The sequence below is a fragment of the Vannielia litorea genome, from assembly GCF_018424695.1.
GTDB lineage: Bacteria > Pseudomonadota > Alphaproteobacteria > Rhodobacterales > Rhodobacteraceae > Vannielia > Vannielia litorea_A.
The window spans coordinates 1-46589 of the sequence record NZ_QTNQ01000027.1 but is presented as its reverse complement, the minus strand read 5'-3'; the positions used below and the strand labels follow the sequence as shown (position 1 = coordinate 46589).

43 protein-coding genes, 1 tRNA gene and 1 pseudogene are annotated in these 46589 nt (G+C 66.8%); 23 read left to right on the top strand and 22 right to left on the bottom strand.

Translation table 11 applies throughout. From position 1 onward, the window contains the following. The 3 genes from DYI42_RS11380 to DYI42_RS11370 form a co-directional block, all read right to left on the bottom strand. Nucleotides 1-723: alpha/beta fold hydrolase (locus DYI42_RS11380; RefSeq protein ID WP_213546060.1), on the bottom strand; the 723-nt coding region annotated here is incomplete at its 3' end. A gap of 4 nt (nt 724-727) precedes the next feature. Then, nucleotides 728-1273, bottom strand: coding sequence for a L,D-transpeptidase family protein (locus tag DYI42_RS11375; protein WP_213546059.1), 546 nt, complete (start codon nt 1271-1273; stop codon nt 728-730). 175 nt (nt 1274-1448) lie between these two features. Next, nucleotides 1449-2135 (bottom strand): response regulator transcription factor, encoded by a 687-nt coding sequence (locus DYI42_RS11370; RefSeq protein ID WP_213546058.1) that lies wholly within the window; start codon nt 2133-2135, stop codon nt 1449-1451. Between the two features lie 164 nt (nt 2136-2299). Here DYI42_RS11370 and ribA point away from each other — a divergent pair, with 164 nt between their 5' ends. The 3 genes from ribA to DYI42_RS11355 are packed head-to-tail and all read left to right on the top strand — an operon-like array spanning nt 2300 to nt 4265. After that, on the top strand, nt 2300-3367 hold the full coding sequence (gene ribA, locus DYI42_RS11365; protein ID WP_213546063.1) for a GTP cyclohydrolase II: 1068 nt from the start codon (nt 2300-2302) through the stop codon (nt 3365-3367). Next, nucleotides 3364-3780: a hypothetical protein gene (locus DYI42_RS11360; RefSeq protein ID WP_213546057.1), complete on the top strand. Its 417-nt coding sequence runs from the start codon at nt 3364-3366 to the stop codon at nt 3778-3780. The genes ribA and DYI42_RS11360 overlap by 4 nt, the downstream gene beginning before the upstream one ends. Continuing rightward, nucleotides 3780-4265 (top strand): L,D-transpeptidase family protein, encoded by a 486-nt coding sequence (locus DYI42_RS11355; protein ID WP_213546062.1) that lies wholly within the window; start codon nt 3780-3782, stop codon nt 4263-4265. Before DYI42_RS11360 ends, DYI42_RS11355 begins: the two co-directional genes overlap by 1 nt. Here DYI42_RS11355 and DYI42_RS11350 read toward each other — a convergent pair. The 3 genes from DYI42_RS11350 to DYI42_RS11340 form a co-directional block, all read right to left on the bottom strand. Next, a complete protein-coding gene (locus DYI42_RS11350; RefSeq protein WP_213546056.1) occupies nt 4262-4915 on the bottom strand; it encodes a YggS family pyridoxal phosphate-dependent enzyme in 654 nt (217 codons plus the stop codon). The two genes, DYI42_RS11355 and DYI42_RS11350, sit on opposite strands and share 4 nt — an antisense overlap. Beyond that, a complete protein-coding gene (locus DYI42_RS11345; protein ID WP_213546055.1) occupies nt 4897-6396 on the bottom strand; it encodes a tetratricopeptide repeat-containing sulfotransferase family protein in 1500 nt (499 codons plus the stop codon). The genes DYI42_RS11350 and DYI42_RS11345 overlap by 19 nt, the downstream gene beginning before the upstream one ends. A gap of 127 nt (nt 6397-6523) precedes the next feature. Further along, nucleotides 6524-7504 (bottom strand): porin, encoded by a 981-nt coding sequence (locus tag DYI42_RS11340; protein WP_213546054.1) that lies wholly within the window; start codon nt 7502-7504, stop codon nt 6524-6526. 272 nt (nt 7505-7776) lie between these two features. Between DYI42_RS11340 and DYI42_RS11335 the strand changes: the two genes are divergently transcribed. The 4 genes from DYI42_RS11335 to holA all read left to right on the top strand — a co-directional run bounded on the left by DYI42_RS11335 (nt 7777) and on the right by holA (nt 12635). Next, the gene (locus DYI42_RS11335; protein ID WP_213546053.1) at nt 7777-8322 is read left to right on the top strand and encodes a DUF3576 domain-containing protein; all 546 of its coding nucleotides are present in this window, start codon (nt 7777-7779) and stop codon (nt 8320-8322) included. A 102-nt stretch (nt 8323-8424) separates the two neighbouring features. Beyond that, entirely contained in the window at nt 8425-10971 is a 2547-nt protein-coding gene (leuS, locus tag DYI42_RS11330; protein WP_213546052.1) for a leucine--tRNA ligase, read from the top strand. Between the two features lie 46 nt (nt 10972-11017). Then, on the top strand, nt 11018-11608 hold the full coding sequence (lptE, locus tag DYI42_RS11325) for an LPS assembly lipoprotein LptE (RefSeq protein ID WP_244867849.1): 591 nt from the start codon (nt 11018-11020) through the stop codon (nt 11606-11608). Nucleotides 11609-11615: 7 nt separating this feature from the next. Continuing rightward, nucleotides 11616-12635 carry a DNA polymerase III subunit delta gene (gene holA, locus DYI42_RS11320; protein ID WP_213546051.1) on the top strand — a complete coding sequence of 340 codons (1020 nt, stop codon included), beginning with the start codon at nt 11616-11618 and terminating at the stop codon, nt 12633-12635. A 183-nt stretch (nt 12636-12818) separates the two neighbouring features. Here holA and DYI42_RS11315 read toward each other — a convergent pair whose 3' ends face one another. Then, entirely contained in the window at nt 12819-13967 is a 1149-nt protein-coding gene (locus DYI42_RS11315; protein ID WP_213546050.1) for a TIGR03862 family flavoprotein, read from the bottom strand. A gap of 33 nt (nt 13968-14000) precedes the next feature. On the opposite strand from DYI42_RS11315, the gene DYI42_RS11310 reads away from it, so the two are divergent. Further along, nucleotides 14001-14300, top strand: coding sequence for an HNH endonuclease (locus tag DYI42_RS11310; RefSeq protein ID WP_213546049.1), 300 nt, complete (start codon nt 14001-14003; stop codon nt 14298-14300). Here DYI42_RS11310 and DYI42_RS11305 read toward each other — a convergent pair. Next, complete coding sequence (locus tag DYI42_RS11305; RefSeq protein ID WP_213546048.1) at nt 14263-14922, bottom strand: enoyl-CoA hydratase/isomerase family protein; 660 nt, start codon at nt 14920-14922, stop codon at nt 14263-14265. The genes DYI42_RS11310 and DYI42_RS11305 overlap by 38 nt on opposite strands. Then, a complete protein-coding gene (locus DYI42_RS11300) occupies nt 14919-15671 on the bottom strand; it encodes an SDR family oxidoreductase (RefSeq protein WP_213546047.1) in 753 nt (250 codons plus the stop codon). Before DYI42_RS11300 ends, DYI42_RS11305 begins: the two co-directional genes overlap by 4 nt. Nucleotides 15672-15817: 146 nt before the next feature. On the opposite strand from DYI42_RS11300, the gene DYI42_RS11295 reads away from it, so the two are divergent. From DYI42_RS11295 to DYI42_RS11285, 3 genes are all read left to right on the top strand, one after another. Next, nucleotides 15818-17323 (top strand): DUF2125 domain-containing protein, encoded by a 1506-nt coding sequence (locus tag DYI42_RS11295; RefSeq protein WP_213546046.1) that lies wholly within the window; start codon nt 15818-15820, stop codon nt 17321-17323. A gap of 272 nt (nt 17324-17595) precedes the next feature. Beyond that, on the top strand, nt 17596-18948 hold the full coding sequence (locus DYI42_RS11290) for a TldD/PmbA family protein (protein ID WP_213546045.1): 1353 nt from the start codon (nt 17596-17598) through the stop codon (nt 18946-18948). Then, nucleotides 18935-19729: a 3'(2'),5'-bisphosphate nucleotidase CysQ gene (locus DYI42_RS11285; protein WP_213546044.1), complete on the top strand. Its 795-nt coding sequence runs from the start codon at nt 18935-18937 to the stop codon at nt 19727-19729. Before DYI42_RS11290 ends, DYI42_RS11285 begins: the two co-directional genes overlap by 14 nt. Nucleotides 19730-19793: 64 nt before the next feature. Here the strand turns inward: DYI42_RS11285 and DYI42_RS11280 are convergent, their stop codons facing one another. The 3 genes from DYI42_RS11280 to DYI42_RS11270 are packed head-to-tail and all read right to left on the bottom strand — an operon-like array spanning nt 19794 to nt 23044. Further along, on the bottom strand, nt 19794-20285 hold the full coding sequence (locus DYI42_RS11280; protein ID WP_213546043.1) for a DUF6173 family protein: 492 nt from the start codon (nt 20283-20285) through the stop codon (nt 19794-19796). A gap of 5 nt (nt 20286-20290) precedes the next feature. Beyond that, on the bottom strand, nt 20291-21325 hold the full coding sequence (locus DYI42_RS11275) for an MBL fold metallo-hydrolase (RefSeq protein WP_213546042.1): 1035 nt from the start codon (nt 21323-21325) through the stop codon (nt 20291-20293). 9 nt (nt 21326-21334) lie between these two features. Further along, nucleotides 21335-23044, bottom strand: a complete 1710-nt coding sequence (locus tag DYI42_RS11270) for an acyl-CoA dehydrogenase (RefSeq protein ID WP_213546041.1) — start codon at nt 23042-23044, stop codon at nt 21335-21337. Between the two features lie 120 nt (nt 23045-23164). Between DYI42_RS11270 and DYI42_RS11265 the strand changes: the two genes are divergently transcribed. The 3 genes from DYI42_RS11265 (at nt 23165) to DYI42_RS11255 (ending at nt 26765) form a co-directional block, all read left to right on the top strand. After that, the gene (locus tag DYI42_RS11265) at nt 23165-24115 is read left to right on the top strand and encodes an L-threonylcarbamoyladenylate synthase (protein WP_213546040.1); all 951 of its coding nucleotides are present in this window, start codon (nt 23165-23167) and stop codon (nt 24113-24115) included. Between the two features lie 98 nt (nt 24116-24213). Then, complete coding sequence (locus DYI42_RS11260) at nt 24214-25089, top strand: IS1595 family transposase (RefSeq protein WP_213546039.1); 876 nt, start codon at nt 24214-24216, stop codon at nt 25087-25089. After that, nucleotides 25086-26765 carry a DNA methyltransferase gene (locus DYI42_RS11255; protein WP_213546038.1) on the top strand — a complete coding sequence of 560 codons (1680 nt, stop codon included), beginning with the start codon at nt 25086-25088 and terminating at the stop codon, nt 26763-26765. The genes DYI42_RS11260 and DYI42_RS11255 overlap by 4 nt, the downstream gene beginning before the upstream one ends. A gap of 149 nt (nt 26766-26914) precedes the next feature. On the opposite strand, the gene DYI42_RS11250 is transcribed toward DYI42_RS11255, so the two are convergent. Both DYI42_RS11250 and DYI42_RS11245 read right to left on the bottom strand, forming a co-directional pair. Continuing rightward, a tRNA-Cys gene (locus tag DYI42_RS11250) sits at nt 26915-27002 on the bottom strand. 168 nt (nt 27003-27170) lie between these two features. After that, nucleotides 27171-27761 (bottom strand): YqgE/AlgH family protein, encoded by a 591-nt coding sequence (locus DYI42_RS11245; RefSeq protein WP_213546037.1) that lies wholly within the window; start codon nt 27759-27761, stop codon nt 27171-27173. A 124-nt stretch (nt 27762-27885) separates the two neighbouring features. Between DYI42_RS11245 and DYI42_RS11240 the strand changes: the two genes are divergently transcribed. Together DYI42_RS11240 and DYI42_RS11235 are read left to right on the top strand one after the other, a co-directional pair. After that, on the top strand, nt 27886-28695 hold the full coding sequence (locus DYI42_RS11240) for a protein-disulfide reductase DsbD domain-containing protein (RefSeq protein ID WP_213546036.1): 810 nt from the start codon (nt 27886-27888) through the stop codon (nt 28693-28695). 110 nt (nt 28696-28805) lie between these two features. After that, nucleotides 28806-30362 carry an ATP-binding cassette domain-containing protein gene (locus tag DYI42_RS11235; protein WP_213546035.1) on the top strand — a complete coding sequence of 519 codons (1557 nt, stop codon included), beginning with the start codon at nt 28806-28808 and terminating at the stop codon, nt 30360-30362. Between the two features lie 87 nt (nt 30363-30449). Here DYI42_RS11235 and DYI42_RS11230 read toward each other — a convergent pair whose 3' ends face one another. From DYI42_RS11230 to ubiA, 6 genes are all read right to left on the bottom strand, one after another. After that, nucleotides 30450-33839, bottom strand: a complete 3390-nt coding sequence (locus DYI42_RS11230) for an efflux RND transporter permease subunit (protein WP_213546034.1) — start codon at nt 33837-33839, stop codon at nt 30450-30452. A 5-nt stretch (nt 33840-33844) separates the two neighbouring features. Beyond that, entirely contained in the window at nt 33845-35329 is a 1485-nt protein-coding gene (locus DYI42_RS11225; RefSeq protein WP_213546033.1) for an efflux RND transporter periplasmic adaptor subunit, read from the bottom strand. 150 nt (nt 35330-35479) lie between these two features. Beyond that, nucleotides 35480-36127 carry a DUF2268 domain-containing putative Zn-dependent protease gene (locus DYI42_RS11220; protein WP_213546032.1) on the bottom strand — a complete coding sequence of 216 codons (648 nt, stop codon included), beginning with the start codon at nt 36125-36127 and terminating at the stop codon, nt 35480-35482. Then, nucleotides 36124-36453 carry a hypothetical protein gene (locus DYI42_RS11215; protein WP_213546031.1) on the bottom strand — a complete coding sequence of 110 codons (330 nt, stop codon included), beginning with the start codon at nt 36451-36453 and terminating at the stop codon, nt 36124-36126. The genes DYI42_RS11220 and DYI42_RS11215 overlap by 4 nt, the downstream gene beginning before the upstream one ends. Further along, nucleotides 36446-38410, bottom strand: coding sequence for an OmpA family protein (locus DYI42_RS11210; protein ID WP_213546030.1), 1965 nt, complete (start codon nt 38408-38410; stop codon nt 36446-36448). The genes DYI42_RS11215 and DYI42_RS11210 overlap by 8 nt, the downstream gene beginning before the upstream one ends. Nucleotides 38411-38482: 72 nt before the next feature. Further along, nucleotides 38483-39442: a 4-hydroxybenzoate octaprenyltransferase gene (gene ubiA, locus DYI42_RS11205; protein ID WP_244867847.1), complete on the bottom strand. Its 960-nt coding sequence runs from the start codon at nt 39440-39442 to the stop codon at nt 38483-38485. Between the two features lie 12 nt (nt 39443-39454). Between ubiA and DYI42_RS11200 the strand changes: the two genes are divergently transcribed. From DYI42_RS11200 to DYI42_RS11180, 5 genes are all read left to right on the top strand, one after another. Next, nucleotides 39455-40174: a 16S rRNA (uracil(1498)-N(3))-methyltransferase gene (locus DYI42_RS11200; RefSeq protein WP_213546028.1), complete on the top strand. Its 720-nt coding sequence runs from the start codon at nt 39455-39457 to the stop codon at nt 40172-40174. Beyond that, nucleotides 40171-41034: a GNAT family N-acetyltransferase gene (locus DYI42_RS11195; RefSeq protein ID WP_213546027.1), complete on the top strand. Its 864-nt coding sequence runs from the start codon at nt 40171-40173 to the stop codon at nt 41032-41034. Before DYI42_RS11200 ends, DYI42_RS11195 begins: the two co-directional genes overlap by 4 nt. Continuing rightward, nucleotides 41031-41555 (top strand): hypothetical protein, encoded by a 525-nt coding sequence (locus tag DYI42_RS11190; protein WP_213546026.1) that lies wholly within the window; start codon nt 41031-41033, stop codon nt 41553-41555. Before DYI42_RS11195 ends, DYI42_RS11190 begins: the two co-directional genes overlap by 4 nt. A 61-nt stretch (nt 41556-41616) precedes the next feature. Beyond that, nucleotides 41617-42987, top strand: a complete 1371-nt coding sequence (locus DYI42_RS11185; protein WP_213546025.1) for a glutamate--cysteine ligase — start codon at nt 41617-41619, stop codon at nt 42985-42987. Between the two features lie 146 nt (nt 42988-43133). After that, complete coding sequence (locus DYI42_RS11180; RefSeq protein WP_213546024.1) at nt 43134-43376, top strand: hypothetical protein; 243 nt, start codon at nt 43134-43136, stop codon at nt 43374-43376. 75 nt (nt 43377-43451) lie between these two features. Here DYI42_RS11180 and plsY read toward each other — a convergent pair whose 3' ends face one another. Together plsY and DYI42_RS11170 are read right to left on the bottom strand one after the other, a co-directional pair. Then, nucleotides 43452-44066, bottom strand: coding sequence for a glycerol-3-phosphate 1-O-acyltransferase PlsY (gene plsY, locus DYI42_RS11175; RefSeq protein WP_213546023.1), 615 nt, complete (start codon nt 44064-44066; stop codon nt 43452-43454). 98 nt (nt 44067-44164) lie between these two features. Beyond that, nucleotides 44165-45172: a Gfo/Idh/MocA family protein gene (locus DYI42_RS11170; protein WP_213546022.1), complete on the bottom strand. Its 1008-nt coding sequence runs from the start codon at nt 45170-45172 to the stop codon at nt 44165-44167. Between the two features lie 136 nt (nt 45173-45308). Between DYI42_RS11170 and argB the strand changes: the two genes are divergently transcribed. Next, entirely contained in the window at nt 45309-46181 is an 873-nt protein-coding gene (gene argB / locus DYI42_RS11165; protein ID WP_213546021.1) for an acetylglutamate kinase, read from the top strand. Then, nucleotides 46178-46589 (top strand): annotated as a pseudogene (locus DYI42_RS11160) (ferredoxin); the annotation flags it as partial. The gene argB and the pseudogene DYI42_RS11160, both read left to right, overlap by 4 nt.

Genomic DNA, 46589 nt, shown 5'->3' with positions numbered 1-46589 from the left:
GGTGACGAGGGTGGGGAGCCAGTCGGCCATGGCGGCCGTGGTGCCCGCGCGTTTCATCGGCGCGTTCAGCGTTGGCACGTAGGGCGCGGCGCGGTCCTTCTTGTGGAGGAAGGCCTTGAGCAGGGGCTTCATCGCCCAGGGGTTGGTGATGGTGGCGGAGACGGCGAGTTGGCGCAGCGCGCCGGAGCGCAGCGGCAGCGGCGGGGGGCCTGGCGCCGCGTCGAGGCCAATGGCGCCGTCGACCACGATGAACCCGGTGAAGGCGCTCTGATCGGCCATCATCGCCTCGGCCCCTGCCCCGGCGCCGAAGCTGTGGGCGACCAGAACTGGCCGCACGCCCAGCGCCTCGGACAGCGCCAGAACACGCTGGCCCTGCTTTGCCCGGGTGTAATCGACCGTCGCGTCGCGCTCTGACCAGCCCATGGGAGGCATGTCGAAGGCGATGGCGCGGTAGCCGGCGTCAGCCAGCGCGGCGAGGGTTTCCTCCCAGAAGCCAGACCAGCCGACGGAGCCGTGGATGAGCAGCACCGGGGGGCCATCGGCCGGCCCCTGCTCGATCACATAGATCGCGCCCATCGCGGTTTGCACCAGGTCTCCGCGGGCAGGCGGTTCGGTTTGGGCTTCGCGCAGGGCAGCGAAGCCGCGCAGTGCGAGGAGGGCGACCAGCGCGATGGCAACCAGCACGGCGGCGAGCTTCAGAAGGAACTTGAGGATGCGGCCCATGCGTCTACTCGGAAATGTGGATGGGGGTGCCATCGGGTACCAGAGACCAGATTTCACGCATCTCGGCGTCGGTCACGGCGATGCAGCCGTTGGTCCAATCCCAATAGCGGTGCAGCCCGCCGAACCAGCCCCAGCCGTTGGCGATGCCGTGGATCATGATGTTTCCGCCGGGACTGTGGCCTGCCGCTTCAGCGCGGGCGGTGTCTTCGGCATTGGGGTAGGAGACATGGAGCGAGAGGTGGGCGATGGAGCCCGGGTTGCGCCAGTCGATCTCGTAGCTGCCGGTGGGGGTGCGCTCGTCGCCCTCGCGGCCCTTGTGGCCCTCGGGGGCCGCGCCGAGGCTGACTGTGTAGCTGCGGATGACCGCGCCGTTGCGCAGAAGCTTCAGCCGCCGCTCGGACTTGTCGACGCGAATTTCGTCGGCACGCTCGGCGGCGGGGGCCATGTCGGGCGCGGTGCCAGAGCCGACACGGGCCATGGCGGCGGTGTAAGCCACGAGGCCGAGGGCGAGGACGGCGAGGGTGGCCGCGACTTTGGCAATACGCTTCATGGCGGGAGTGATAGCACTGGCCTTGGCGTGGGGGTAGGCGCGAGATGTTCGGGTCAAGCGTATCCGAAAGCCGGGCAGCGTGTAGCGCGTTCCCGACCACAAAAAAGGCCCGGGCGCAAGCCCGGGCCAGTCCAACAGGGAGGTGTGGCCATTGCCCCGGCCACGGAGGGATGGGTCAGGCCACCAGTCGGTAGCCGCCGCTTTCGGTCACCAGGAGCCGGGCGTTGGAGGGATCGGGCTCGATCTTCTGGCGGAGGCGGTAGATGTGGGTTTCCAGCGTGTGGGTTGTCACGCCCGCGTTGTAGCCCCAGACCTCGTGCAGCAGGATATCCCGCGGCACCACGCCCTCGGAGGCGCGGTAGAGGAATTTGAGGATGTTCGTCTCTTTCTCGGTGAGGCGGATCTTCTTTTCCGCATCATCGACGAGCATCTTCATCGAGGGCTTGAAGGTATACGGCCCGAGCTGGAACACGGCGTCTTCGCTCTGTTCGTGCTGGCGCAGCTGGGCGCGGATGCGGGCCAGAAGCACCGGAAATTTGAACGGCTTGGTCACGTAGTCATTGGCACCCGCATCGAGGCCGAGGATGGTGTCGGCGTCGCTGTCCTGACCGGTGAGCATCAGGATCGGGCATTTCACCCCCTGCTTGCGCATCAGCTTGCACAGTTCGCGCCCGTCGGTATCGGGCAGGGCTACGTCAAGGATCACGAGATCGTAGATCGCGTTCTTGGCCTTTTCCATCGCATCGTGGCCGTCACCAGCCTCGAACACGTCAAAATCTTCGGTCATCACGAGCTGCTCGCTCAGCGCCTCGCGCAGGTCTTCGTCGTCATCGACGAGGAGGATTTTCTTCAGGTTGGCCATGGGGAGCCTCCTTTCATTCGCTCTCTCGCAGATGTGAGCGGCGCACGGCGGCGACAAGATTTGCTGCAAATCGCTCACGCAACCGTGTGCGAGGGGGCGGAAATGTTTCATATTCCTACGAAAACCCACTAGATATGCCCCGAGTTCCCCCCGAGGTTTCCCGTATGAGCCTGCTGCCCACACCCGAAGAACTGCGCGCCCGCGCCCGGGCTGACCTGCGGCTTGGGCTGCCCGTGGTGATCGTGGGCGAGGGCGAGGCGGCGCTGGTGATGGCCGCCGAGCAGGCCGCGCCGGGGCGGGTGGCGGAGCTGGCGCGCGAGGGGGCCTATCTGGCGATCACCGCGCGGCGGGCCGAAACCCTGAAGGCCCGCGCCTATGATGGCGATATGGCGCGGCTTTTGCTGCCCGCCGAGGGCCAGGCCGATTGGGCTGCGGCGGTGGCCGACCCGGCGAGCGACCTTGCCACGCCGATGAAGGGGCCGTTCAACGCATTGCGCGGGGAAGACGGCTGCCCGGCGCTGGCCCGCGCGGGCATCCGGCTGGCGAAGGAGGCTCGGGTGTTGCCTGCCGTGCTGGTGGCGCTGCTCAACGGCCCCGCGCCCGAGGGGCTGACGCAGATCGCGGCAGAGGCCGGGGCCGATCTGCCGCCCTTCGCCGAGGCCATATCGGCCCGTCTGCCAATGCGGCTGGCGGGTGCGGGCCGGGTGCATGTGTTTCGCCCCGGTGACGGCGCGGAGGAGCACTACGTAGTGGAGGTGGGCCGCCCGGACCGCGACGCGCCGGTGCTCACCCGGTTGCATTCGGCCTGTTTCACCGGCGATGTTCTGGGCTCGCTGAAGTGCGATTGCGGCCCGCAGCTTCAGGCCGCGCTGGCAGCCATGGGCGAGGCCGGGGGCGGGATGCTGCTGTATCTCAATCAGGAAGGGCGCGGCATCGGGCTGGCAAACAAGATGCGGGCCTATAGCCTGCAGGATCAGGGATTTGACACGGTGGAGGCCAATCACCGGCTGGGCTTCGAGGATGACGAGCGCGATTTCCGCATCGGCGCGGCGCTGCTGGGCAAGATGGGCGTGGGGCGGATCAGGCTGATGACCAACAATCCTGCCAAGATCGCCATGATGGAGAGCCAGGGCGTTGAGGTTGCCGAGCGGGTGCCCCTGAAGGTGGGGCAGACGCCGGAGAATGCGGGCTATTTGGCCACGAAGGCCGCAAAATCGGGGCACTTGCTATGACACCTGCCGCCTTTCTCAACGCCGCCGCGCGGCTGGAGGACTTTTCGCAGGGCGAGGTGGAGGCGGCGCTGGGTTTGCGGCTGACGGCGGTGCGAAGATCGCAGGCCTGGGTCGGGTTCGAGGCGCCGGGGGCGGGGCCGTTCAGCGGGTTCGAGCTGCGCAGCCCGGGGCCGTCTGCACGGTTTGGCGGACTGTTGATCGCCCGGTTCGGCCAGCCGGAACCGATGGCGCGGATCAGGCCCTTGCTCGATCAGCTGCGCTTCTTGCGGATGGAGCCGAACCCGCCGGGCGCGGGCGGGCCGCCAACCGCTGGCCACTGGTTTCAGCTCGGGGCGCATGAGCTTGCGGCGACGGTGCTGCTGGGCACGCCGGAGCGGGTGGCCGCGCTGGCCGTGCATGGCGCCTACCCATGATGCGGCTCACCCCGCGCGGCGTGCTCTTCGCCGGTCGCCTCTTCACGGCGGTCGTCGGCCGCGGCGGGGTGACGGGAGACAAGCGCGAGGGTGACGGCGCGACGCCGGTGGGGCTGCACCGGATCATGGCCTGCTACTACCGCGCCGACCGGGTGCCAGCGCCCGCGCCCTGGGCCATTCCCATCGGGCCGCGTGACCTGTGGTCGGACGCGCCGGAGGATGCGGCCTACAATTCGCGGGTTCTGGCCCCCTACCCCGCCAGCCATGAGCGGATGCGCCGGGCCGACCGGCTCTATGACATCGTGCTGACGACGGATTGGAACGTGCCGGCGACGCCCGGAAGAGGCTCGGCCATTTTTCTGCACCGCTGGCGCAAGCGGTGCCATCCGACCGAGGGGTGCATCGCCTTTCGGCCCGATCATCTGGCCTGGATCGCGGCGCGCGCGGTGCCGGGCACACGGCTGCTGGTGCCGGGGAAGCCCTAGCCGGGCACACGCTCGCCGAAGATGGCAGAGCCGACGCGGATGTGGGTGGCGCCCAGCGCGATGGCGCGCTCGAAATCGGCGCTCATGCCCATCGACAGGCCATCGAGCCCGTTGCGCTCGGCCATCTTGGCCAGCAGGGCGAAGTGGAGCGACGGCTCTTCCTCCACCGGCGGGATGCACATGAGGCCTTTCACCGGCAGCGAGAGCATGCGGCATTCGGCGATGAAGCCGTCAACCTCGCCCGGCAGGCAGCCCGCCTTTTGCTCTTCTTCGCCGGTGTTCACCTGAATGAACAGCTCGGGGCAGCGGCCCAACTCATCGGAGAGGCGCGCGATGGTGGCGGCGATCTTGGGGCGGTCGACGGTGTGGATGCTGTCGAACAGCTCCATCGCCACGCGGGTCTTGTTGCTTTGCAGGGGGCCGATGAGATGCAGATCGACACCGTCGAAACGCTCGCGGAAGCCCGGCCACTTGCCCTGCGCCTCCTGCACCCGGTTCTCGCCAAAACAGCGATGCCCCTCCTCCAGCACCGCCTCGACGCGCGCATCGGGCTGCACCTTGGAAACGGCGATGAGCGTGACGCTCTCGGCGGCGCGCCCCGCCTCTTCGCAGGCCTTGGCGATACGGTCCTTTATGTCTTGTAGTGCCAATCCAACACTCCATAGCGCTCGAGCGCATCTGTCAGCGGCTTCAGATCATCGGCGTATTTCTCCCAGGCGCGGGCCGAGGATTTGTACATCGGCTGGCGGACCTGGTGGATCGAGAGGGTCTTCACATCACGCTTGGTCTTGTGGAAGTCCAGGCAGGCGTCTTCCCACTCCAGCCCGGCGGCGGCGATCAGCTTGCGGCTCTGCACCTCGGGGTCGTTGACCAGCTCTTCATAGGCGATCTCGGTGAAGGCATCGGGCATCTGCTCGCGCCAGAACTCTATGCAATCCACGAACTTGCGGTAGTAGCGGGCCAGCGCCTCGAAATCGTAGGCGTAAGTGTGGGTGCCCTCGCGGAAGACGTTCTTGTAGATCGACAGGAGTTGGTCGCGCGGGTCGCGGCGCACCACGATGATGCGCGCGTTCGGGATCAACTCCCTGATCAGGCCGATGTAGCGGAAGTTGGAGATCGTCTTGTCGGTGACCAGCTTGTCGAAAGATACACGCTTGCGGAACTCGGCCTCGATCAACCGGGGGAAGGCCTCGTATTGGGTGTCTCTCAACTCCAGCGTCTTGCGCCAGTCCTGACCGTTGCGATCCAGCATGATCCTTCGGCACATCTTTCCGAGCACGCCGATTTCGCCTGAGCCTTCCACCATGCTGTGGCTGGCGATGATCTGCTCGGTCAGGGTGGTGCCCGAGCGCGGCAGGCCGGTGACGAGGATCGGGGCGAACTCGGAGTTGTCGAGCGGTGGCACCTCCTTGCGCCAGCTGAAGGCCTTCTGGAGGCGGAGGGATTCGTCAAACTCGGTGTCAAAGGCCTTCTGATCGAACGGGAAGGCGCGGGCCATCATCCCGTTACCTTCGTTCAAGAAGTGGAAGACCTTCTCGTTCTCCTTGGTATCCTCGTAGGCCTTGGCGATTGCGAAGCAGAGGTTGGCGCGCAGGCGGCCCTGCACCTTGGGGCTTTTGTAGGCGTCGAGCATTTCGCGGATGATCGGCTCACCCTTCTTCACCTTCTTGCCCTGCAACCATGCGCGATAGACGATGCCATCACCGGGGCTGAGGCGAAGCGCCTTGCGGAAGTGCTTTTCGGACTCTTCGAACCGGCCCTGGCGCTGGTGGAGCATGGCGAGTTGCAACTGGGCGTCTTCATCGCGAGGGCGCAGTTTGGCGAGCTCTTCAAAGGCGCGAATGGCCTCATCCACATCGCCTGCATCGCCAAGGGTTTCTGCCAGCTCGCGAAGCACGACGGATTCGCCCGGCTTGAGCTGGAGCGCCTTGTTCAGCGCAGCGGTGGCAACCTTGAAATCCTTCACCTCGCGGGCGATACGCCCGATCTGGTAATGCGCCTCGGCGGTCTGCGGGCGGACGTCCACGATTTCATTGTAGATATCATGCGCTTCTTTCAGGCGGCCGGAAGACTGGAGCTTCATGGCCTTCTGGTAGAGTTGCGGAATGTCCTTGATTGCGATGCTCGCCATCACCTGCCTGCCGTGTTGTCGCTGCTGCGTGCCGCCCCGTTTCTAACGGATAAGCTACGGGGAATGAATCCCCAAAAAGAAAAGAGCGGGCACAAGGCCCGCTCTTCCCGAAAGGTTTTCGACTGGCTCAGAAGGCCATCGACAGACCCAGCGACCAGGTGTCGACCGTGTCGCCACCGATGTCGGAGAAGTCGGACGAGCCGTAGCCGGCCAGAACCGAAGCGCCGCCACCGAGGTCGTAACCGGCGGTCAGACCCCAACCGGAGAGCTCGACGCCGTCGATGTCGAAGATACCGTAGTTCATGTGAACCGAGAAGGCATCCACGGCGTAGCCAACACCCAGACCGGTGTGGGTCAGGTCAGCATCGGTACCGTCGATCGAGAAGTCGGTGAAGGTGAAACCAGCGGTCAGGCCGGAGTCGAGGGTAACGGTTGCGCCGAGACCCAGAGCCGACACTTTGATACCAGTGGTGGTGCCGAAGTAGGTGTCGTCGAAGTAGTCGAGGATGGTGTTGAAGTTGGTCAGCTCAGCTTCCTGGTAACCAAGGCCGAGGGCCAGGTCAGCACCACCGAGGTCGGTGTTGTACTTGAAACCAACAGCGTAGCCGGTGTCGAGAACGCCGGAGTCGTCCATCTCAACCGAGATTGCCACGCCGAAGTCACCGAAGGTGTTGTCGTAGCGGACGATCTGGCCGTCGTAGGCGCCGTCGAGCCAGTTGCCGTTGTAACCAACGTGCACGGTCTCGTCGTCAGCGATCGAACCGGGGTTGCCGATGTTGCCGGCGTCGGTCAGGGCCCAGTCAAGAGCGCCGTCGGTGTCGCCCATCGTCACGGTGCCGAAGGAACCGGAGATGAAGATGAACGCGCCGCCGTCATCGGACGGGGTGAAAGCGCCGTCTTCGTCGAGGTCGACGCCAGCACCGAAGGTGAGGCCACCGTCGGTTTCGCCCGACATGCGGAATTCGACATCGATATCCTGGAAGAACTGAGTCTCCATATCGGTGCCGCCGTAGATGCCCATCTCGGCCCAGCCGGAGACGGTGACTTCAGCCGACGCGGCGCCAGCGAAGGCGACCAGCGCGGTCGAAGTGAGAAGAACCTTTTTCATCGTGTTTCCCTCGTTATCAAAGGTCAGCCCAACGCGGGGAATCCACATTGGGTATGGCAGGGTGTTTCGCTCTTTCGTCGTTCGATTGCAATAACGCCCCAGACCGGGTGCCGGGACTCTCCGCCATCTGGTGCATGTCTGCCACAGTCCGCCTCGCCCCCCTTGTTGCCTTGCCGCAGCCGAAGCCCGCAGCCTCTGGCTGGCCAAAAAGCCTTGTGGGGGTGGGGCGGCTCGGATAGACAAGCAAAAAAGGGTGAGAGGGGCAGCTTTTAATGACCTTCCAGAAGGGACTGCGGGCAGCAGGTTTGACAGCGATGGTGCTGGTGCTCTCCGCGTGTGGCGTGAGCGGCCGGCTCGGCAACAGCCTTGGTGGCAGTTCGGGCGGCAGCTCGGCGGGGATTCGCAATGCGCCCGCGCAGCCGCGAGAGACCGACCGACTCGGCCGTGAGATCGTTGGTGGCCGCGTGCGCAACTCCACCATCTGGGATCTGTTCGGCAATCGCGACGACCCCAACATCACCGTGGAGGTCAACAAGTACATCTGGCGCGCGTCGCTGGAGGTGCTGAACTTCATGCCGATCCAGACGGTAGACCCGTTCACCGGCGTCATCGTCTATGGCTACGGCGTTCCGCCCGGGGGTGGCAGCGCCTATCGCGCCACGGTCTACGTGCAGGACCCGGCGCTGGACGCCCGTTCGCTGAAGGTGGCCCTGCAAGGCCGCGGGGGCCGCAGCGTGAGCGCGGACACCGTGCGCGCCGTGGAAGATGCCATTCTGACCCGCGCCCGGCAGCTCCGCATTCAGGACGGCAAGCTCTGACATTATAGACTCGGTGGCGCGGCACCCCGCGCCAACCCGCTGGACCCTGCGCCGCGCCCGCCGTAAACACGCCGGGACCGTTGGAATACCCGCAGGACAGACATGACCCGTTTCACCCCGTCCGAGATCGAACCGCGCTGGCAGAAGGCCTGGGAAGATGCCCAGACCTTCAGGGCCGAGCGTGACGAGAGCCGCCCCAAGTATTACGTCCTCGAGATGTTTCCCTACCCCTCGGGGCGCATCCACATGGGCCACGTCCGCAACTATTCGCTGGGCGACGTGGTGGCCCGCTACAAGCGCGCGCAGGGCTTCAACGTGCTGCACCCGATGGGCTTCGACGCCTTCGGGATGCCCGCCGAGAACGCCGCGATGGCCACCGGCGGCCACCCGAAGGATTGGACCTACGGCAACATCGACGACATGGTCGCCCAAATGAAGCCGCTGGGCCTGTCGCTGGACTGGTCCCGCATGTTTGCCACCTGCGACGTGGAGTATTACGGCCAGCAGCAGGCCCTGTTCCTTGACATGCTTGAGGCCGGTTTCGTCACCCGCCGCAACGCCACCGTCAACTGGGATCCGGTCGATATGACGGTGCTCGCCAATGAGCAGGTGATCGACGGCAAGGGCTGGCGCTCGGGCGCCGAGGTGGAGCGGCGCGAGCTGACGCAGTGGTTCTTCAAGATTTCCGACATGTCGGAAGAGCTGCTGGAGGCGCTGGACGGGCTGAAGGACTGGCCCGAGAAGGTGCGGCTGATGCAGTCCAACTGGATCGGCAAGTCGCGCGGGCTGCAATTTGCCTTCGAGCGCGTGGGCGGCGGTGATCCGGTGACAGTATATACGACCCGGCCCGACACGCTGATGGGCGCGAGCTTTGTGGGCATCTCGCCTGATCATCCGCTGGCCAAGGAACTGGCCGAGAGCAACCCGGAAGTTGCCGCCTTCCGCGCCGAATGCGCCAAGGGCGGCACCACGGCGGAAGAGCTGGAGACGGCCGAGAAAAAGGGCTTCGACACCGGCCTGAAGGTGCGCCACCCGTTGGACCCGTCTTGGGAGCTGCCGATCTGGATCGCCAACTTCATCCTGATGGACTACGGCACCGGCGCTATCTTCGGCTGCCCCGCGCATGACCAGCGCGATCTGGACTTCTGCCGCAAGTACGGCCTGCCGGTGCGCGACACCTTCTTTGCGCTGGACGACGCGACGCCGGTTGAGACCGAGGCTTTCGTGCCGCCGAAGGAGCAGAAGGTGAAGTGGGTCAATCACTTCGCCGGGCTCAACGAGGCGACGGGGCAGGAGGCGATCGACGCCACCATCGCCTTCGCCGAGGCCGCCGGCTGGGGCGAGGGCGTCACCAAGTTTCGCCTGCGCGACTGGGGGCTGTCGCGGCAGCGGTATTGGGGTTGCCCGATTCCGGTGGTGCATTGCGATAAATGCGGGGTCGTGCCGGAGAAGAAAGAGAACCTGCCCATCGAGCTGCCCTACGATGTGAACTTCTCCACCCCCGGAAACCCGCTGGACCGTCACCCCACATGGCGCGACTGCGCCTGCCCCAAGTGCGGGGCTCCGGCCAAGCGCGAGACCGACACGATGGATACCTTCGTCGATTCGTCCTGGTACTTCGCCCGCTTCACCGCGCCCCGCGCCGACACGCCCACGGTGCGCGAGGATGCGGATTACTGGATGAACGTCGACCAATATGTCGGTGGGATCGAGCACGCGATCCTGCACCTGCTCTACTCCCGCTTCTTCGCCCGCGCGATGCATGCCACCGGCCACCTGCCGGAGAAGTCGAAAGAGCCGTTCAACGCGCTCTTCACCCAAGGCATGGTGACCCACGCGATCTACCAGACCAAGGACGCCAACGGCCGCCCGGTCTATCACTACCCCGAGGATGTGGTGGTGGGCGAGAGCGGCGCGGCGCTGAAGGATGGCACGGCGGTCGAGGTCGTCCCCTCCGCCAAGATGTCGAAATCCAAGAACAACGTCGTCGACCCGCTGAACATCATCGAAAGCTACGGTGCCGACACCGCCCGCTGGTTCGTGCTGTCCGACAGCCCGCCGGAGCGGGATGTGGAGTGGACGGCCTCGGGCGCGGAGGCGGCCAATCGGCACCTTTCCCGCGTCTGGCGGCTTGCGGGTGAGATTTCGGCGGATGACAGCGCCGCAGGTGCCGAAGACACCGCCCTGCAAAAGGCGCTGCATCGGACCATCGCGGATGTGACCGAGGGGGTGGAGAGCTTTGCCTTCAACACCTCCATCGCCAAGCTCTATGCCTTCACCAACACGCTTTCGAAGTCGAAGGCGGGCGGAACGGCGAAGAAGGAGGCGATGGCGGTGATGGCGCAGCTCATGGCTCCGATGACGCCGCATCTCGCCGAGGAGGTTTGGCATATGCTGGGCCGCGAGGGGCTGGTAACCGAGGCGGCCTGGCCCGAGGCCGACCCGGCGCTGCTGGTGGAAGACACGGTGACGCTACCGATCCAGGTGAACGGCAAGCGCCGGGCGGAGATCAGCGTGCCAAAGGACATGGACAAGGCCGAGGTTGAAAAGCTGGCGCTGGCGGAAGAGGCTGTTCAGCGGGCGCTGGATGGCGCCGCGCCGAAGAAGGTGATCGTGGTGCCGGGACGGATCGTGAATGTGGTGGCGTGACGGAGGCCACAGGACGGGCAGCGCCCGCGCCGCACGGGGCGGTCCGATGCTGAGTGCGATGTTCTCCAAAGTCCCCTGCGCGGGTGTGCTGCGCAGCCTTCGCCAGAAGCGCCCGCCCCGTGGGGGGGCGGTGCGGGCGCTGCCCGGCCTGAGGCCGGGCGGTCTTCTGGCCAGCCTTACGCTCTGTTTTGCACTCGCCTCCTGCGGGTTCGCTCCGCTCTACGGCCCCGGCGGGCCGGGGGACACGCTGCACGGGCAGGTGGAGATCGCAGAGCCGACCACGGAGAACGAGTTTGAATTCGTCGCGCGGGTGGAAACCCGGCTGGGCCGGGCCGCTGCTGCACCAATGCGGCTGGACTATGCCATCACCACCCGCCGCGACGGGCTTGCGATTACGGCCGACCAGGAAACCCAGCGCTACAACCTGATGGGCGAGGTCACCTACAGGGTGACCGACACCACCACCGGTGCGGAGCTTTCCACCGGGCGGACCCATAGCTTTACCAGCTTCTCGGCCACCGGAACGACGGTGGCCACCACCACCGCCGAGCGGGATGCACGCAAGCGGCTGATGGTGATTCTGGCGGACCAGGCCGTGACGCACCTGCTGGCCACCGCTGAAACCTTCCTGCCGTGAGGCGGCGATGAAGCTTTCGACCCGCGACGCCAATGCCTTCTTCGCCAAGCCCACGGCGGGGCCCGGCATTCTCATCTCGGGCGCCGATGCGATGCGGGTGGCCTTGAAGCGGCAGGACTTGCTGAAGGCCTTTGTCGGACCGAACGGCGAGGAAGAGATGCGGCTTTCGCGGCTGTCGGGGGGCGAGTTGCGCTCGGACCCGGCTGCGCTGCTCGATGCGGTCCGGGGCGCGTCGTTCTTTCCCGGCCCGCGTGCGGTGCATGTGGAGGGCGCGACCGACGGGCTGACCGACCTCTTTGCAACCGCGCTGGCCGAGTGGCAGGAGGGCGATGGCATGGTGGTGGCGACGGCGGGCAGCCTGAAAGCCAGCTCCAAGTTGAGGAAACTGTTCGAGAAAGACCCGCGCGCCCGATTCGTCGCAATCTACGATGACCCGCCGAGCGCCGCCGAGATCAAGGACAGGCTGGGCGCGGCAGGGCTGGCCAACGTGGAACATGCCGCGATGGAGGCGCTGGTGGCGCTGGCCTCGCATATCGACCCGGGCGATCTGCGCCAGTTCATCGAGAAACTCGCGCTTTACAAGCTAGGCGACGATGCACCGCTGAGTGAGGCCGAGGTGGCCGCACTGGCCCCGGCCACAACGGAGGCCGGGGTGGATGAGCTCCTGAACGCCGCCGCCGAAGCGCGGCGCGACCAGATCGGCCCGCTGATGCAGCGGTTGGAAGGCCAGGGGGTGAACCCGACAACGCTGTGCATCATGGCGGGCATGCACTTTCGCACCCTCCATCTGGCCGCCGCCGACCCGAATGGCCCGGCGCAGGGGATTGCGAAGATGCGCCCGCCGGTCTTTGGCCCGCGCCGTGACAGGATGATCCGGCAGGCGCAGAACTGGGGGCTGGCGCGGCTGGAGAAGGCGCTGGCGCTGCTGCTCGACACCGACCTCGCCCTGCGCTCTGCGGGCCAGACCGCGCCGCAGATGGCGCAGGTGGAGCGGGCGATGATCCGGCTGGCGATGATGCCGCGCTGAGGCAAGCCGCCGGGGCTGCTCTTCGGGCCCTTGCCTGCGGCGCGGGCGCTCATCGCAGCCGCGCCGGACCGGCACGCCCGAGGGTTGACTCGCGCAAATGGCTCACGCTACATCTTGGGGGCCGAACCGGCCCTTCCCCAAGGTTATGGGGAGGCTATCCCAGGCAGGCTCGGTTCGGCACGACTACCCCAGATATTGTGATGCGGCATGGCCGGCCCAGCGCCCCGTGGCGAGGCATCCGGTGATCAGGTAGCCGCCCGTGGGGGCCTCCCAATCGAGCATCTCGCCCGCCACGAACACGCCGGGCCGGGCCTTCAACATCAGCCCCGCGTCCACTGCCTCGCGCCGCACGCCACCGGCAACCGAGATCGCCTCGTCAAGCGGACGGGGGCCGCTGTGGATGACAGGCAGGGCCTTCAGCAGCGCGGCGAGGGCGGAGCCTTCGGGCAGAGGGCGGCCAAACTCCATCAGCAGTGCACGGGCGGCCGCCGAGAGGCCAAGGCGCTTGCGCAGGCGGTTGCCGATGCTCTCCTTGCCGCCTTTGGCGAGGCGCGCGGCGATCTCCTCCGCGGTGAGGTCGGGCAACAGGTCGAGCAGGAGCGGCGCACCGTCGCGCATCGCCGCCGAGACCTCGTAGATGCCGCCGCCTTCCAGCCCTCGCTCGGAAATGATGAACTCGCCACGGCTGTCCAGCGCGCCCGCCATGAGGCGCACCCCCTTTACCGGGCTGCCGAAATGCGGCGCCATGTGGGGCGACCAGTTGACGGTGAAGCCCATGTTCGCCGGGCGGAAGGGGGCGAGCGCCACGCCCTCTGCGGCCAGCACCTCCGCCCATGCGCCATCGGAGCCAAGCCGCGCCCAGCTTGCGCCGCCCAGCGCCAGCACCGTAGCGGGGGCCTCGATGCGCTGCGGGCCGTCCGGGGTGGCGAAGAGCGCCGCCCGGCCCTCCCAGCCCTGCCAGCGCCAGCGCGTGCGGACGGTTACGCCCTGCAACCGCCCCAGCCACGCCCGCAGGAGCGGCGAGGCCTTCATGGCGCGTGGAAAGACCCGCCCGGTGGAGCCCACGAAAGTGTCCTGCCCCAGCCCTTCCGCCCAGGCGCGCACCTCTGCCGGGCCGAAGCCCGCCAGCATGGGGGCGAGCCAGTCAGTGCCGTAGGCCGCGCCGAAACCCGCTTCTTCCTTGGTCAGGTTCAGCCCGGATTTGCCCGCCATCAGCAGCTTGCGCCCGAGCGAGGGCTTGGCCTCGGCCAGCAGCACCGAGCGGCCCGCGCCCGAAAGCACCTCTGCCGCTGCCAGCCCCGCCGGGCCACCGCCGATTACCAATGCATCCATTGCCACCCCTGTCGTTTGGCCCATCTATGCCCCATGGACGGCGCCGCGCCCATATGCCCGCTCTGCAAACGGCCCATTCCGCCGGATGTGCCGCAGAGCCGCCACCATCTCGTGCCGCGCCTGCGGGGCGGCAAGGGCGGCGAAACGGTGCTGCTGCACCACGTCTGCCACAAGGAAATCCATGCCACGCTGAGCGAAACCGAGTTGGCGCGGGATTATGCGACGCCCGAAGCGCTGCGGGGCCATCCGCGGCTGGCGAAGTTCATCGCCTGGGTCGCAAAGCGGCCGCCGGAGTTCAATCCGAAGACGGCTGGTCCGCGCCGCCGGCGATGACGCCGGGCACGGTGACGCCCCGGCACATCGCCTTGATGCCCGCCCGGGTTTCGGGGTTTGCGGCCATCGCGGCCTCGCAGAGCCCGGCGGCCTCCCCCATCAGCGCCTCGGGCTCTACCAACCGGTCGACAAGGCCCCAGATCTCGGCCTCCGCCGCCTCGATCTTCTGCGCCGCGAGCAGGATCATCCGGGCGCGCCCGCGCCCGACCAGCGCGGTGAGGCGGGCCGGGTCGGAGGGCTGGGGGAGGTAGCCCAGCTTCATCACCGGGTAGAAGAACTTGGCCGTGGGCACCGAAAGGCGGATATCGCAGGCCAGCACCATGCCGAAAGCGCCGCCCGCGAGGGTGCCGTTGAGGGCGGCGACAGTGAGCGCATCGCTCACGGCCACCGCGTGAGAGAGCCGCTCCCACAGGGGCGAGGTGGCAAGACCGGCCTTTGCCTCGTCAAGATCGGCCCCGGCGGAGAATACCTTGCCCGCGCCGGTGAACACCAGCGCCCCGCCCGGCGCGCCCTCGACGGCCTCGATCAACGCGTCCAGCATCTCGCCGGTCAGCGAGTTGGCCTTGTCGGGCCGGTCGATTGTGACAGTGCGCAGCCCGGCCTCGTCGGTGACGCGGATCATATCAGGCCCACCTTGCGGCGTATCGCTTCATCGCGCAGCGACACCTCGCCGCCGAGGAATTCGTCTGCCTCCGGGCCGCACATCCAGAGCAGGGCCTTGGCGGGCCAGTCGGGCGCGATGTGCTCGGACCAGTCGAGCTGGCTGACCGGGTTGATGCCGCTGGCCTTGATGTCGCGCTGCATCTGGGTGGCGACAGTGCCGGGGGAGAGCGAGAGCGCACGGATGCCCTGCCCGCCGTTTTCCTTGTCGACCATCTTCGTGAGCATCAGCGCGCCCGCCTTGGAGCTGCAATAGGCCGACCAGGCCTCGACCGGGCCGTGCGCCGCGCCGGAGCCCACGGTGAGGATGGTGCCGCCCCCCGCCGCCAACATCACCGGCAGGGCCGCGCGCATGCCGTTGAACACGCCTTTGAGGTTCACGTCGATCACCTGGCCCCAGGCTTCCGGATCGGCCTCGGCGAGGTGCACGATGGGTTCCAGCATGCCCGCGTTGTTCACCAGAACGTCGAGCCGCCCGAATTCCTTCACGCAGGCCTCCACGGCGGCCTCCATCTCCCAGAAGCGGCTGACGTCGCAGGGGATGGCGAGGGCGACATCGGCGCCCAGCTCGCCAGCGAGTTCGGCCACAGCCTCCTCGCTGCGGGCCAGCAGCGCCACCTGCGCGCCGGCGGCGGCGAAGGCGCGTGCGGCCTCCTCGCCGATGCCACGGCTCGCGCCGGTGATCATCACCACCTTGCCTTGCATCTCCATTGCCGTTCCTCCTTGTTCCGTTACGTCCCAGAGATAACGGAAAGGTGCCTGTCGTCCACCCGCTTCCGGTTATCCGGCCCTTGACCCCGCCTGCGCCGCACGGGAGGATATGGCGACTTCATTTCTGCCCGAAAGGACTTTCCACGATGAAACCATTCCTACGCCTTACCGCTGCTGCCGCCGCGCTCTGCGCTGCCAGCCCCGCCGCCTGGTCGTTGACCGCAGAAGAGGCCTGGGAGGCCTGGGTCGGGATTGCCGCCGAATATGGTGAGGAGGTGACCGCTGCGAACACCTCAAAATCGGGCGATGTGCTGACTGCCTCGGGCGTGGCCGTGGCGATGGAGCTGGAGGAATTGAGCCTCTCCGGCACGCTTGGCGACGTGACCTTCACCGAGAACGGCGATGGCAGCGTGGCCATTGCCATGCCGTCCGAGATGCAGATGAACATCGACGTGGCGCCGGAGTATGGCGAAAAGCTTGAGGTTGTGCTCGATGTCACCATGGACGGTATGAACATGAGTGCCGCGGATGCCGATGGCGGCGTGGCCTTTACCTACGCCGCGCCCTCGATGGTGTTCAGCCTCGGCGAGATGAAGGTGGATGGCGAGGCGGTGCCGCTGAATCTGACCGGCACCATCGGTGGCTCGACCGGCACCTACTCCAAGGCGGGTGACGTGCTGACCTCGGCGTTCAGCGCCGAAAGCCTGCAAATCGACTTCGACGGGCGCGATCCGGAAGGCCAGGGCCAGGGCAAGGGCACGATCTCCATGGCCGACATCACCTCCAGCTCCACTGGGCAGGGGCAGATGATGTTCATGGAGCCCGTGAAGATTGCCGAGATGCTGAAGGCCGGCGCCTCGGCGCAGGGCTCCACCACCGTGGGCGCGACGAGTTTCTCGATGGAAGGCACCGATGCGGGCGAGAGCTTTGCAGTGTCGGGCGACATGGATGGCGGGACCGGCTCGGTGACGATCAATAGTGACCAGTTGCTTTACGCGGTCAGCTACACCGGCTTCGACATGAGCGTTTCGGGCAGCGAGATTCCGCTCCCCGAGGTGACCTTTGGGATGGAGGAGACCTCCTTCAACATCATCATGCCGATCGCGCAATCGGAGGAGCCCAAGCCCTACATGCTGTCGATGGGCCTGAAGGATGTGACCATCGCCGATGGCCTCTGGAACATGTTCGATCCGGGCACGGTTCTGCCGCGCGAGCCCGCCACGGTCACCTTCAACCTCGCTGGCACCGGCAACTGGCTGATCGACATTCTCGACCCGGAGGCCATGGCCAACCCGCAGGGGATGCCCGGCGAGGTCCACTCGCTCAACATCTCCGATGTGCTGCTGAAGGTGGCCGGCGCCGAGCTGGTGGCCGACGGCACCTTCACCTTCGACAACACCGACCTGATGACCTTCGGCGGCATGCCCGCCCCCGACGGCACGCTCAACGCCCGGCTGACCGGCGCCAACGCGCTGCTCGACAACCTGGTGAAGATGGGCTTCCTGCCCGCCGATCAGGCCAACGGTATGAGAATGATGTCGGGCATGTTCTTCCGCCCCGGCGACCAGCCGGACGTGCTGATCACCGATATCGGGGTGTCACCCGATGGCGCGATATCGGCGAACGGAAACAAGATCTACGAGATGCAGTGACGAGCTGACTGGTGGCCACAACAGCCCCCGCCGCGCAACCCGCGGCGGGGGCCTTTCATTTCGGGCATGGATTGCCAGCAGAGCAGGCGGCGGGTGCTGCCTTTGGGGGCAGCGGGGATGCAGCGGGCATCCTGTTGCGGTGCAACGCTTTTTTGCCGGGTGAAGCGCGCTAGGGTTGCATTGGCCAGGCAAACAGCCCCTTGCACCCCCCTGCCCCCGGGGCTAGCTCAGTCCGGCGGGGATGCCCGCCATGGCCGCGCAGAAGGACGAAAATGACAGAGACCACCAGCCTCGAACGCCTGACAGACGCGCTTCTGGCCGCCGCCCGCCGCGCGGGTGCGGAGGCCGCCGATGCGATGGCCGTCGCCTCCACCTCGCTGTCGATCGACACGCGCGCGGGCGCGCTGGAGCAGGCGGAACGCTCGGAGGGCACCGAGATTGGCCTGCGGGTGCTGATCGGCAAGCGCCAGGCCTGCGTGTCGGGCTCGGACCTGCGCGACGAGACGATGGACACGATGGCCGCGCGCGCCGTGGCGATGGCGCGGCTGGCCCCGGAAGACCCGCATTGCGGGCTGGCCGACCCGGAGCAGCTGGCCGAAAGCTGGGACGTGGCGGCGCTGGAGCTGGCCGATATCGGCAGCGAACCCGAGGCCGCTGCGCTGCAGGAGGCCGCCCTGGCCTGCGAGGCCGCCGCCGCAGCCGTGGAAGGCGTGAGCCAGATCGAAGGCACTTCGGCGGGCTTTGGCCGCACCGCGATTCACCTCGCTGCCAGCAATGGCTTTTCCGGCGGTTACACCCGCACCGGGCACATGCTTTCGGCCTCCGCCATCACCGGCACCGGCACGGCGATGGACCGCGACAATTGCTACGAGCACCGGATCTTCGCCGCAGACCTGCCGGGGCCGCAGGAGGTGGGCCGCAAGGCCGGGAAGCGGGCCGCCGCGCGGGCAGGCGCGAAGAAGCCGCCTTCGGGGCGTTTTCCGGTGCTTTATGACGAGCGCGCCGCCGCCTCGCTGATCGGGCACCTGCTTTCGGCAGCAAATGGTGCCGCCATCGCGCGGGGCTCCTCTTGGCTGACCGGCAAGATGGGCGAGCTGGTGCTGCCCGAGGCGCTTTCACTCATCGAGGAGCCGCTGCGCCCGCGCGTGCCCGGGTCCAAGCCCTTTGACGGCGAGGGGCTGCCTGCCCGCACTGCGCCCATCGTGGAGAACGGCCGCCTCGCCCGCTGGGTGCTGGACCTTGCCTCGGCGCGCAAGCTGGGGCTGGAGAGCACGGGCAACGCCGCGCGTGGCACCTCCGCCCCGCCCTCGCCCTCGGTCGGCAACGTCACCCTCACACCCGGCAGCGCCAGCCGCGGCGATCTAGTGCGCGACATGGGCACCGGCCTGCTGGTGACATCGCTTATCGGCTCCACCATTAACCCCAACACCGGCGATTATTCGCGCGGGGCCTCGGGCTTCTGGGTGGAGAACGGCGAGATCGCCTATCCGGTGCACGAGTGCACCATTGCCGGCAACTTGCTGGAGATGCTGCCCACGCTAGTGGCCGCCAATGACGCGGAAGACCACAAGTCGCGCCGCATTCCGTCTTTGCTGATCGAGGGCCTCACCCTTGCTGGAGCCTGAGGCGAAGGACGACCTTGCGCTGCTGCTGGAGGTGGCGGAGACGGCAGGCGAGATCGCGCTGCACTATTTTCGCACCGAGCACCGGGTGTGGGACAAGGCCGATGGCGCCGGGCCTGTCACCGAGGCGGACCTTGCGGTAGACGCGATGCTGCGCAGCAAGCTGATGGACGCGCGCCCCGGCTACGGCTGGCTTTCGGAGGAAAGCGCGGACGATGGCGCGCGGCTTGGCGCCGAGCGCTGTTTCATCATCGACCCGATTGACGGCACCCGCGCCTACACCGGCGGCGAGGCGAGCTGGGCGCATTCGCTCGCCGTGGCCGAGGCCGGGCGGGTGGTGGCTGCCGTGGTGGCAATGCCGGCCAAGACCGCAGTTTACGCCGCTTCAAAGGGCGCCGGCGCCACGCGCAACGGCAAGGCGCTTCGGGTCACGGCCACATCGGGCCCGGATGATGTGACGATCATCACCGCCAAGCCCAACCTCGCGCCCCAGCTCTGGCCAGGCGGCGTGCCCCGCCACAGCCGCCATTACCGCCCCTCGCTGGCCTACCGTCTCGCGCTGGTGGCCGAGGGGCGCTACGACGCGATGGTGACGTTCCGCGACAGCTGGGAGTGGGACATTGCCGCCGGTGCGCTGATCGTCGAGGAAGCCGGGGGCCAGGTGACCGACCGCCAGGGCGCGCCGCTGCGCTTCAACACGCCGGAGCGGCTGACGGCGGGTGTGATTGCGGCCAACCGCGACCTGCACTGCGGGCTGATGAGCCGGGTGACGCGGGATACCTGAAGCGGCAGGTGCGGGTAAGCGATGAACGCCTGAAAGGCGGTGAAGAGCCGTTTCGCGGTGCGGCTCATCCGCCCTTCGAGGCGTCTTCGTCTGCGTCCGGCTCTGACAGGCCGCGCGCCAGCCGGAACCCGATCCGCTGGGCCTTCTCTTCCCCCTTGGGCTTGGGCAGCGCCCGCAGCGTGACGTTGAGCTGGGTGACGTGCTGCACCAGCTGCATCCGCCCGCCAGAGGGATCGCGCCCGTAGAAGCTGACGATATCGGGGTCGAAGAAGCCGATGCCCTCGATGCGCAGCAGCCCTGCCCCGCCGTCGATCATGCCCATGGCGATCTCTTCATCCGGGTCGAGCTGCTCTTCGAAGTTCTGGATGTAGAGAATCAGCCGCTCATAGGCCCATTCGGCGGGCGATTTTTCATCCGCGGGGCGGGCGCAGATGGCCTCGGGCAGCGGCTTCTGCTCTGCGGTGGCGGGGGCGTCCGGGTCGGCGTGCACGGCGCGGGAGCGCAGCAGGGCGGCCTCCTCATGGGCCTCGGCGACGGTGCGGATATCGTCTTCCATCGCGCTCAGACCACCCTGAAGACGTAGGCGTCGTCCGGGCCGGCCTCGCGGCTGACCTTGCCGGTGACGTAGAGGTGATTGAGGTGCCCGACGGCTTCGACAAGCGCCAGCCCGTAGGCATCTCCGGTGATCTGCCGCCCGAAGATCGGCTCGAAGCACTCATGCGCCGTTCCGGGCGTGGCAGACAGGTGCTCCATCAGCCGGGCCAGCGCCGTATGGTGATTGTCGGCCATTTGCACCAGCCGCGCGGGCAGGCCGGTGAAGGGCAGCTTGTGGCCGGGCAGCACGAGCTGGTCGTCGCGGGCGTGCCCGGCCAGCCGCGCGCAGCTTTCGAGCCATTCGCCTACCGGGTCTGCTTCTGGCTCGGTCGGATAGACACCGAGGTTGGGTGAAATCGAGGGCAGGAGCTGATCGCCGCCAAGAACAACCGGCTCATCCTCGCACCAGAAGGTGGCGTGATCGGGCGCATGGCCCTGCCCCAGCCGAACGCGCCAGCGCCGCCCACCCATGGTGATGGCATCGCCTTCTTCGATCCGGGTGAAGCCGAGCGGCAACGGCACCGTCATATCGGCAAAGTTGAAGGGGCGCTCGTTGCAGCGTTTTTCGTAGATCTCCGGATCCATCCCGGCGCGGCGCCAGAACAGCTTTTGCGCCTCAACGGGGCGCTTCTGCTCATCCAGCTGGAGCATCCTCGCCGTGAGCCAGGCGACGCGGGTGGCCACGATCTCGGCCCCCTGTTCGGCAAGCCAGCCGGCGAGGCCGATATGATCGGGGTGGTGATGTGTAAGCACCACGCGGCGCACCGGCTTGCCGCCCATCGGGCCGGCAAGCACCTGCTCCATCTGCGCCCGGGCCTTGACCCAGTTCATCCCGCTGTCGATCAGCGTCCAGCCATCGCCCTCGTCGAGCGCGTAGAGGTTGACGTGATCGAGCGCCATCGGCAGCGGCAGGCGAAACCAGAGCAGGCCGGGGGCAACCTCTGCGGCCTCGCCGGGCGCAGGCGGTGTTTCCCATGGGAAGGTAAGGGGATGTGCGTCCATGTTTCGGACCTAGCCCGCGAGTTCCTCGTTGGAAAGGGCGTCGATGCCTTCACCGCCCATCCGCACCTCGGCGGCCAGCCCGCTGTGCTGCGGCAGGAGGCGGGTGATGTAGAAACGGGCAAGTCCGGTGCGCGGGCCCGCATCTTTCTGCTCGGCCATGGCGGAAGCGAGGTGGTAATGCGCGCCCAGCACCCGGGCAAAGGCCCGCAGGTAGGCCACGGCCACGGCGCCCCGCGCCTCCATACCCATCTCCAGGACGGCCTCGGTCAGCTCGCGTTGCACCTCGGCGGCATTCCACACCGCGTCCGTCATCCGTGGGAAACGGCCACGGGCGGCCTCGGCGGCATCCTGGATCTCGGAGAGCACGGTGAGCGCGGCCTCGCCGCCATCGGCCAGCTTGCGACCCACAAGATCGAGCGCCTGGATGCCGTTGGTGCCTTCGTAGATCGTGGTGACGCGCACATCGCGATAGAACTGCGCCGCGCCTGTCTCTTCGATAAAGCCCATGCCGCCGTGCACCTGAATGCCGGTGGCCGCTACCTCGCAGCCCACGTCGGTGCCATAGGCCTTGGAGATCGGGGTGAAGAGCGCCGCCCGCGCGGCCCAGCCCGCGTCGCCGGTGGCATTGGCAATGTCGAGCGCCACGGCATTGGCCAGCGCGATGGCGCGGGCGGCCTGGGTTTCGGCCTTCATGGTCATCAGCATCCTGCGCACGTCGGGGAACTCGATGATCGTGCCCGCGCCGCCGACCTTGCCCTGCTTGCGGTCGGCGGCATAGGCCACGGCCGCCTGGGTCGCGGCCTCGGCCACGCCGATGCCCTGGATGCCGACGCCGAGGCGGGCGTTGTTCATCATGGTGAACATAGCCGCCATGCCGCCATGCTCGCGGCCCACGAGCCAGCCCTTCGCGCCGTCATATTCCATCACCGCCGTGGGTGAGCCGTGGAGGCCCATCTTGTGCTCGAGGCTGACCACGCGGAGGCTGTTGCGCTCGCCCGGTGTGCCGTCCGCCTTGGGAATGTTGCGCGGCACCATGAAGAGGCTGATCCCCTTGGTGCCCGGCACGCCATCGGGCAACCGGGCCAGCACGAGGTGGCAGACATTCTCGGCAAAATCCGCATCGCCCCAGCTGATGTAGATCTTCTGGCCGCTGATACTGTAGCTGCCGTCGCCATTCGGCTCGGCCTTGCTGCGCAGCGCGCCCACGTCAGTGCCCGCCTGCGGCTCGGTCAGGTTCATCGTGCCCTGCCATTCGCCGCTGATGAGCTTGGGCAGGTACAGCGCCTTCAGCTCGTCGCTGGCATGGTGCTCCAGCGCCTCGATCTGGCCCTGGGTCAAGAGCGGGTTCAGCGCCAGCGAGAGGCAGGCGCCGTTCATCATCTCGTTGACCGCTTCCATCAGCGCGATCGGCAGGCCCATGCCGCCATGCTCCGGGTCGGCGCTGATCCCGATCCAACCGCCCTCGGCGATGGCCTTGTAGCCCTCGGCAAAGCCGGGCGAGGTGCGCACCACGCCGTTTTCCAGAACCGCCGGGTGCAGATCGCCGTTGCGTTGCAGCGGGGCGAGAACCTCGGTGCAGAGCCGCCCGGCTTCGGTGAGGATCGCATCCACCATCTCGCCGCCGGCCTCGGCAAAGCGCTCTGTTTCCGTCACCCTGCCGTACCCGACCACGTGGTTGAGCAGAAAGCGGAATTCATCGACGGGGGCGGTGTAGGGCATGGGTGTTCCTCCTCAGTCGGCCTTGAGGGGCCGCGTCGTGCAGCATAAGAGATGACGCGGGTGTGCCCAAGGGGAAGGGTGCAGAACGCGGCGTCACGACGGAAGCATCGGGGAAGGCGGATGACCGAGAGGCTGGAGGGCGAAACGGGGCTGGCGCGGGCGGTGGAGCTGCTGCGTGCGGGCGAGCTCGTGGCGATCCCGACCGAGACGGTCTATGGCCTCGCTGCCGATGTCACCAACGGCGAGGCGGTCGCCGGGATCTTCGAGGCGAAGGGGCGGCCAAGGTTCAACCCGCTGATCTGCCACCTCGCCTCGCTGGAGGCGGCGGACCAGGTAGGCGTGATCGAAGGCGCGGCGCGGCGGCTGGCGCAGGCTTTCTGGCCCGGCCCGTTGACGCTGGTGGTGCCGCTGCGGGCCGAGGCAGGGCTTTCGCCGCTGGTGACGGCAGGCCTCGACAGCGTTGCGCTGCGTGTGCCCGCGCTGCCGCTGGCCCATGCGCTGCTTGAGGCCTTCGGCGGCCCGGTGGCCGCGCCCTCCGCCAATCCCTCGGGCAAGATCTCGCCCTCGACCGCCGCGCATGTCGCGCAAGCGCTCACGGGCCGGATCGCGGCGGTGCTCGACGGCGGGCCGGCAGAGGTGGGGGTGGAAAGCACCATCGTGGAGTGCAGCGGAGATGCGCCGCGCCTCCTGCGCCCTGGCGGGCTGCCGGTGGAGGCGCTTGAAGCGGCGCTGGGCGCTCCGCTGAACCGCACGGCCCCGGTGAATGACACCGAGCCGAGCGCGCCCGGCCAACTCAGCTCGCATTACGCGCCCGGAAAGCCGGTGCGGCTAAACGTGACGGAACCGCCCGAGGGGGCCATCTTCCTGGCCTTCGGGCCGGGCTATCCGCAGGCCGATGCCAACCTTTCGCAAGCCGGTGATCTGCGCGAGGCGGCGGCGAATCTCTTTGCCATGCTGCACCGCCTCGATGCGCTGCCGGGTGAAGAGATCTGCGTGGCCCCGATCCCGCAGCAGGGCCTTGGCCTCGCGATAAACGACCGGCTCACCCGCGCCGCCGCCCCGCGCGGGTAAGCCCTGCTTCTCATTGCTCTTAAAAATACGGAACTAGTAGTTATGGGCTTGACCGAAGATTCCAATTAGGGTAGTTTGTTCTCAAACGGGAGAACACCATGAATCTGCTCACTATTTTCCAACGCTTCCCTGATCAAGAGGCCTGCATAGAACACCTAGAGCGGGTTCGCTGGGGCGACAACCCGCATTGCCCGCACTGTGGGTCTGCGCACGTCGCCCGGAAGGGTGACCCTGGCCGGATCGGGCGCTGGAACTGCCACGACTGCAAGAGCAGCTTTAACGTGCTGGCCGGCACTATTTTCGAGAAGACTCGCATCCCGCTCCAGAAGTGGTTTCTGGCCATCGGCCTGATGGTCAATGCCAAGAAAAGCCTGTCGAGTGCCCAGCTAGCGAGAGACTTGGACATGAACCAGAAATCCGCTTGGTATCTCCAACAGCGCATTCGCGCGGCGATGATGAGCGACGAAGGCGATCTGCTGCAAGGTATCGTCGAGGCCGATGAAACCTATGTGGGCGGCAAGCCGCGCAAAGGTCGGCGCCGCGATGATGATACCCCCAATAAGCGCGGTCGCGGCACCAAGAAGACGCCGGTTATCGGCGTCGTGGAACGCGGCGGAAAGGTCAAAGCCAAAGTGGCCGACGATCTGTCCGGCAAAGGGGTGGTGAAGTTCCTTAAGGATGCAGTCGATCCCGAAGGCTCGCTGCTAATCACAGATGAGTATGCGGCCTACAATGCGGCCTCAGGCATCTTCACCCGCGCGGTTATCAATCACAAACAGAGCTATGCGGAAGGCGCAACGCACACAAACACAATTGAGAGCTTCTGGGCGCTCATCAAGCGGGCTTGGTATGGCAGTCACCATCACTATACCAAGCGATATATGCCTCTCTTCGTTGCCGAAAGTTGCTGGAAATACAATCAGCGCAAGAACGCTGATCCTTTCGCCTATTTTATTCGCGGGTGCTTCGCATGAACAAGTTATACTACGGCGATTGCCTTACTATCATGCAAGACATGCCAATGGGCAGCGTTGATCTGGTGTATCTTGATCCTCCATTCAACTCCAACCAAGAATACAGTGCAATTTACGAAGATGAGACCGGACGCCCCCTGCCGGACCAAATAGAGGCTTTTAACGACCTCTGGACATTGGACGAGGAACGGGAGCGATCAATAAGGCATATGCCAATTCTAATGCGTGATGCTGGGGTGGATGACGATATAGCCGAGTTTTGGAGGTTTTGGGTCAATGCGCTCAGGAAAGCTAACCCTAAACTTCTCGCCTATCTTTCCTATATGACCGAAAGGCTCTTGCCACTCAGAAGTATCGTAAAGCCAACGGGATCAATATATCTTCACTGCGATCCTACTGCGTCCCACTACATAAAAGTGATGATGGACGCAATTTTTGGGCACGATAACTTTAGGAACGAAGTCATCTGGAAGCGCACGGAGTCACACGGGCGGGCAAAGAAGTGGGGGCCAATCCACGACACCTTGCTGTTTTATACAAGATCGAAACACTATACATGGAACCGGGTCTATCAGCCCTACAATGAGTCCTATATCAAGTCACATTACAATCAGAACGACAGTCACGGACAGTATCGCACCGTAACACTCGATGGTCCTGGGGTGCGCGGCGGAAGCTCAGGCCTTCCTTGGCGCGGCGTCGATCCCTCTGAAAAGGGTCGGCATTGGGAGTTGCCGCCAGATAGGGCCTTGCCGGGTTGGTTTCGGCATCCAGAGGGCTATTCGGATATGACTGTGCAGGAACGATTGGATGTTTTGGATGGTGCCGGGCTGATCTATTGGCCTCCGAGGGGTAAGCTACCTGCATACAAGCGATACCTTAGCGTTGCACAGGGCACCCAGGTTCAGGACATTATTACTGACATTGATGCCGTTAACTCTCAGTCCAAGGAACGCTTAGGGTATGCCACGCAAAAGCCCGTTGCCCTCATGGAGCGCATTATTTCGGCGAGCTCCAATGAGGGTGATGTTGTGCTTGATCCGTTTTGCGGGTGCGCTTCTACAATCGAAGCAGCGCAGAACCTAAAGAGAAGATGGATTGGAATTGATATCGCAATCCATGCGATAAAGCGGGTCGCAAAAGTTCGCCTAGAAGATAAGCTGGGTCTAGAAGAGGGCATTGATTTTGAAATTCGAGGCATACCAAAGAGCTTTGAAGGCGCACAGGACCTTTGGACGTATGATAAGCACCACTTCCAGAAGTGGGCAATCGAGCAGGTCGATGGCTTTGTGACCACAAAGAAAACAGGTGATGGAGGTATTGATGGGAGGCTGTATTTTGAGTTGCCAGGGGCACAAAGCTTACGGAGTATGCTTCTTGAGGTTAAGGGCGGAAAGAATGTGGGGATTAGTGTCGTTCGAGACTTGCGCGGAACGTTGGAGCGGGAAGGCGCAGAATTAGCTGGCTTGATAGTAATGGACGACCTCGGTCCCCGCAAAACCGCCAACTTTCATTCCGAGATGGCTCAAGCTGGCGACCTTGAAGTATCCGGCGTTCTGTATCCTCGAATGCAGATGCTTACGATCCCTGAAATATTGGAGGGCAAGCGGTTTGCGACACCTTCTGTGGCAAAAGGCAAAATCCAAACGCGGCAGCCACAATTGCCATTCGGCTGAATGTATGAAGCCCGGCGCAGTGCCGGGCCTCAAAGACTATTGTCTCAGTCTCCATCTGGCGAACCAGAAACGAAACACCAACCTCGAAAGGTGTAGCAGAGGTGCTTCGCGTGAAATGTATATCGGTTTGGGCGATCAATCAAGATCGGAGGCTGAGACAGGATTCGAACCTGCGCCGCCTGCTACAGCGGGCCAACCTTTGCAAGGGGTGCGCGTTAACCACTCCGCCACTCAGTCTGTATCTTGTGGATAGCGATTCGAGAGGCACAAGTCAAGTTTAAGCCCATAACTACTAGTTCCGTAAAAATATCCCCGCCGGAGGCTTTGAATCTCTTGTGGCACGCCAGAAGAGACAAGGGCCTCCGGCGGGGATTTTCATGGAGCAATGAGAGACAAGGGCGGCGCTCAGGCGTGGCCGGCGTCGCCGCTCAACAGGCGGGGATCGACGCCAAGTGATTTCAGCGCTTCGGCCCACTTTTGCGCGTTGCCGGTGCCGAAGACGATCTCGGGCGTGGCATCGCAGGTGAGCCAGCCGTTGCGGGTGATTTCCCCTTCCAGCTGGCCCGGCCCCCAGCCGGAGTAGCCCAGCGCCAGGATCGCGTTGCGCGGGCCGGTGCCGCGCGCCATGTCTTCTAGAATATCCACCGTCGCCGTCATCCCGAAGCTCTCGCCCACCTCCAGGGTCGCCCCCTCGCTGCGGTAGTCGGTGGAGTGCAGCACAAAGCCGCGCCCGTGCTCCACCGGGCCGCCGACGTAGATCGGCGTCTTCGCGCGGCTGGGCGATAGCTCGATTCCGCTGGCGATATCGAGTTGGTCGAGCAGGTCGGAAAAGGTGAGGTCATCGGTGGTGCGATTGACGATCAGCCCCATCGCCGCTTCGTCGGAATAGGCGCAGACATAGATCACCGCCCGCTCGAATCGCGGGTCGCCCATGCCGGGCATGGCGATGAGCAGCTTGCCTGTAAGGTCCATCTCTTGATCGGGGGCATCGGGCATGGGCCAATGATGGGCCGGGCGCGCGCGCGGCGCAAGGCATCGCTGCGGCGCATCTGCCACGGCTCGCGCGCTCTCGCCCAAACGTGATTTCACCGCAGCCGCGCCGGGCCTATGCTCCGCCGTCATGAAAGCCTTCCTTGCCGCACTCCTTGCCATCACCCTGCTCTCTCCCGCCACGGCGGGCACCTATGGGGCCACGCCCGACAATGTGGTGCGCGCCGAGGTGCTTCCGGGCTGGACCACGAAGCGCGGCACCCGGATGGCGGCGCTGCGGCTCACCCTGGCTCCCGGCTGGAAGACCTATTGGCGCGCGCCGGGTGACACCGGGATTCCGCCCAGCTTCGACTGGTCGGGCTCGCGCAACCTTGCCCGCGTCACCCTGCACTGGCCGTCGCCGCGCGTGTTCGACGAAGGCGGGGTGCGGACCATCGGCTACAAGCGCGAGCTGGTGCTGCCGATCGAGATCACACCCGCCGACCCGTCAAAGCCGGTGGATCTCGCCGCAAATGTCGATCTCGGCGTGTGCGAGCACATCTGCGTGCCCGCCTCGCTCAGCTTTCGTGCCCCTCTCAGTGGTCCGGGCGCGCATGACCCGGCCATTCAGGCCGCGCTGAAGGCCCGCCCGCTGACGGCGCGGGAGGCGGGCGTTTCCGGCGTCACCTGCCAGGTCGACCCGATCTCGGATGGCGTGCGCGTGACGGCGCGCATCCCCTCGGACCGGATCGGCGGGCGCCGTGTGGCGGTGATCGAGCCGGGCAACCCGCGTGTCTGGGCCTCCGACACCGAAACCCGCAGCGAGGGTGGCAGCCTGATGGCCAGCGCCGAGCTGGTGCCCCCCGCGGGGCAGGCGATGGCGCTTTCGCGCAAGGCGCTGCGCGTGACCCTGCTGGGCCGGGGCCGCGCGATCGACATCCAGGGCTGCCCGTCGCCCTGACTTGACCCATCAGGGCCCGGCCCCTATGTCTGACCCACCCAAGGGAGACCCCGCCATGACCATTCACCTCACCGCATTCGCCCTGCCCGCGTTCTGCCCCGAGGTGTCTCATGCCTGCTCTTTCTCTCTCCGCCGTCCCGCTCACAGCACCTGACGGCACCCCGCTTACCCCACCCCTCAGCCTGACCTTCGGCCCCGAGCGCACCGGCCTCGTGGGGCCGAACGGCGTGGGCAAATCCACCTTGCTCTCGCTGCTGGCGGGCGGTGCGCCTGGGGCCGGGCAGATCGACCGGCAGGCCAGCGCCGGGCAACTCCTGCAATCCTGGCCCGATCTCTCGGCGCCGGTTGCGGCGGCCCTCGGGCAGGCCGGGCCGCTGGCACGGATCGCGCGAATCGAGGCGGGCGCGCCGGTGGGTGATGACCTGGACCGGGCCGATTGGCTGCTGCCCCCCCGGATTGAGGCTTCGCTGGCGCAGGCGGGGCTTGGCGGCCTTGATCCGGCGCGCGCGCTGGCCACGCTCTCGGGCGGGCAGCGCACCCGGGTGGGGCTGGCCCGGCTGCTGCTGGAGGGGCCGGACGTTCTGCTGATGGACGAACCCACCAACAACCTCGATACCGAGGGCCGCGCGCTTGTGGCCGGGATCATCCGCGACTGGCCGGGCGGCGTGGTGGTGGCGAGCCACGACCGGGCGCTGCTGGAGGGCATGGACCGGATCGTGGAGATTACCCCGCAGGGCGCCCATGTGACCGGCGGCGGCTGGGCGGCGCATGTGGCGGCGCGCGACGCGCGGCGGGCAAGGGCTGCCGAGGATCTGGAGCGCGCGCGCCGCGCGGAAGCCCGAGTGGCGCGGGAAGTGCAGGCGGCGAAGGAGAAGGCCGCGCAGCGGGCGCAGGCGGGCAAGAAGGCGCGGGCCAGCGGCTCGCAGCCCAAGGTGCTGACCGATGCGATGGCCGACCGCGCCGGGCGCACGCAGGGGGCCGAGCGGCGCAAGGCGGAGCGGCTGGAGGCCCGGGCCGAGGCCGCGCGGGCAGCGGCGGCGGCCCATGTGGCCCCGGCGCGGGCACTGGAGATCGGCGCCGAGGCCGCGCGGGGCGGGGCGGTGGTTCTGCGGCTGGAGGGCTTGGTGCTGGCGCGCGGCACGTTCGGGCTGGGGCCGGTGGTGGCCGAGGTGGCCGCGGGCGAGCGGGTGGCGCTGACCGGACCGAACGGCGCCGGGAAGAGCACGCTGCTGGCCGCCGTTCGCGGGCAGATCGCGCCGGTGGCCGGGCAGATCGGCGTGACAGCGGCCTTGGCGACACTCGATCAGCACGCGGGCGATCTGGAGGCCGGGGTGAGCCTGCTGGACAACCTCAGGAGGGTGCATCCGAAAATGACGCCGAATGAGGCCCATGCGCTACTGGCGCGCTACGGGTTTCGGAACGCGGCTGCGCATGCGCCGGTGGGGCAGCTTTCGGGCGGGGAGCGATTGAGAGCTGCGCTGGCTGCGGCGCTTGGCGGCACGCCCCCTGCGCTGCTCCTGCTGGACGAGCCGACGAACCACCTCGACATCGAAACGGTGGAGCTGCTGGAGGACGCGCTGCGGGGCTACAGCGGCGCGCTGCTCGTCACCAGCCATGACAGCGCCTTTCGGCAGAACATCGGGCTGACCCGCGAGATCGCGCTTTAGGGCGCGGTGGCACCAGCCGCTCCTCGGTGCTTGCGGCCCTCACCGCAGCTGCGATGAGGGGGCGGCGGCCCCGAACGGCTGCCCCGGTCAGGCGGTGCGGCGGCCTGTGAGGATGAGGCTCAGTGCGCCAAGAGCGAAGCCGAGGACCAGAAGCGCAAGCGCGCCGAGGAGGAACAGACCGAGCGCGGCGGCAAGCCCGCTGGCGGGCACGAGAGCGCCCAGCACGGGCCAGACGGCGCCGGTGACGATCGTCCAGCCCAGCGTCACCGCGAACCACAGCGCCACGGCCAGCGCTACCAGCGCCACCACGCCCGAGACGCCGCGCGCGCCGGTGGGGAAGCGCCCGGCCCGACGCAGCGCCTGAAACTGCCGCCGCACGTCCTGTTGCATCGCCAGAAGCGAGGGCACCACCAGCAGCACCAGCACCATGCCGAAGCCGAGGCCAAACACCAGTGTCACCACCGTGGGCTTCAGGAACTGCGCCTGGCTGGAGGGCTCGTAGAGCAGCGGAGAGAGGCCGATCACCGTGGTGAGCGTGGTGAGCAGCACCGGGCGGAGGCGGTCGCAGGCACCGTCGATGATGGCCGGGATCAGCCCGCGCTCGCGGCTGTATTCATCCACCGTCGTGACCAGCACAATCGAGTCGTTGATGATGATCCCCGACATGCCGATGAGGCCGACGACCGAGAACATCGACAGCGGCAACTGCCAGATCTGATGGCCCCAGATCGCACCGATGAGGCCGAAGGGAATGACCGCCATGATCAGCGAGGGCCGCGTCCAGCTGGAGAAGATCCAGGCCAGCACGAGGTAGATGCCGATCATGCAGGCCCCGAAGCCCAGCAGCGCATCCGACAGGAATTCGCTTTCCTGTTCGGAAAGGCCGCTCATGCGGGTGGTGACGCCGAATTCCTCCTCGATGGCGGGCAGGATCACCTCCTGCACCTGAAGCATGATCTCTGAGGCGCGGGCGGCGTCCCCGTCATCCAGATCGCCGGTGACGGAGACGAGGCGAATGCCGTTTTCACGGTCGATGGTGGAAAAACCCGTCTGGCGGGAGACCTTCACGATGTCGGCCAGCGGCACATAGGCCCCGTCGGGCGTGCGCATCATGGTGCGGTCGAGGAAATCCGCTGTCAGCTCGTCTTCCGGCAGCTCGACGCGGATCGCGGCGGAGCGGGGGCCATCGGGATATGTCGCCGCTTCGATACCGCCGAGGCGGTGGCGCAGCACCGAGCCCAGCCCATCGATGGAAAAGCCCAGCTCCTGCCCCTGCGGGGTGAGATCGAGGATCAGCTCTTCCTTGTCGTAGCTGAGCGTATCCTCCAGCGCCGAAACCTCGCCGAACTGCGCGAGCCGGGTCTTCAGCGCCTCTGCCGCCTCCTTCAGCCGGCCCACCGAGGCACCTGAAAGCTGCACATCCAGCGCATCGCCGCCGGGGCCGCCGCGCCAGCCGCGGAAGCTGACCACCTCGACCAGCGGGTGGCGTTCGACCGTCTCCTGCAGCTCGGTCACGAACCTGGCACTGGCGTAGGGCCGCAGGTCGGGGTCGATCAGCTCGACGGCGACAGAGCCCAGCAGATCTTCATCCTTGTTGCCCACACCGCTGAGGCCCCGGCCTGTGTTGCCGCCGATCTCGGCCACCGCATAGGCCACCGGGTTGCGCCCGAACTCGGCTTCATACTTTTCGCCCAGCGCCTCGACCGCCGACTGGAACATGCGCATCTGCGCCAGCGTGTCGGCCCGGGTGGCCCCCGGCGCCATGGCGAAGTTGCCCGAGACCGAGCCCTCTTCGGGCGCGGAGAAGAAGCGCCATTGCACATCGCCCCGTACCAGCGCGCCCACCTGAACGGCCAGCAGCACGAATGCGGCGGCCAGCACCGGGTAGCGCGCCCAGACGACCGCGCGCATGAGGGTGCGGAAGGGCTTGTCCCGCACCCAGGTGAAGCCCTTGTTCACCTGCCGCGAGGGCCAGTCATACCACGCCGCCTTCTTCTGAGTCGCGGCCAGCGCATGGGCCATGTGGTTGGGCAGGATGATGAAGCACTCGACCAGCGAGGCGATCAGCACGGTGATCACGGTAAAGGGGATGTCGGCGATCATCTCGCCGAAGCGCCCCTCGATCACCGTCAGCCCGGCGAAGGCGATGACGGTGGTGATGGTGGAGGAAAACACCGGCCCCGCCATGCGGATCGCCGCGTTCTCGGAGGCCTGCATCGGCGTTTCGCCCAGCCGTCGCGCCCGAAAGTCGGCGTGTTCGCCCACCACGATGGCGTCATCCACCACGATCCCCAGCGTGATGAGCAGGGCGAAGAGCGAAATCATGTTGAGCGTCAGCCCAGCCACCCACATGATCGCCACCGCCGCCAGCATCGCCACCGGGATGCCCATGGCCACCCAGAAGGCGGTGCGGGCGTTGAGAAAGAGAAAGAGCAGCACCAACACCAGCCCGAGGCCCATCAGCCCGTTCTCGATCAAGATGTTCAGCCGCCCCTCGATGGCCTCGCTGCGGGTGCGGATCAGGTCTACCCGCACGCCCGCGGGCAGGGTCAGCTCCAGCTCGGCGGCCACCTCCTCGACGCGGCGCTGGATGTCGATGGCATCGCCCTGCGCCGAGCGGTCCACCCGCACGCTCACCGCCGGGTTCGGGCCGACGTAATAGGTGCGGTTGCGGTCCACCCCCTCGACGCGGATTTCGGCCACGTCGCCGATGGTGAGATCGGGCTTCAGCACGATCCCGGCGATCTCGTCGGGACTGCGCTTGGCCACGCCGGTGCGCACCCGCGCCGTGCCGCCGCTCACGTCGCCCGCCGGGTCGGCCTCGGCCTCGGCGCCGATGGCATCGGCGATCTCGCGCATGGTGATGTCATTGTTGACGAGCTGCGCCGAGGGCACCTCGACGATCACCTCGGGCGCGGCCACGCCGCGGATGGTGGTGCGGGTGACGCCTGCCTCGAACAGGCGGGCCACGAACTCGTCGGCATAGCGCGCCAGCAGCTCCACCCCCACCGGGCCGGTGATGATCACGTCGGTTACGCGGTCGCGCCAGGCCTGGCGGGTGACAACCGGATCATCGGCCTCTTCGGGCAGGTTGGTGATGCCGTCCACCGCCGTCTGCACATCTTCGGCGGCGCGGGCCATGTCATAGTTCGGCTCGAATTCCAGCTCGATCCGGGCCGAGCCCTCGCGCGAGGTGCTCTCGCTTTCCTCGACGCCGTCGACCGCCAGCAGGGCCGGCTCCAGCACGGCGATGATCGCGCTGTCGACATCCTCGGCCCCCGCCCCGTCCCAGGTGACGCTCACGCGCACCTCGTCGAAGATCAGATCTGGGAAGAACTGCGCGCGCATCTTCGGGAAGGCGGCCAGCCCGGCGGCGATCATCAAAAGAAGCACGAGGTTGGCCGCGGTCTTGTGCCGGGTGAAATAGGAGAGCAAGCCGGTGGCGCGCGGCGGGGTGGGCAGCTTGCTGCGGGCCATGTGCCTCAGCCTCCCATCCGGCTTTCGATCCGCTCGACGGTGGAAGCGGGCACGCGATCCTGGCTGAGTTGCGCCAGCACGCGCTCCTTGGCGTCGGCGGGCATGCGGTTGTTGCCCTCGATAAAGGCGATGAGCCGGGCGCGGCGCTCGGGCGAAAGCTCCACCAGCTCTTCAGGAGTGGGCTGGGCCGCGTCAGTGGCGTCTTCCCGATCGAGGTTGAGCGCGCGCGCGCGGATGCCCGGGCCGACGAGCGGCGAGCGTTCGGCCACGATGTGGGCCCCGGCCAGGCTGCCTGCTGGCCCCTCGGCGCGGATGATCACCTCGTTGCCCTGCCGCCGCAGCACCTCCACCTGGGCCAACTCAAGCCGCTCTTCGGCGTTCAGCACCAGCACGGTGCCAGCCGCGTCCACGGCGGTGGCGGGCACCACGGCCACGCCTTCCAGCGCGGGCTCTTCGATGGTGACGGTGACGAAGTCGCCGGGGCGGAAGCCGGCGCTCTCGGAAAGATCGGCAAAGATCACCCGGCCCGTCTGCCCCTCGCCCACGGCAGCGCTGACGCGATCAAGCGTGCCCTCGGCCACGAGATCGAGCCCCGACACATCGAGCCGCACTTGCATGGCGGCGGGGATGAGCCGCCCGTCGTCGCCCAGAAGGCGAGCGTATTGGGCGGTGCTGAGGCGAAAGGAGACCTCCAGCGCATCAGGGTCGATCAGAGAGGCCATCAGCTCGTTGGAGGCCACCAGCCCACCCTCGACCACCGCCACATCGGCCAGCGTGCCTGTGAAGGACGCGCGAATTTCATGGTCGTCCAGGTTGCGCTCGGCGTTGGACAGGGCGATGCGCGCGCGGCTCACGCCGTTGCGGCCTACATCGACACGGCTTTGCGCCGAGGCCACGGCCTGACGTTTGGACAGCACCGCTTGATCGGCGGAGGCGGCGGCAAGCTGGGCCTCTTCGACGGCGGCGGCAGAGCCTACGCCGCGCTCGCGCAGGCTTTCCTGCCGCGTAAGGGCTTGCGCGCGCAGCGCGGCCTGCCGCTCGGCGGCGGCCTGATCGTCGCGCGCCAGCACCAGCGCGCGCTCGGCATCGGCCAATTCGGCCTCGGCCTCGGCCAGATCGGTGCGGGCATTCTCCAACGCGGCCTCGGCATTCACCGGGTCGATCCGGGCCAGAATCTCGCCCGCCTCGACGCTGCCGCCCTCGGTGAACTTGCCCGAAAGCTCCACGATGCGCCCGCCGACGGTGGCGCGGATGTCGAGCGTGCGCTCGCTCAGCACCTCGCCGAAGGCCGTCATCACCGGCACGGCGCTACCCGGCTCGATCAGAACCACGTTGACGCCCGCCACCCGTTCGCGCGCGGGGCGGCTACCCGCCTCGCGGTTCATCCGCTCTTGGACCGCGCCCCAAAAGCTGGCGCCCGCCACGGCCAGAAGCCCGAGCGTGACGGAAAGAAGGAACAGCCCCACGAGGGAGCGGCGCAGGAAGTTCATAGGTATCCTCTGCCTCGGCAGACCACATTCAACCTAGCTCTGTCGCGGATTTGCGCAAAGCCACAAGGATGTTACGCGGCGAGGCCGGGTTTCCGTCCATTTATTTTCGAAGATTGCGCGGAAAATGTGACGCAGGCACGGGTTTTGCCCTCAGACAAGCGCCCGGAAATGCTCGGGCGGGTCATGGGCAAGCGCCGAGGCGGTGGCCGTGGGGTGCTCTGCAAAGTAGCGGGCCACAAGCTGGTAGGCGGCCGAGTAGCCCAGCCAGTTTGGCATTTCGCCGGTGCCGAAAAACCATGCGCCGTGATCGTAGGAGGCATCGCGCCAATCGTCACGGATGCGCGGGCCCCATGTGGCCAGCGCATCAGGCACCGCCACTTCCCAGGGCTCCAGCGGCGCGCCGAAGAGCTCCTGTGCGAAGTGGCAGGCCAGCCCCTCCGAGACAAGCGTGGCCCCCAACGTGCGGCCATAGCCCGGCCCGTCCCAGCGGGCAGCATGGTGGAATTCGTGGGCCACCATCCGCTCCAGGCTTTCGTCCGCGTTGGCCTCCAGCGCCGGGTTCTCGGGATCGACGGTGAGGATCACAATGCCCGGCCCCGGCGCGAGGCCGACATGGCCCTTCTCGGGGATCACCTGCCGCCCCGCTCGCAGGATCACATCGAGCGGGCCAAGAGGCAGGTAGCGGCTGGCACGGGCGTGGGTGGCGCGGACGGCCTCGCCGATCCATCCGGCACAACCCGTCAGTTCGCCACGCGCATTGCAGATGTGAAGCTTAAGAGGGGGCGTGTCGCCGCTCATCCGGCCTGCTGGTGGCGCTCGATATAGCTGCGCAGCTCTTCGGCCTCGCGCCGGGCGTCGCGCAGCCCGTCCATCGCCGCGGTCAGCTCGGCCTCTGTCTGGCTCAGCTGGTTGCTCAACTCGGCCTCGCGTTGCTGGAGATAAGCAATGGCCTGGTCGCGGGTTTCCTCGGCCTCGTGGAGCGATTGGGCCATCTTGTCGAGTTCACCCATCTCCGATTGCGTCACCCGGCTGAGGCGGTGGATCAGCCAGTTGGCGAACCATCCCAGCATGAAGGCGACGAAGAGGATGATCGCCGTGACGATGATGAACTCTGATCTACTCACCCGTGGTCTCCGCCTCGCTCTCTTCCGCGTCGCTGGCCCCGTCGTCTGCGGTGTCTTCTGACGGGTTCTCACCTTCTGCCTCATCCGCCTCGCCAACACCAGCCTCTTCGGCCTCGTCCCCGGTGGCCGAGAGCTTGAACTCGATGCGGCGGTTGGCCTCGCGGCCCTCCTCGGTCTCGTTGTCGGCGATGGGCTGCTCTTCGCCGTAGCCGATGGCGGTGATCCGGCCGGTCAGCACGCGGCGCTCCATCAGCGCGTTCAGCACGGCATCGGCCCGCTGCTGCGAGAGCTGCTGGTTCATCGTCTCGCGGCCCTGGCTGTCGGTGTGGCCGCCGATCTCGAAGGCAAATTCGATCTCCGAACACTTGCCCTTCAGCACTTCTGCGATCTTGTCCATCACCCCCACGGCGGGGCCGGTGATTTCGGTGGAGCTCGGCTCGAAGGTGATCTTGGTGGCCTCGTTGATCGCCACGATCTTGGCAAGGCACTGCTCGGGCGTGGGCAGGTCGGCCAGAGGATCGAGCCGCGCCTCGTAAGTCACGGCGATCTCGAAATGCGCGCCCTCGCCCAGCTTCTCGGCGAGGTGGCGGGCGATTTCGGCCTTGGCGTCGGGGTTGCCGGTGATGCCGCGCACCTCGATGTAGGCGGGCTGCACCACGACGGAGCCGCTGTTGAGTTCCGACAGGGCTGTCAGCCCGGCCAGCACGCGGATCGGCCAGCCATCGGGCAGGTCAGGGTCCAGCCGGGTGGCAAGATAGACGGCCTCGGACCCGAAGCTGGCCTGGGCAAAGCTCTTCACCGCTTCGCGCACCTGCTCGTTGGTCACGCGACCGCGCAGTTGCACCCGGCCCTCGGGCGAACGCGTGGCGACAAACTCGGGCGGCCCCTGCTCGGCCTCGCCGGTGCCGTCGACACTGGCCTTCTCGGGCAGCTTGGAGGTAAGCGAGAAGACGTCGGGCAGGTTGCTTTCCAGCTCGCCGACCACCTTGTCGAAGGCCGTCTGCTCGGTGCCCGCGAGGGCGACCAGCGAGATATCGGCATCGGAGAAGGTGACGGAGCCGCCACCAAGCTCGCCCACGGCGGCGATGGCCTGCTCGGCGGCCTCGGCCCAATCGGGCGTGGGCACGCCGAGGCCCAGCACACAATCGGCCCGGCCCTGAAGCCCGGCGGAGGCGGCGGCAGAGAGGATGCGGCGGCGGGTTTCCTCGGTGTCGGCAGAGCAGGCATCGAAGCGCGCGGTGCCGCTCTCGTCGATCAGGAAGCGCAGGGTGAAGGGGGTGATGACGGGCCGGGGCGCGGTGATATCAACCACCAGCCGCACGCCCTCGGGCGCCTCGCGCGCCAGCGAGGTTTCAAGCCTGCGCTTTTCGGCGCCTGAAGAGCTGATCGCCGTCACCGCCACCCTGTCGGCGGAGATAGAGACCTTGGAGCGGGGCAGCATTTCGAGCGCGTAAAGGCCGAACTCCACCGCCGTGTCCCAGCCCTCGGGCAGGGGGTAATCGGCGGTTTCGAGCAGGTCGGTGATGCCCACCCGCTCCCCCACCGCGAGGGCAACGCGATCGGCGAAAGCGTCACGGTCCACCTCGGCGGGGATCAGCCCGATCATCGACACGCCTTCATCGTTGCGCAGGATCTCGATGGAGAACTTGGGCGCCTCGATCGGCTTGGCGGGCTGCACCTCGATCTGGTCGATGACGCGGGAGGCGTCTACCACGCTTCCGGTGGTCGAGAGCGCCCGGAAGCGCGCGGCCTCCGAGGGCGCTGTGCCCGAGAGGATCACCTGAAGCCCGTCTGTTTCCACCCCGGCCCAATCGTGCCCGCCCTCGATCAGCGCCGTCTTCACCGCCGATTGCGAGCCCCGCTCGATCAGGCCCGCCGCAGCCGTGGCGCTGACGTAGCAGAGCGCGGCAGCCAGAACGAGCGCGGCGAGGGTAACGAGCTTGGGGCTGAGGCGCATGAAAACTCCGGCGCAGCTGCGGGTTGGACCCTGCTTTAGAACGCCGGGGCCATGGGCGCAATCATGGTGCGATCACAGAAGGATGACGGCGGCGAGAAACAGCACAGGGATCAGCCCCGCGTCGCGGTTGGAGCGAAACAGTCTGAGGCAGGTCTGCGGGTTGTCGATGTCGAGCTGGCCCAACTGCCATGCCAGGTGCCAGCCCATCGCCCAGGCCCCGCAGGCCGCAAGGGCCAGTTCCAGCGGCGTGGCAGGCTCGATCAGCGCCGCGATCACCGCCACCGTAAACAGCGTTACGGTCAGCGCGAGAAACAGCCGGAGAATCGACGGCGAGTTATCGCCAAAGAGGCGGGCGGTGGATTTCACCCCGATCAGCGCGTCATCCTCGATGTCCTGATGGGCATAGATCGTGTCGTAGAAGATCGTCCAGGAGATGCCAGCGATGTAGAGAAACACCGGCGCGAGCGAGAGGCTGTTGGTATGCGCCGCCCAGGCCAGCAGCGCGCCCCAATTGAAGGCCAGCCCGAGGAAGATCTGCGGCCACCAGGTGAAGCGCTTGGCGAAGGGGTAGATGCAGACCAGCGCCAGCGAGCCGATGCCCAGCCAGATCGCCGTGGGCGGAAAGGTGAGCAGGATGAGGAAGGCCGCGAGCGATTGCGCCACCATCCAGGCCAGCGCCTGCTTCACCGAGACGGCGCCCGAGGGGATGGGCCGCGAGCGGGTGCGGGCAACCGAGCCGTCGATGTTTCGGTCGGTGATGTCATTCCAGGTGCAGCCCGCGCCGCGCATCAGGATGGCCCCGAGGCCGCAGCCGGCGATGACCCAGAGATCGAACCAACGCCAGCCGGTGGAGGCGGCGGCGAGCATGACGCCCCACCAGCAGGGCAGCAGCAACAGCCATGTGCCGATCGGCCTGTCGAGCCGCGAGAGGCGGAAGTACGGGCGCGCGGCGGCGGGGGCCCAACGGTCCACCCAGTTGCCGCTGACTGCATCCGCCACTTGCACGTCTGGCGTTTCGGTCTCGGCGTGCATATCTCTGGCCCCATGAAAGCAAAAACCCGCCTCCATGTAGACCAACCGCTCGGGCCTGAGCAAACCGTTGCGTTGTCGCGGGAACAGGCGCACTACCTCTTCGCAGTGATGCGGTTGGCGGTGGGTGACGGGGTGGCGCTGTTCAACGGCGAGGCGGGCGAGTGGCTGGCCGAGGTGATCGTGGCCAACAAGCGCAACCCGGTGCTGCAATGCCGCGAACAGACCGGCCCGCAGGTTTCGCCGCCCGACCTTTGGCTCTGCTTCGCGCCTATCAAGAAGGCGCGCACCGATTTCATCGTTGAGAAGGCCGCCGAGATGGGCGCGCGGCGGATCGTGCCGGTGCTGACCGAGTTCACCAATGCCGAGCGGGTGCGGGTGGATCGCTTGCAGGCCCATGCGGTGGAGGCGGCAGAGCAATGCGGCGGCACTTTCGTGCCCCAGGTGGCCGAGCCGGTGAAGCTGGCGGCGCTGCTCGATGGCTGGCCGGAAGATCGCAGCCTGATGTTCTGCAACGAGGCGCTGGTGGGCGAGGATCGCAAGCTGGGCGGCGAGGCCGGGCCCTGGGCGGTGCTGATCGGGCCGGAGGGCGGCTTTTCGGAGAGCGAGCGCGCGCGGCTCATCGCCCTGCCCCAGTCTCACGCGGTCGCCCTTGGCCCGCGTATCCTGCGCGCCGACACCGCCGCCGTCGCTGCACTGACGCTCTGGCAGACGACCCATGGAGACTGGCAATGATCCGCCGCGCCGAGCCGGGCGAGGAGGCGCGGCTGGAGGCCTTTCTGGCGCAGCATCCGAACACCTCGATGTTTCTGCGCGGCAACCTCGCCACCCACGGGCTTGCGCCCTCCGATCACCCCCATGCCACCACCTTCTGGCTGGCGGAGACCGAGCGGGGAGAGATTCGCGCGGTGGCGGGCTGCAACAACGAGGGCTTCCTGATGGCGCAGGTGCCCGAGGAGATCCCCGGCTTCTGGGAGGCGGTCATCAACGTGCTGGCAGGCCGGAAGGTGGCCGGGATGACGGGGGAAACCGGGCAGGTGCAGGCCGCGCTTGCCGGGCTGGGCCTTGCTGGCGCGGAGTTCACCCTCAACCACGATGAGCCGCTCTACCGGCTTGAGCTGGCCGGGCTGGAAGATCCGGGCGCGCAGATCCGGCCCACGCAGCCCGAGGACCAGCCAATGCTGAAGAGCTGGTTCTTCGAGCATTTTCTCGACACCGGCTTTGCCCCCAACAAGCTGCAAGCCTCCGCCGATGCCCGCAAACGGGCCGCACGGGTGGTGGAGGAGGACAACCTGCGGATTCTGCTGGAAGAGGGCTACAGGCCGGTGGCCATGGCAGGGATCAACGCCCGCGTGGGCAACATGGTGCAGCTTGGCTCCGTCCACACCCCGCGCGATTTGCGCCGTGCCGGGCGGGGCCGCGCGGTGGTGCTGGCGCTGCTGGCCGAAGAGCGGGAAAAGGGGGCCGAGGTGGCGGTGCTCTTTGCCAACAATGATGCGGCGGCCCGGATGTACGAGGCGATCGGCTTTCGGCTGGTGGGCCGCTACCGCATCGCCATCCTCACGCGCCCGACGCCCGTGCAGGTGATGGCATGAGCCTGATCCGCCCCGAAGCGCGCGCGCAGATCTTCCGCTGGCGCGAGTGCATTGCCGGCGCCGTCATCATCGCCGTCGGGGTCTGGCTGGGGCTGCGCACCTCGGGGCTGGCCTGGTGGTTCTCGGTTGCGCTCATCGCCGTGGGCCTGCTGGGCTTCTGGGCCGGGCTGCAACGTGCCCGCATCCGGCCCCGCTCCGGCGGGCGCGGGGTGATCGAACTGGACGAGGGCGCGCTGCGCTATCTCACCGGCGAGGGCGGCGCTGTGATTTCACTGCCCGAGGTGGTGCGGGTGGAAATCGAGACCACGGGCGAAGGCCCGATGACCGATGATCTCTTCTGGCTCTGGGTCACACCAGAGGGCACCGTGCGCATCCCCGCCTCCGCCGCAGGCTCCGAGAAGATGGTCGATGCCCTTGCCGCCTTCCCCGGTGCCCGTTACGAGCAGGTCATCGCGGCTTCGGGCAGCACCGAGCCGCGGCTGTTCATCGTGTGGCAGAAGGACAGACTTCTGGTGCATTGACTTCACCGCTCATGCCGCCAAGTCTGACGGTTCAAACGGCCTGCAACACCCGGAGCCCCATATGTCTATCCCCCAGTCCGGCGGCGGCCCCATCGAGCGGCACGAGCAACTTGCCGAATACCTGGCCGATGGCTGCAAGCCGAAAGAAGACTGGCGGATCGGCACCGAGCACGAGAAGTTCGGCTACTGCAAGGACACGCTGAAGCCGTTGCCCTACGAGGGCGAGCGTTCCATTCACGCCGTGCTCTCCGGCCTGCGCGACCGCTTCGGCTGGGCGCCGGTCGAGGAGGGCGGGCACCTCATCGGCCTCACCAAGGACGGCGCCAACGTGAGCCTCGAGCCGGGCGGCGCGCTGGAACTCAGCGGCGCCCCGCTGGAGACCATCCACCAGACCTGCGACGAGGTGAACGAACACCTGCGCGAGGTGAAGGAGGTCTCCGACGAGATCGGCGTGGGCTTCATCGGGCTCGGCGCGGCACCGATCTGGACCCATGACCAGATGCCGCTGATGCCCAAGGGCCGCTACAAGCTGATGGATGCCTACATGGGCCGTGTCGGCACCACCGGCACCACCATGATGCGCCGCACCTGCACCGTGCAGGTGAACCTCGATTTCGGCTCCGAGGCCGACATGGTGCAGAAGATGCGGGTGGCCATCGCGCTCCAGCCCATCGCCAACGCCCTCTTCGCCTCCTCGCCCTTCTTCGAAGGCAAGAAGAACGGGGTGAAGAGCTATCGCAACTATGTCTGGCGCAACCTCGATGCCGACCGCACGGGCATGCTGCCCTTCGTCTTCGATGAGGGCTTCGGCTTCGAAGCCTGGGTACAATACGCGCTCGATGTGCCGATGTATTTCGTCTACCGCGACGGCAAGTATATCGACGCGCTGGGCCAGTCCTTCCGTGATTTCCTCAAGGGCGAGCTGCCCGCGCTGCCGGGCGAGACGCCTACGCTCAGCGACTGGGCCGATCACCTGACCACGATCTTCCCCGAAGCGCGGCTGAAGAAGTTCATCGAGATGCGCGGCGCCGATGGCGGGCCGTGGCGGCGGCTCTGCGCCCTGCCCGCCTTCTGGGTCGGGCTGACCTATGAGCAGGCTTCGCTGGATGCCGCCTGGGACATGGTGAAGGGCTGGGACGCCGAGACGCGCCAAAAGCTGCACGTCTGCGCCGGCGAGCAGGCGCTGGACGGCGAAGTGAACGGCATGAAGATCCACGACCTTGCCCGCGAGGCGCTGGCAATTGCCGAGGCCGGGTTGAAGGCCCGTGCGCGGCCCGGCTCGGGCGGCATGGTTCCGGACGAGACCCATTTCCTGAACGCCTTGCAGGAGAGCGTCGCCACCGGTCAGACCCTCGCCGACGAGATGCTGGAGCATTACGACACCGACTGGAACGGCGACCTCAGCCGGATTTACGGCGCTTACAGCTACTGACGGCCCCCTCGCGTGAGGCTTTCGTGAAAACTTCCGTCACAATCCGGGAGGGAGCACACGGAAATGTTAACTTTGCTTGACCCAACGGTAAAAAAGGGGCCAAGGTCTGAGCACAAATCATTGAACGCGAAGAGGGAAATCATTCGATGCGTGACACTTTGATCAAGGTCTTTGAAATCATTGTCTGGGTTGTTGCGGCACTGATCGTGCTGTTAGGCGTTGGTGGTGGGATTTTTGCTCTGATCAATGGCGAAATTGCCGGGCTCCTAGCAATCATTTTTGCCCCGATTGCCGCCGTGATCTACACAGCGCTCATCTTCATCGTCATCGGCAACTACCACAATCTCCGCCGCATTGCCGACGCAGCCGAAAGAATGGGAGTGCGTTAAGGCGCGCCGCAGCTATATCTGCTTGACAAGCCGGGCCTTTGGGCCCGGCTTTCTTTTGCGGCGAGGCCGAAGCGCCTAAGGAGTCTTCTTCTCGCCAATCCGGGTTTCGGTGCCCGCCTTCATCCGCTGAATGTTCTCGACGTGGCGGATGTAGATCAGCACGGTCAGGGCAATCCCGAGGAAGAAACCGCTGCCGTAGCCCAGCGTGAACATCCAGAAGGTGCAGGTGGCCGCCGAGATCAGCGCCGCAAGCGAGCTGAGCCGGGTGGCCAGCGCCACCACCAGCCATGTGCCACAGGCAGCAAGCCCGGTAAGCGGGTGCAGCGCCAGCAGGGTGCCGAGGAAGGTGGCCACCCCCTTACCGCCCTTGAACTTCAGCCAGACCGGAAAGAGGTGGCCGAGGAAGGCGAAGAGCGCCGCCACCTGCGCCGCATCCTCCGCCAGAAGCCAGCGCGCCACCAGCACGGCAATGCCGCCCTTGCCCGCATCCAGAATGAGCGTGAGGAAGGCCGCCAGCTTGTTGCCGGTGCGCAGCACGTTGGTGGCGCCGATGTTGCCCGAGCCAATCTTGCGCAGGTCGCCGAGGCCAAACACGCGTGCCATGACCAGCCCGAAGGGCACGGAGCCAAGCAGGTATGCGGCGAGCGAAGTGAGCGCGAGCAGGTTGAGGCTGGTGGTAATTTCGGGCATCGGGCCTCCTTTCGGGCATACCCTATGCGCCATCGAAGGCCTTGTCGGCAAGGGGCAACGTGGCGCAACGTGGCCCCCGATGCGAGGCGCCCTTTGCGTTACGCCGAGTCTCGCGCGAGGGCAGCAGCCTTGAGGGCCAGTTCGGTTGCGTGGAAGCAGTGGGGCTGCGGCATTGCGGTTTCGCTACGGTTCAGCACGTCGTCCCGCAGTGCGGGGCCGTAGGGCAGCGGCGTATCGGTGCAATCGACGTGCCGGGTGCCCTGCGCATCCGTGAGAAAGAGGTGGTCGCCACCCGCACGGCCCTCGATATCCATGTACTTGCGCAACTCGATGGTGCCCTTCGTTCCGGTCAGGAACGTGCGGCCATCGCCCCAGACGGGCGAGCCTGCGGGGGTGAACCAATCGACCCGCAGAAAGCCCAGCGCCCCGGTATCCGCCTCCACCACGGCGTGGCCGTAATCGGTGAAACCGGGATATTGCGGGTGAGCGTGGTTGGCCTCGGAGGCCTGAAGCACGCGGGCTGAAACCGCACCGGTGAAAGCAAGAAACTGCTCGAACTGATGCGCCGCGATGTCGGTGAGGATCGTGCCGTTCTGCGCCGGATCCCAGAACCACGGGTAGCGCTTGCCGTAGTCTCCGATGCGGTGGGGGCCGAAGCCCGTCATGTGAATGACCTTGCCGATCGCGCCATCACGCACCAGCTCCAGCGCCCGCGTCGTGGCCTTCTGTCGGTAATGCTCGGAGTAGAGCACCGACCAGATGCGGCCCGTGGCCTCCCGGGTTGCCTTGATCGCGGTCAGTTCGTCCAGCGTGAGACACCCGGGCTTGTCAACCATCACATCCTTGCCCGCCTCCATCGCCCGGATCGCCAGCGCGGCGCGGGCGGCCGGGATGGGTGCGGCAACGATGAGGCGGATGGACTCATCGGCCATGATCTCGTCAACGGTGCAGCGCGTGGCCTGCGGAAAGGCCTCGGCATAACGCGCGGCCAGCTCGTCTTCTTCTGCCGCGAAGCGGGTGAGGGTGCACCCGGCGGCCAGCATGGCCTCGGTCTGGCCGTAGATGTGGCCGTGGTTGAGGCCGATGGTGGCAAATTCGAACGGCATCCGGGCCTCCCTGCCGCGCCACTGTGGCACCGTTTCGCCGCCTCTGGCCAGCCCCTGCGCGGCAGTCATCCGCCTTTGGCTTGGCACGCCCGCCGGGGCAGCATAGGAATGGGGCACCCCTTCGAGGCCGCCAGAGATGAAGAAGCAGAACGTCATGAACCGCGACTGGATCGCCACCGCCCGGACCCTTTCCGAGGCCCTGCCCTACCTCAAGCGCTACGTTGGCGCGACCGTTGTCATAAAGCTCGGAGGCCATGCGATGGGTTCCGACGAGGGCATGGCCAGCTTCGCCCGCGACGTGGTGCTGATGAACCTCGTAGGCGTACACCCGGTGGTGGTGCATGGCGGCGGCCCGATGATCAACGACATGCTGAAGCGGCTGGGCGTGGAGAGCGAATTCATCAAGGGCAAGCGGGTGACGGACGCAGCCACGATCGAGGTGGTTGAAATGGTGCTTTCGGGCACCGTGAACAAGCGCATCGTGCAGGCGATCAACGCCCAGGGCGGGCGTGGCGTGGGCCTCTCGGGCAAGGACGCCAACATGATGGTCTGTGACCCGACCGACCCGGAGCTGGGGCTGGTGGGCGACCCGGTGGAGGTCACGCCCGACGTGATCCGCCAGCTGCATGAAGATGGCTACATCCCGGTCGTGGCCCCGCTCGGCGCGGGCCGCGATGGCGAAACCTTCAATGTGAATGGCGACACCGCCGCGGGCGCGATTGCCGCCGCGCTCAAGGCCGACCGCCTGCTGCTGCTCACCGATGTCAGCGGCGTGAAGAACTCCGAAGGCGAGGTGATCACCCAGCTCACCCCGGAAAACGTGAAGGAGCTGACCGAGAGCGGCGTGATCGCGGGCGGGATGATTCCGAAGACGCAGACCGCGCTGGATGCGATCGCAGGCGGCGTGCGGGCGGTGGTGATACTCGATGGCCGGGCGCCCAACGCCACCCTGCTGGAGCTCTTCACCGATCATGGCGCGGGCTCGCTCATCCGCCGCGAGGTGAAGTGACCTACGAGGCCGCGGCCCGGGCGGCGGCGGAACATCACCTGGAGATCTACGGCGGCTTCCACCCCGAGGCGGGCGGCACCCTGTTGCTTCTCGGCCCCGGCGCGGGCGTGTGGGAACATGTCACCGCAACCCCCGAGTTCGCCCATGGCGATGACCCGATGGATCGCTGGTCGCGCCGGGTTATCGGAGCAATGGCCGAGGCGCTGGGGGCGGAGGCGCTCTTTCCCTTCGATGGCCCGCCCTGGCAACCGTTCCAGACATGGGCGCAGGCCACGGGCCGCTGCTGGGAAAGCCCGGTGCGCCTGCTGGTCCATGACCGCGCCGGACTTTGGGCCAGCTTCCGGGGCGCGCTACGCTTTTCCGGGCGGCTCGCCCTGCCCGAAGCCACCAGCCCCCGCCCCTGCGAGA

Excerpts from the sequence above, each read along its gene's own strand:
- DYI42_RS11255 (WP_213546038.1), top strand. The coding sequence starts at position 25,086 with ATGAACAAGTTATACTACGGCGATTGCCTTACTATCATGCAAGACATG.
- DYI42_RS11180 (WP_213546024.1), top strand. The coding sequence starts at position 43,134 with ATGCGTGACACTTTGATCAAGGTCTTTGAAATCATTGTCTGGGTTGTT.
- DYI42_RS11220 (WP_213546032.1), bottom strand. The coding sequence starts at position 36,127 with ATGAGCGGCGACACGCCCCCTCTTAAGCTTCACATCTGCAATGCGCGT.
- DYI42_RS11190 (WP_213546026.1), top strand. The coding sequence starts at position 41,031 with ATGAGCCTGATCCGCCCCGAAGCGCGCGCGCAGATCTTCCGCTGGCGC.
- ribA (WP_213546063.1), top strand. The coding sequence starts at position 2,300 with ATGAGCCTGCTGCCCACACCCGAAGAACTGCGCGCCCGCGCCCGGGCT.
- DYI42_RS11185 (WP_213546025.1), top strand. The coding sequence starts at position 41,617 with ATGTCTATCCCCCAGTCCGGCGGCGGCCCCATCGAGCGGCACGAGCAA.
- DYI42_RS11195 (WP_213546027.1), top strand. The coding sequence starts at position 40,171 with ATGATCCGCCGCGCCGAGCCGGGCGAGGAGGCGCGGCTGGAGGCCTTT.
- DYI42_RS11170 (WP_213546022.1), bottom strand. The coding sequence starts at position 45,172 with ATGCCGTTCGAATTTGCCACCATCGGCCTCAACCACGGCCACATCTAC.
- DYI42_RS11235 (WP_213546035.1), top strand. The coding sequence starts at position 28,806 with ATGCCTGCTCTTTCTCTCTCCGCCGTCCCGCTCACAGCACCTGACGGC.
- DYI42_RS11225 (WP_213546033.1), bottom strand. The coding sequence starts at position 35,329 with ATGAACTTCCTGCGCCGCTCCCTCGTGGGGCTGTTCCTTCTTTCCGTC.
- argB (WP_213546021.1), top strand. The coding sequence starts at position 45,309 with ATGAAGAAGCAGAACGTCATGAACCGCGACTGGATCGCCACCGCCCGG.
- DYI42_RS11310 (WP_213546049.1), top strand. The coding sequence starts at position 14,001 with ATGGACGGCGCCGCGCCCATATGCCCGCTCTGCAAACGGCCCATTCCG.
- DYI42_RS11315 (WP_213546050.1), bottom strand. The coding sequence starts at position 13,967 with ATGGATGCATTGGTAATCGGCGGTGGCCCGGCGGGGCTGGCAGCGGCA.
- DYI42_RS11210 (WP_213546030.1), bottom strand. The coding sequence starts at position 38,410 with ATGCGCCTCAGCCCCAAGCTCGTTACCCTCGCCGCGCTCGTTCTGGCT.
- DYI42_RS11370 (WP_213546058.1), bottom strand. The coding sequence starts at position 2,135 with ATGGCCAACCTGAAGAAAATCCTCCTCGTCGATGACGACGAAGACCTG.
- ubiA (WP_244867847.1), bottom strand. The coding sequence starts at position 39,442 with ATGCACGCCGAGACCGAAACGCCAGACGTGCAAGTGGCGGATGCAGTC.
- DYI42_RS11260 (WP_213546039.1), top strand. The coding sequence starts at position 24,214 with ATGAATCTGCTCACTATTTTCCAACGCTTCCCTGATCAAGAGGCCTGC.
- DYI42_RS11200 (WP_213546028.1), top strand. The coding sequence starts at position 39,455 with ATGAAAGCAAAAACCCGCCTCCATGTAGACCAACCGCTCGGGCCTGAG.
- DYI42_RS11240 (WP_213546036.1), top strand. The coding sequence starts at position 27,886 with ATGAAAGCCTTCCTTGCCGCACTCCTTGCCATCACCCTGCTCTCTCCC.
- DYI42_RS11290 (WP_213546045.1), top strand. The coding sequence starts at position 17,596 with ATGACAGAGACCACCAGCCTCGAACGCCTGACAGACGCGCTTCTGGCC.
- DYI42_RS11275 (WP_213546042.1), bottom strand. The coding sequence starts at position 21,325 with ATGGACGCACATCCCCTTACCTTCCCATGGGAAACACCGCCTGCGCCC.
- DYI42_RS11375 (WP_213546059.1), bottom strand. The coding sequence starts at position 1,273 with ATGAAGCGTATTGCCAAAGTCGCGGCCACCCTCGCCGTCCTCGCCCTC.
- DYI42_RS11295 (WP_213546046.1), top strand. The coding sequence starts at position 15,818 with ATGAAACCATTCCTACGCCTTACCGCTGCTGCCGCCGCGCTCTGCGCT.
- DYI42_RS11345 (WP_213546055.1), bottom strand. The coding sequence starts at position 6,396 with ATGGCGAGCATCGCAATCAAGGACATTCCGCAACTCTACCAGAAGGCC.
- DYI42_RS11245 (WP_213546037.1), bottom strand. The coding sequence starts at position 27,761 with ATGCCCGATGCCCCCGATCAAGAGATGGACCTTACAGGCAAGCTGCTC.
- DYI42_RS11305 (WP_213546048.1), bottom strand. The coding sequence starts at position 14,922 with ATGATCCGCGTCACCGACGAGGCCGGGCTGCGCACTGTCACAATCGAC.
- DYI42_RS11335 (WP_213546053.1), top strand. The coding sequence starts at position 7,777 with ATGACCTTCCAGAAGGGACTGCGGGCAGCAGGTTTGACAGCGATGGTG.
- DYI42_RS11360 (WP_213546057.1), top strand. The coding sequence starts at position 3,364 with ATGACACCTGCCGCCTTTCTCAACGCCGCCGCGCGGCTGGAGGACTTT.
- DYI42_RS11280 (WP_213546043.1), bottom strand. The coding sequence starts at position 20,285 with ATGGAAGACGATATCCGCACCGTCGCCGAGGCCCATGAGGAGGCCGCC.
- DYI42_RS11265 (WP_213546040.1), top strand. The coding sequence starts at position 23,165 with ATGACCGAGAGGCTGGAGGGCGAAACGGGGCTGGCGCGGGCGGTGGAG.
- DYI42_RS11230 (WP_213546034.1), bottom strand. The coding sequence starts at position 33,839 with ATGGCCCGCAGCAAGCTGCCCACCCCGCCGCGCGCCACCGGCTTGCTC.
- leuS (WP_213546052.1), top strand. The coding sequence starts at position 8,425 with ATGACCCGTTTCACCCCGTCCGAGATCGAACCGCGCTGGCAGAAGGCC.
- holA (WP_213546051.1), top strand. The coding sequence starts at position 11,616 with ATGAAGCTTTCGACCCGCGACGCCAATGCCTTCTTCGCCAAGCCCACG.
- DYI42_RS11355 (WP_213546062.1), top strand. The coding sequence starts at position 3,780 with ATGCGGCTCACCCCGCGCGGCGTGCTCTTCGCCGGTCGCCTCTTCACG.
- DYI42_RS11300 (WP_213546047.1), bottom strand. The coding sequence starts at position 15,671 with ATGGAGATGCAAGGCAAGGTGGTGATGATCACCGGCGCGAGCCGTGGC.
- plsY (WP_213546023.1), bottom strand. The coding sequence starts at position 44,066 with ATGCCCGAAATTACCACCAGCCTCAACCTGCTCGCGCTCACTTCGCTC.
- lptE (WP_244867849.1), top strand. The coding sequence starts at position 11,018 with ATGCTGAGTGCGATGTTCTCCAAAGTCCCCTGCGCGGGTGTGCTGCGC.
- DYI42_RS11340 (WP_213546054.1), bottom strand. The coding sequence starts at position 7,504 with ATGAAAAAGGTTCTTCTCACTTCGACCGCGCTGGTCGCCTTCGCTGGC.
- DYI42_RS11270 (WP_213546041.1), bottom strand. The coding sequence starts at position 23,044 with ATGCCCTACACCGCCCCCGTCGATGAATTCCGCTTTCTGCTCAACCAC.